The sequence below is a fragment of the Arthrobacter parietis genome, assembly GCF_039530425.1.
GTDB classification, from domain to species: Bacteria; Actinomycetota; Actinomycetes; order Actinomycetales; family Micrococcaceae; genus Arthrobacter_D; species Arthrobacter_D parietis.
In genome coordinates this window covers 1,636,250-1,680,061 of the sequence record NZ_BAAAON010000001.1, presented here as the reverse complement: position 1 = coordinate 1,680,061, position 43,812 = coordinate 1,636,250, and the positions used below count along the sequence as shown (strand labels likewise).

Here is a 43,812-nt window from a genome sequence, read left to right as displayed (position 1 = left end):
CGGCGGCCCGCTTCCTTTGCGAGGCGGGCCGCCGTCGTGGGTGGGTGCTGGGCGTCGCTCGGCTGCTAGTGCTTGGCCTTGCCCTGGTTGGCGACAGCTTCAATTGCGGCAGCGGCGGCGTCGGCGTCGAGGTAGGTACCACCGGCCTTGACGGGCTTGAGGTCCTCATCCAGTTCATAGACCAGCGGGATGCCGGTGGGGATGTTGAGGGAGGCGATGTCCTCATCACTGATGCCGTCGAGGTGCTTGACGAGGGCACGGAGGGAATTGCCGTGGGCGGCGATAAGGACGGTCTTGCCGGCCTTGATGTCAACACTGATGTCCGATTCCCAGTACGGCAGGAACCGCTCGAGGACGTCCTTTAGGCACTCGGTGCGCGGAAGATCATCGCCGAGGTCCGCGTAACGGGGGTCATTGGCCTGGGAGTACTCGCTCGAATCGTCGAGCGGCGGCGGCGGCGTGTCATAGGAGCGGCGCCACTCCATGAACTGCTCCTCGCCGAACTCGGCGAGGGTCTGGGCCTTGTCCTTGCCCTGCAGGGCACCGTAGTGGCGCTCATTGAGGCGCCAGTTGCGCTTGACGTCGATCCAGGTGCGGTCAGCCGCCTCCAGCGCGAGGTTGGCGGTGATGGTGGCCCGCTTCTGGCGCGAGGTGTACACGATGTCCGGCAGGAGGTCATGCTCCACCAGGAGCTCGCCGCCGCGGACGGCCTCCTTGCGGCCCAGTTCCGTCAGCGCCACGTCCACCCAGCCCGTGAAAAGGTTCTTTTCATTCCACTCGCTCTGGCCATGGCGCAGCAGGATCAGTTTGTAAGAAGTCATGGATCCAGTCTGCCGTATTTGGCCAGCTGGGGCACATGATGTGCTGCGGCAAGCGGTTTCATTACCCGTAACCTTGAACGGTGCCGATACGACAGCCCGCGAAGCCCGTTGGGGCGATCACACGCGGCACAACCAACCCGAACCGCCTTCGGCGCATGGACCGCTGGCTGGCCGGCCCGCAGGCGTGGCGCATCCGGACAGCGGAGGATCCGCTCGTGGTTGACCTCGGTTACGGCGCGACGCCGGTCACGGCTGTTGAACTCTTCACCCGCCTGCGTACGGTGAGGGATGACGTTCAGGTGGTCGGTGTGGAGATCGATCCCGGGCGCGTCCGCGCTGCGCTTCCGCTTGAGCGGCCGGGTTTGAGCTTTGTCCAGGGCGGGTTCGAGTTGCCGTTGCAGGGCCGGCGTCCCGTGGTTGTCCGAGCGTTCAACGTGTTGCGCCAGTACGGCGAGGATGAGTACCTGGCGCATTGGGACCGGGTACGGAGCCGGCTGTCGGAGAACGGGCTCTTTATCGACGGGACCTGCGATGAAATTGGGCGCCGGTCCACCTGGGCGGCGATCAGCGTGGACGGCCCGTCGTCGCTGAGCATCTCGCTGCGGTTCGGCGGGTTCGGGGTGCCCTCGGATGTGGCTGAGCGTCTGCCCAAGGCCCTGATCCACCGGAACGTTCCCGGTGAACGCGTGTTCGACTACCTGCAGGCGCTCGACCGCGCGTGGCTCGACGCGGCGCCCATGGGCTCCTTCGGAAACCGGCAGCGCTGGCTGGGGATGTGCTCGGCGATGTCCGACGCCGGATGGCCGCTTCTCGACGGCCCGTCACGGTGGCGTCTGGGCGAGATTACTGTTGCCTGGGACGCGGTTGCTCCTCGGTGAAATGAGGGCTGGGCCTACCAGGGGCCGTACGGCCCGCTTCCCTGGACCTCGCTCACCGCAGGCTTCACGTCAGCGAGGTACACGCAGGCGGCAATAATCGCAACGAGCTGCAGAAGTCCGAACAGGCCGAAACCGCCGAAGTACGCGGTGAGCGCCCCGATCGCTGCAGAGCCCGCAGTCAGGCCGAGCCAGAAACTCTTGGTGCGCTTGAACGTGGCCTCGAAGGAGGCGGGCTGGCGCCGGGCACAATCGACGAGGGCCCACAGTTCAATGGCGAGCGCGAGGTAGCCGAGAACACGAAAGAGCCACAACTCGGTCAGCAGCACAATTTCCACGGATTCAGCCTACCGGGTATTCGCCGCTGAGGAGAGTGCCGCATTCAGGTCCGACCAGAGATCTTCAACGTTCTCAATGCCGACGGACAGCCGGACCAGCGCCTCAGGCACCGTTGTAGGCTCACCGGGCTGGCGCCGTCGTCGTTCAACCAGCGATTCAACGCCGCCCAGCGAGGTGGCGGGCAGCCACAGGCGGACCGCTTCGACCAGCGCGTCAGCGGCTTCTCTGCTGCCAAGTTCGATACTGATGATGCCGCCGTAGCCCTTGAGCTGTGCTGTGGCGCGCTCGTGGCCGGGATCGTTGGGCAGCCCCGGATAGCGAACCCGTTGGACGGCGGCATGCTGCTCGAGTCTGACGGCCAGTTCCAGCGCATTGGCCTGGCTGCGTTCCATCCGGAGCGCGAGTGTGCGTAGACCGCGGAGGGCCAGCCACACCTCGAACGGCCCCGCGATGGCACCGTGAAGTGTCCGGTAGGAGGTCAGCTGGGAGCGCAGCTCAGGATCGGAGGTAACCAGCGCGCCGAGGACGACGTCGGAATGGCCGGCCAGATACTTGGTGACGGAGTGAAGGACGACGTCCGCACCGTAGTCCAGCGGCCGGCACACCAGCGGGGTGTTGAAGGTGTTGTCAACGACGACGGCGGCACCGGCTGCGTGGGCAGCGTCCGTCAGCACCGCGGTTTCAGCGACCTCGAGCATCGGGTTGGTGGGACTTTCGAGCCACAGCATGTCAGCGCCGTCGAGCTGTGACAGGACCTGCTCGGTGTCAGCAATGTCGACCTGCCTGACCGAGAGGCGGCCGCGCGCTTCCTCTGCGAGCGCGAGCGAAACCGATCCACCATACGCGTGGCGGGGAATGACCACTACTCCCCCGGTGGGCACGAGCGAGAGCGCTGCGGCTGCGGCACCGAGTCCGGAGGCGAAGGCGAGCGCCGGAAGCGCGGCACCTTCCAGCTGCCCGAGGGCTTCCTCGAAGGGATCCCAGGTGGGGTTGGACATGCGCGCGTAGATGCGGTCGGACCCGGTGGGCGGTGCGGTTTCGTGGAAGGTCGATGACAGCACAATGGGCGGGTTGACCGGGGAATCGTGCTCACGGGGCGGGCGGCCTGCGGCCACAGTGAGGGTATCCGGGGCAAGGTCCGCGTGCTGGGTCATTGGATCAGGTTAAGTTGCCGAATGATGCGGGCGGTAATCCAGCGCCGCGGATGACGCGCGCGCTGAAGATAGCCGGTTGAAACTATCAACTCTGAGTTGGCAGTTGCCCGGCACGGCCGGTGGATCGATTCTATGTGTTCTCCACAGGCTGCGCGGGCTGTAGGGCTGAGTCGGTAGGCTGATCCAGTGACATCCCAGACTTCCCGCCCTACCCGCGGCATGTTCATTGCCTTCGAGGGCGGAGACAGCGCCGGCAAGTCCACGCAGGCCGCGCGCCTGGCGGAGTCTCTTCAGGCCGACGGCCAAACGGTGGTGCGCACCCGCGAGCCCGGTGGTACTGAAATCGGTGAGAAGCTGCGTTCCCTGGTGCTTGATCACGGGCACGGGCACATCGACGCGCGGACGGAAGCACTGATCTTCGCCGCTTCGCGTGCCGCCCACGTGCATCAGGTGATCCTGCCCGCTCTGGAGCGCGGCGACGTCGTCATCTGTGACAGATACATCGACTCCTCCGTTGCCTACCAGGGCGTGGGACGGGGCCTCGGGGCGGAGAGCGTGCTGGAGATCAACCTTTGGGCGGTGGAGGGGCTCGGGCCGGATCTGACGGTACTGCTCGATGTTGACCACGTGGAAGGCCGCAGCCGCCGAACCTCCACAGCGGCGCAGGAAGACCGCATGGAATCGGAGCCGGACTCCTTCCACGAGCAGATCCGGGCGGCTTTCCGCGACCAGGCGGCGTTGAATCCGGAGGCGTATCTGGTGCTGAACGCGTCGGATCCCGTTGATGTGCTGGCAGCAACGATCGTGGGCGCCGTACGGGAGCATCTGGCATGAGCGTCTGGACGTTCCTGACCGGTCAGGCTGCCGCCGTTGAACAACTGCGCCGCGCCGCGGCCGCTGAGCAGCCGAACCACGCCTGGCTGTTCACCGGACCTCCCGGCTCCGGACGCTCCAACGCCGCACGGGCTTTCGCCGCCGCTCTGCTCTGCGACCGCCCGCTGCTGGAGGAACGCGGTTGCGGGGAGTGCAAGGCCTGCACGACGGCGTTGGCCGGCTCGCATGCCGACGTCACCAATGTGACCACCGAGAAAGTCACCATCAGCATCGATGAAGCCCGCGAGCTGGTGCGGAAGGCGCAGGACAAGCCGTCAACGGGCCGCTGGCGCGTCATCATCGTCGAGGATGCGGACCGCATGCAGGAGCGCAGCACAAACGTCCTTTTGAAGGCCATCGAGGAACCGCCCCCGCGCACGATCTGGCTTTTGTGCGCACCAAGTCCCGGAGACGTGCTGGTGACCATTCGCTCTCGCTGCCGCTCGGTCAGCCTGCGCGTTCCGCCCGTTGACGCTGTCACGGACCTGCTGGTGCGGCGTGACGGGATTGATCCGATCATCGCCGAGGCTGCGGCCCGCGCTGCCCAGAGCCACATTGGAGTGGCGAAGCGCCTTGCCACGGACAGCGATGCCCGCGAGCGGCGCAACCAGATAGTGCGGCTACCCCTCAACCTGCGCAACATTGCCGGCGCCATGAGGGCGGCTGCGGATCTCGTGAAGCTCGCTGAAGCCGAGGCGCAGAGCTCCTTCGAGCAACGCGACGCCGAGGAGAAGGCCGCGCTGCTGGTCTCCCTCGGTGCGCCCGAGTCCGGCACTCTCCCGCCCGCCATCCGTGCGCAGGTCAAGCGGCTGGAGGACGATCAGAACCGGCGGGCCAAGCGCTCCAAGAACGACTACTTCGACCGCGCGCTGACCGATCTCACCTCGTTCTACCGTGACGTCCTCATGCTGCAGCTCGGCACCTCCGGATACCTGGTCAACGAGCCGTTGCGGCCCGAGCTTGAGCGCTATGCCGAACACGGCACGCCGGAAGAGACCCTCAAGCGCATCGACGCCATCAACAAAGTGCGCACGCGGATCGTTGGAACAAATGTTGCCCCCCTGCTGGCCATCGAAGCGATGGCCGTCAGCCTGCTCCCAGAGAAGGAACTTTCCGCGTGACCCACTCCCAAACCGCGCGCCGCTCACCGCTGCGTGCGCTGGCAGGTGCTGCCGCCGTCGTCGTTGCTCTGGTGCTTTCCGGGTGCACTGCGGGCCCCGAGACCGGCGCGACGACGGCACCGGCGGAGGTGATCGGTGAAGTTCCGGAAGACCTCCGGGAGTTCTACTCGCAGGAGGTTGTCTGGGAGGAGTGCGAGGAGGATCTCGCCTGTGCCACAGTCGAGGTTCCGCTTGATTACAGCGATCCGGGACGGGAATCGCTCGAGATCGCGGCTATCCGGCTGGATGCGTCAGGGGATGCGCAGGGCTCTCTCCTGGTCAATCCGGGAGGGCCGGGAGCTTCCGGCTATAACCTGGTCCGCGACTCCGCTGAGTTCATCCTCAGCGATCGGCTGCGCCAGTCCTACGACGTGATTGGGTTTGACCCCCGCGGGGTCAACCGGTCTTCTGCAGTGAAATGCCTGACGGATGAGGAACGCGACGAGGCCCGAACCGAGACGATTCCGGCGGACGCCACCGATGCGGAGGCACTCGAGATCCTCGAAGCGGACTCAGCGGAGTACGCCGAACTGTGCGCCGAGCGCACCGGTGAGTTGCTGGGCTACATCGACACCGTCAGCGCCGCGAAGGACATGGACATCCTGCGGGCCCTTGTCGGTGAGGAACAGCTCGACTATCTCGGGTTTTCCTACGGCACCCAGCTAGGCGCTGCGTACGCAGAGCTGTTCCCCGACAATGTCGGGCGATTTGTGCTCGATGGCGCCGTAGACCCTTCCCTGAGCTCGGCGGAGATCACAGCCGGGCAGGTCGCGGCGTTCGATGAGGCGCTGCGCAGTTACGTCGCAGACTGCCAATCGCAGAGCGAGTGCCCGCTTCCCGGTGATGTTGACGAGGGTGTGGCTATTGTGGATGCGTTGTTCGAGTCCGTTGAGGAGAGCCCCATGACGGCTGCCGACGGGCGGCTGGTCACCATCGGGACGTTCTTCCAGGGCTTTGTGCTTCCGCTGTATGACAGCGCCAGCTGGCCCGCGCTGACCGCCGCGATCGATCAGGCGCTGCAGGGTGACCCCACGGAATTCCTCCGCTTCGCTGACCTCGGCGCAGAGCGGGAGCCCGACGGCGATTACCTCACCAACGCGTCCGCGGCCTTCACCGCGGTGACGTGCCTCGACTATCCAATGCCGGCTGACCCAGCGGTCATGGAGGAACAGGCGGAAGCGCTCGAAGCCTCATCCGCGGTTTTCGGTGAGTACCTGAGCTACGGCGCGCTCGCCTGCAAGGAGTGGGCGCACGAACCGGTGCTCGAGCCCTCCCCCGCCAGCGCACCGGACGCGCCGCCGATGCTCGTGATTGGAACCACCGGAGATCCAGCGACACCCTACGAGTGGTCGCTGGCCCTCGCGGACCAACTGGAGTCCGCCGTGCATGTGACCTGGGAGGGGCAGGGGCATACCGCCTACGGCCGCTCCGGCGAATGCATCGAGTCCCTCGTGGATGATTTCCTGATCGACGGCACCGTTCCGGACGACGGCGTTCGCTGCTGATTTTGACCGGTGAGCTTATGCTCTTATACAGTTATTCCTTGTGGAATGAGCCTTTGCAATAGCGAAGTTCACCCGCATCAGCCTCCTTAGCTCAGTCGGTAGAGCGTCTCACTCGTAATGAGAAGGTCGCCAGTTCGACTCTGGCAGGAGGCTCTTTTTGTGCCCTCATTCTGCGGCAGCCTCCACGAATAGTCTGGACCGGAGGGTCATGACCGGTGCGGCTCCGCGCGCTCCGCGGACAGCACCCCGGCCAGAAGGATGACCAGCAGCCCTGCGAACGGCACCACCAGGAGTCCTATACGCAGGCTCAGCGAGTCAGCGATCAGGCCGACGACGGGCGGTGAGACCAGGAAGCCCACCCGCATGAGCCAGCTGATCACGGTCAGACCGGTTCCGGGCCGCAGCCCGCGCAGTTCATCGGCGCCGTGCATAGCGGCGGGAACCAGCGTGGCAACACCAAAGCCCGCGAGGCCGAACCCGATGATCGTTCCGGCGACGGATGGGAAGGCAAGGGCGGCTCCCATACCGAGGAACACAATCACGCCGCCCGCCCGGGCAACAGCGCGTTGCCCAAAGCGGTCCACGAGCCCGTCGCCCAGCAGTCGCCCGATGAACTGTGCGCCCACCATCGCCACAAAACCGAGGGCAGCGATGCTGACGCTGGCGTCCAACTGCCCCGAGAGGTAGACCGCCGCCCATGTACTGCCGGCATCCTCGACCAGCGTCCCGCCAACCGCGATGAGCACCAGCGCAGCAAGTGTGAGGTATGGGCCGGTCCGCCGCGTCTTAGGCGCGCCCCCGTGGACATCGGGTCCCGGAGACACCACCGTCCGCTCGGCAGGCTCCGGACCTGCCAGAAGGAACCGGTAGGCAGTCAACACGGCGGCAACGCAGAGTGCGCCGGTGACTGAGAGATGGATTCCGCGCGGTACATCGAGTGCAACCGCCAACCCTCCCATCAGCCCACCGGCAACAGCTCCGATCGACCAGACGGCATGGAAGGAGTTGAGGATGGACCGGCCGTACAACCGCTGGACCCGCAAACCATGTGAGTTTTGAGCTACGTCGGTCACCGCATCCATTGCACCGGCAAAAAACAGCGCACCCGCCAGGGCAATCCAGGTCGGTGAAACACCGGCGATCAATACCCCAACCGCAACGAACAGCGTCCCGGCCACCGCCACCCTGGAGGAACGAAACCGGCGGATTAGGGTTGCCGCGGCCAACCCTGCAATCAGGGCGCCCAGCGGAAACGATGCGATTGCCAGCCCGTACTCCGCGTTACCGAGGCCAAGGTCCCGCTTGATCTCCGGATAGCGCGGCAGGAGGTTGGCGAAGATGGCGCCGTTGGTGAAGAACAGCACAGCCACTGCGATCCGTGCGTTTCGCGCGTCCCGCGGAACGGCTACGCGCTGCTCGGTGGTCATTGAACTCATGATCGTCCTTCTTCGAAATGGTTCTGGTGATCGGGGCGCGTTCAGCGCGCGGGCACATCAGTGAGGAAGCGGCGAATTGCCCGTTCGGTGCCTGTCCGGGAGCGGGGCTGCTGGTCGAGGCTCACGTGAATGAACAACCCTTCAATGAGCGCATCCACTTCGAATGCCGCGGTTGCATCCATGTGCCGCTCAAGGACGGCGCGGCTCTGCCCCATCCAGTCGTGGGTGATCCGCCGGAAGTCCGGCTTTCGCGCAGCCAGCGTGTACAGCTCGAGGGTGAGGACCACATCTTCGGGACTCTCGCTGAGGCCGTGATGCACAAGATCGGCAATCGCAGCCACCAGTTGGTCGGTGCCGGACACAGCTGCCAAGCGGTCAGCAAAACGCCGGGCGATGCGCTTGGCGTAGCGCGTGAACGCCTCGCGGAGCAGCTCATCCATGTCTGCGAAGTGGTACGTCATGGATCCGAGCGGTACATCGGCATGCTTGGCCACCTTGCGGTGCGTGGTTCCAGCCAACCCATGTTCGGCGATGGTTGCCAATGCGCTGTCGATGATCCGGTCCCGCCGGTCCGGATCATGCCGTCGCTGGTTCATGGGGTTAGACCGTCCGGATCACGCGGGCAGGATTCCCCACGGCGACGACGTTCGCCGGAACATCCTTCGTGACGACGGCGCCGGCACCAATGACGCTGTTCTCACCGATCGTGACTCCCAGCAGCACGATAGCGCCGCCACCGAGCCAGACATTGTCCCCGATAGTGATGGGAAGCGCCGCTTCGAGCTTGTCGCGCCGAGGCTGCGGCTCGACCGGATGCGTGGGAGTCAGCAGCTGGACGCTGGGGCCGATCTGGCAGTCCCGGCCGATGACAATGGGAGCGACGTCAAGCGCGGTGAAGTTGCAGTTGATGAAGGTCCCGGCACCGATGGTGATGTACGTGCCATAGTCCACGGCAAGCGGCGGCCGGATGTGTGCACCTTCGCCAAGCTGACCAATAAGGGATTCAAGGATCGGCCGGGCGGAGTCCACATCCTGGGCGTACGCCTCGTTGTAGTCGTGGGCCAGCTTGACTGCCCTTTGGTGGCCGGCAGCGAGGTCGGGATCGTCGGCGATGTACAGATCACCGGCGAGCATCCGCTCCTTGTTCGTTCTGGAATCACCCTTGAAATAGTTCTGCATGTGTACAAGCGTACATACTATCTGGACGCTCGTACACATCGGTGTCGGCCGCGGGTCCAAGCAAGCGCTCAATCGGCGGGAATAACGCAAGCCGGCACCGGCAACGCAAGGGAATACACCTGCTCAACGTGACCAACGCCGTCCACGCGCAGCACATCGAGCGTTGACGAGTACTGGTTCGCCGCCACAATGAAGTCCGCGCCATCATCACTGGTGGGTACCACCGCGAAATGCCGCGGCCATGCGCCGCCGATCGGTGAGTCCGACAGATGCCTGAGCGTTTGCCCGTCCTCCACCGCAAACACGGCCAGGACATCGGGCCCTCTGGTTGCTGCGTACAGCAGGTTCCGTGTGGCCGGGGAAACTCCGACATCGATGTGCGAGGGCTGGCTCGGCTGCCCGGAGGGCACCGGCGTTGCAAGCGCGGCCACGCTCGAGAGGATCGATCCACTCCCGTCAGAGGCCAGGACATGCATGCGGGAGTCCAGTTCTCCGACAACGACGACGGCGCCGCCCGGCAGCGCTGCCTGGTGCCGTGGGCCTGTGGCCGGCGGCAGCACGGCCGCAAGGCCGTCCGGCCCGGACACAGTGAATCGACGGATCTCATCAGTTCCGAGGTCACTTACCCAGACGGACCCGTTGCCGGTGTCATGAACAAAGTGGGCGTGCGGCCCTTCCTGCCGTTCACTGTTGGGTCCCGAACCGGAGTTCCGGTACACGGCAGGCATTCCCGTCGGCTCGCCGTCGTCGTTCAGGTCCAGGCGGCTGACCACGCCATCACCGTAGTTGGCAACCCACAGTGCGTCGTTGAAGGCGAGGAGGTGACACGGGAACGAGCCACCGGTCGGCACTGTGGCTTGAAGTAACAGGTTTTCGCCCTGCACGCTGAACGCGCTCACTTGGCCCTGCTCTGTCTCCTGGACTGCATAAAGCATGTTTCCGGAAGGGTGGAGTGCGAGGAAAGATGGCGCCGTCGTCGTCGTAATGAGGTGATCGCCGCTCAGTGCGCCCCTGCGCCGGTCCAGGGTTACACGCCAGATGCCTTCACCGGATCCCGGCTCGGCGCCGTCGCTCGCGTAGGTCCCGATCAGAAGGTTCACAATGTCGCTGTCCATGGGCACTATTGTTCCCACAAAACGGTGCAGGCACTGCATGCGTTGAAAGCAACGCATGCAGTGCCTGCACTAGTTTGAATGACCTACCGCCGCGGCGATCGAGTCATTCGAGTCAACCGGGGGAAACGATCAGGCGAAGTCAGCCGTTGCGGGATTGGCGCCGATACGGCCGCTCTCACCCTTGTCGAGGCCGTTGATTGCCTCAATGTCCTCTTCGCTCAGCGAGACCTCGAGCGCACCCCAGTTTTCGATGATGCGCGACTCCGTCACCGACTTCGGGATGACAACGAGCCCGAGTGCGAGGTGCCACGCAATCACAACCTGCGCCGGAGTGGCGCCCAACTTTTCTGCGATACCGGCGAGCACCGGATCCTCAAGCAGGCCCTTGCCGGAACCGAGCGGGGACCAGGACTCGTGGAGGATTCCCTTGTCCGCCTCGAAGGCGCGCAGTTCGGCCTGGTTCAGGTACGGGTGGGTCTCGACCTGGTTGATTGCCGGCACGACGCCGGTTGCGTCAATGACTTCCTGCAGTGCTTCGACCGTGAAGTTGGAGACACCGATTGAATGGACGCGGCCGCGCTTCTGCAGTTCAACGAGCGCCTTCCACGTGTCCACATACTTGCCCTGCTTCGGCTGGAGCCAATGGATCAGGTAGAGGTCGAGTGTTTCGAGGCCCAGCCGCTGCATGGACTCCTCGAATGCCTGGAGGGTGCTCTCATACCCCTGATCGGCGTTCCACAGCTTGGTGGTGATGAACAGTTCCTCGGGGCTGAGACCCGAGGCTTCAATCGCGCGGCCTACGCCTGCTTCATTGCCGTAGATCTTCGCGGTGTCGATGTGCCGGTAGCCGGCCTTGAAAGCTCGTCCGACGACGTCCTCTGCCGTTGCGTCATCGACCTGCCACACGCCGTAACCCAACTGGGGAATGGTGCGGCCGTCGTTGAACGTCAGGTTTGGTGAGGTACTCATATATCCCTTTCGAAGAATGTTGCTCTTGTCGAATGGTGCCAACCTTCACTCGACGGCAAGTATTCCGACAGATTGCTATTGACGTAGCTATTGGCCGGGTTCTGACAATAAGCGTTCAGCTTCGATGACGTCCTCAGCGACTACTTCCGCCCGGCGCCGGACGTTCTCCAGTCCGGCCGACGCGACACCCCACCGTTCGCCGTCCAGGCGGGCCATCGCGGCCGCCTCCGCTGTGGTGGCCAAGGCGTTGCCCGCGCGGGACAGCGCACGGTGTACCTGGAGAAGGGCCCCGGGGATGTCCAGCCCCTCGCTCGGATGCTGAGCCTGCGCGGTGACGCAGCACTCGCGCACGCGCGGCAGCAATTGGGCAAGCTGATTGGCGAAACCCGCCAACTCGTTATAGACGGCGTCATCCTCAACGCCCTCAAGAATCTGGTGGTACCGGTCAAGCCCGCGCCGAAAGCGGTCATGCGCGCGCCGCCACACTCCCGTACCAAGCTCCGCGTCATCCTTGCGGCCCTGTCGGGCCGCCGCAAAAAGTGCCACGCGCGTCTAGAGGTACTGGCCCGGACCGTGAGTGTCCGGCATCTGGGGGGAACCGGGCCGCACTCCGGGAGCGCGTTTCGGTTCACCGTCATCGCCGACCACCACGCCCGGAGCAAGAACGGTGCCGGGCGGCAGTTGCTTCAACTGCAGTTGCGCGGCCAGCTGCTGATTGGCCATCTGCTGAGCGGCAAGCGCGGTTTGGATACCGTGGAAGAGACCCTCCAGCCATCCGACCAGCTGTGCCTGTGCAACGCGCAGTTCGGCATCGGTCGGAACAGAGTCTTCCGTGAACGGAAGGTTGATCCGCTGCAGTTCCTCGACCAGTTCCGGTGCGAGTCCGTCCTCAAGCTCACGCACGGACCGCTCATGGATTTCGGCCAGTCGGCTGCGCCCGGCGTCATCCAGGGGAGCGCTGCGCACCTCCTCGAGCAACTGCTTGAGCATGGTACCGATGCGCATGACCTTGGCGGGCTCGTCCACCAGTTCAGTCAGTTTGGTGCCCTGCGCCTTCTCACTGCGGGAGCCGCCGTCGTCGTTCTGTTCCGGAAGACCACGCCCCGCGTCCAGTTCTCCGGACAGGACCGGGCTCTCTTTCGACGCATGCTCGGGAGTGCCGTTGTGGTGCTCGGGCTGCTGTTCGGTCATAGCAACATGCTCTCATGCGGCGCGTATGCCGAAGCGTTTCAGTCGGCCTCGTCCCGGTGCGCAAGCTCCTCCTCGCGGCCCTCCTTGTACTCGCCCCCGGGGCTCACCCCTGGAACACGCTGGCCTGCGTTGAGCTGCCCGGAGGTGAAGTGACTTTCGGAGAATTCGGGGCCGCCGTCATTTTCATCGGAGGGAGTGTTGACGTCTTCACGCAAGTGCTCGTCCTCGGATTCAGCGCCGGGTCCGGATGCGCCGATGTCTTCACGAAGGTGTTCAGGAAGGTTCTCAGTCATCACCCCAGCAAACCACGCGCAGTTCGCGGGCGCTAGGGAGTTTTGCGCAGATCAGGCGTGTTCGCCCCCGGTCAAACCCGCCTGATCTGCACTATATTTCGGCGTTCAGTGTGTCGGGTCGTCCCGGCCGTCACGGGAGTTGGATCCCTCGCTGAGGCTGGAGTGCGTGTCCGTCCGTGGGTCAGGCCCGTCATTGGCGGTGTCGTGCGGATTATTCTTCACGCCGTCGTTCACCTGGTCGGCGAGGTTCTCTGCCCAACTCTCGGCGGCACGCTCCAGACCGGACTCCTCGTCCTTGCCGTGCGTTGCGCCGTCCGGCTTGCCGTCTGCCCTGTGCTTGGCCATGGTTCCTCCTTGGAGTTCAGGTGAAAGCAAGCTTGTCACACCGCCCGGAATCCACAAAGCAGCCTTAGTGCCCCCGTCTGCGCTCGGCATCGAATTCGCCGCTCACGCCAAATGAGCGGTTCTAAAGCGTCAGAAGTACTTTTCCAGTGTGCTGCCCGGAGTCGAAATACTCATGCGCCTGAACCACTTCTGCGAGCGGAAAGGTGCGGTCAACGGGCACGGAAATGGACCCGTTAGAGATGAGCGGCCAGACGTTCTCGCGTACCCCGGCCATAATGGACGCCTTCTCCTCCACAGGCCGCGAGCGCAGCGTGGTTCCCGTCACGGACGCGCGCTTTCCCATGAGCGAGCCGAGGTTGATCTCGGCTTTTGCACCGCCCTGCAGTCCGATGACCACAAGGCGGCCTCCTATCGCCAGGGCCTCAACGTTGCGGCCGAGGTATTTTGCGCCAACAACATCGAGAATCACGTCAGCACCGCGCCCATCGGTAGCTGCGTCCACCTCGGCAACGAAATCCTGCTCCCGGTAATTTACGCAGACCTCTGCACCCAGTGACCGGGCGAAATCGAGCTTGTCGGCCGTTCCGGCGGTCACGATCGTACGGGCACCCAGGGCGCGTGCAAGCTGGATAGCCATAGTCCCGATACCCCCGGAAGCACCGTGAATGAGAAGGGTTTCGCCGTTGCGCAGACCCGCAACCAGGACAAGGTTGGAGTAGACCGTCGCAGCCACTTCGGGTAGCGCGGCGGCGGCCACGAGATCCACGCCTGCGGGCACGGGCAATACCTGCCCGGCGGACACTGCCACCTGTTCGGCATAACCGCCGCCCGCAAGGAGCGCGACGACGGCGTCGCCCGGCTGGAACCCCGACTCCCCCGGGTCAGCGATCCTTCCGGAAACCTCAAGGCCCGGATACTCGGAGGCACCGGGAGGCGGCGGGTACACACCCAACCGCTGCTGCACATCCGCGCGGTTCAATCCGGCTGCGACGACGTCGATGAGCACCTCACCGGCCTGGCGACCGGGCGGCGCCACATCGGCCACCTGAAGAACGTCCGGTTCACCGAACCCGCGAAGCACTACTGCTTTCATGATTTCCCTTTCCGGACCTCACCCTGCTGCCTGGAGTTTTGTGCAGCCTGTTCTGCATGAAACACTATTCCCCGTATGGAAGGTTGTCCGAGCGGCCGAAGGAGCTGGTCTTGAAAACCAGTGGACGGTAACCCCGTCTCAAGGGTTCGAATCCCTTACCTTCCGCATCGAGCTGAGCCGTGCTCACCAGTTGCACCCCGTCCTGATGGACAGGGTGCAACTGGTTTAAGGTCCTTCCGGGCGCTTCGAATCCCATCGGGTAGGCTCCGGAAGTGCCAAGTCTCACTTCAAGGAGCCTTCAATGACGACTGCCGCTCTCCGGCGATTTCTCCTGCCTGCTGCCCTGATAGCGGCAGCAGCAGTGACCGGCTGCACCGCCGGGAACGACGACGGCGCCTCACCTTCCGAACTCACCTCGGCAGCGAGTAGCGAAGCAGCGGAGGCGCAGAAGGCCTCGAGCGTCACGGCGAACGACCTGCAAGAGGGTCAGTGCGTGACCGATTCCGGCACCGCAGCGGAGCCGGACATTCAGGTAATCCCCTGCGACGAACCTCACGCGTTCGAAGTATTCGCGACAACCGAGCTGGATGAAGGCGTTTACCCCGGGCTCGGGGAAGCGGACGCTCAGGCGCAGGAGTTCTGCCGCGGTGAATTCGCTGCGTTCGTCGGCGTGGAGTATGACGCGTCTGCCCTGGAACTCCAGTACTTCTACCCGGTCGAGTCGGAATGGACTGACGAAGGCGGCCGCTCGGTGATTTGCCTCGTCGGCAGTGCCGGCGGTGAGCCCTCAACGGGAACACTCCGCGACTCCAGCCAGTAGTTCCCAACAGCAAGTACTCGTGCTTGAATGTGCAAGGCGCCTGATGTGGTCTACATCACTACGAAGTGGTGAATATTAGGACGCCGACGTCCGGCACCACCGGGCCGACGATGGGAAACGCGTTGATGGTCTCAACCCGGCTGCTCTGTTCTCCGCGAGGTAACCACCCGTTCATTGCGGCGTGCTTGGCTTGCCGCGACCGGAATGTCACCGGCAGATCCTATTGTCACTTTCGTGGCCAGTTCCGCCGAGGCTCACTGCCGAAGCAGGCATCACTCGCGGCCGTAATCCGGCCAAAAGCAAGGAGAAACAGGACGAATGAAAAATTCGTGGAGGGGCGCGCTGTGCTCAGCGCTTTCGGTCGGGCTCATTGCCTCACCGATGGCGTTCTCGCCAGCCAGCGCAGAGGAAACCGTCGACGCCCAAGCGGGCGCCGGCGTCGTTATCAATGAGGCGTACGTCAACGGGGGCAGTGCCAACGCACCGTTCACGCACAAGTTCGTAGAACTGATCAACACCACCGATGCGCCGGTGAGCCTGGACGGCTGGTCGCTCCAGTACCGTTCAGCGACGGGGGTAGTTGCTCCGACCGGCGTTGCGCCGCTGAAGGGAAGCATCCCGGCAAACGGAAACTTCCTCATCCAGGCGTCCAGCAACGGCTCTGTTGGCGCAGCACTTCCGGCGGCTGATGTGACCAGCTCGCTGAATATCAGCGGGAGCAGCGGGACCATCGTCCTGTCCGATCAAGCTACTGCTGTCAGCAACCTGCCTGTCGGCTCTGTTGTGGCCGCGCCCGGCGTCGTTGACCTGTTGGGATACGGAGAGTCCAACACCTTCGAGGCCGCAGGCGAAGAAGGCCCCGGCGGCACCCGCAACCCGCTGTCGATGAACCGCGCAGGCGGAGTTGACACCGACAACAATCTGACAGACTTCACCGTTTCCGAAACCGTCACTCCCACCAATGCCGCTGGTGAGACGGCCGGAAGCGAACCCGAGCCAGAACCGGAACCGCCCACGCCGGGCGAAGTGATCCCCATCGATCAGATCCAGGGCACGGGTGGAGCAACGCCGTATGGAGGGCAGGTTGTCACCACCCGCGGCGTAGTAACTGCCACTTACCCCACCGGCGGATTTGATGGCTACTACATCCAGACCCCCGGGACCGGCGGTGACCTCGGTGCGGATCATGCCGCCTCTGACGGCATCTTCATCTACTCGACCGCCACGGTTGCTGACGTTGCTGTTGGTGACCTCGTGGAGGTCACCGGCACCGCTGGAGAATACTTCGGCCTCTCACAGATCACCGTCCTGGCCGGCGGAATGACCAAGCCCGGGGAGCCCGCGGAGGCTGTGAAGACCGCCTCTATCGCGTACCCCGCGGATGATGTCGCGCGCGAAGCACTCGAGGGAATGCTCGTGCAGCCGACCAACGACTTCACGGTCTCGGACAACTACTCACTGAACCAGTATGGGGAAATCACTCTTGCCGTCGGGGACAGTCCCCTGGTGCAGCCCACGGAAATCGCTCCGCCGGGAACGGCCGAGAATGCTGCTGTCTCCGCTGACAACGCTGCCCGCCGGGTCAAGCTCGACGACGGCGCCACCACCAATTTCCTCAGCAGCGCCAACATGGACCAGCCGTTGCCCTACCTCACACCGGAGCAGCCGGTGCGGGTCAACTCATCGGCAACTTTCACCTCGCCAGTGGTCTTCGATTTCCGCAACAGCTCCTGGAAGTTCCAGCCGCTGACCGCTCTCACTGCTGTGAACTCCGCCGAAGTTCAGCCCGTCGTGTTCGAGGGCTCACGTCCTGACGCACCGGAGAACGTTGGCGGCAACGTCAAAATTGCGTCCTTCAACGTGCTGAACTACTTCACCACCACAGGTGACCAGCTCAGCGGGTGCACGTACTACGAGGACCGCGACGGCAATCCCGTCACCGTCCGCGGCGGCTGTGATGCCCGCGGCGCTGCGAATGCAGAGAACCTGGAGCGCCAGGAAGCGAAGATCGTTGCGGCGATCAACGGGCTGGACGCGGACGTGGTCTCCCTCGAGGAGATTGAGAACTCGGCCAAGTTCGGCAAGGACCGGGACGCCGCCCTTGCCACGCTGACTGCCGCGCTCAATGAGGCTGCCCCCGGTGTGTGGGACTACGTCCGTTCACCGGACGCTTTGCCCGCCATCGAGAACGAGGACGTCATCAGGACCGCGTTCATCTACAAGAAGGCGGTTGTGGAGCCCGTTGGCCAGTCCGTCATCCTCGATGACAACGTCGCCTTCTCAAATGCCCGCAAGCCCCTGGCGCAGTCCTTCAACATTGTCGGCGGTGATGACTCCACCAGGTTCCTCGCCATCGCAAACCACTTCAAGTCCAAGGGATCAGGCAGCGGCGAAAACGCAGACCAGGGTGACGGACAGGGCGCGTCCAATGCCGACCGCGTTGAGCAGGCAACCGCTCTCGTCGCCTTCGCTGAACAGCTGAAGACTGAAGCGGGCACAGACAAGGTCTTCCTTGCCGGTGACTTCAACTCCTACTCGGCTGAGGATCCCATGCAGGTCCTGTACGAGGCCGGCTACATCAACCAGGGCGCCAAGACTGATGGATACTCCTACGTCTTCTCCGGACTCGTTGGTTCCCTTGACCACATCCTCGCCTCCCCCGCAGCAGACGCGGCGGTATCCGGCGTGGACGTATGGAACATCAACGCGGTGGAATCCGTAGCGCTTGAGTACAGCCGCTACAACTACAACGCCACCGACTTCTACGCGCCGAACCAGTTCCGGGCGAGTGACCACGATCCGGTGATAGTCGGTCTGAACCTGGCACCGGCGGACACCACGACCGAGCTCAACCTCATGGGCATCAATGACTTCCATGGGCGTATCGACTCGAACACCGTGAAGTTCGCTGGAACCATCGAGGAACTGCGCGCCCAGTACGGCGAGGAGAACTCGCTGTTCCTCTCCGCCGGAGACAACATCGGAGCATCACTCTTCGCCTCCTCGGTTGCACAGGACCAACCAACCATCGACGTCCTCAACGCTCTGGATCTTCGCGCTTCGGCTGTCGGTAACCACGAGTTCGACGGCGGTTTTGCGGACCTGGCCGGTCGTGTGGCCGACGCCGCGGAGTTCCCGTACCTGGGCGCCAACGTGTACCAGAAGGGAACCACCACGCCTGCCCTGCAGGAGTACGAAATTGTGAACGTGGGCGGTATTGATGTTGCCATCATCGGTGCCGTCACCCAGGAAACACCTTCGCTGGTGAGCCCTGACGGAGTCGCCGCTCTCGACTTCGGCGATCCCGTCGAGGCCGTAAACCGCGTGGCGCAGCAGATCGAGGACCAGGGTCTGGCCGACATCATCATTGCCGAGTATCACGAGGGAGCCGGAGACGGCGCCGTCGAGGGTTCCACCATCGAGGCAGAGGTGGCCGCGGGGGGCGCGTTCGCTGACATCGTCACCGGCACCTCGCCGCTCGTCGACGCCATCTACACCGGCCACACGCACAAGCAGTACGCGTGGGATGCACCTGTACCCGGCGCGGAGGGCGAAACCCGTCCGATCATCCAGACCGGCTCCTACGGCGAGTTCATCGGCCACATCACCCTCACCGTGGATAACGCTACCGGCGAGGTCAAGTCGTATACGGCGCAGAATGTTGCACGCACGGCCACTGACCCGGCTGCGCTGGTAGCAACCTATCCGAGGGTCGCCGAGGTCAAGACGATTGTTGACGCGGCGCTCGCCGAAGCAGCAGTCATCGGCAACCAGCCCGTTGGATCCGTGACAGCGGACATCACTACAGCCTTCGTCAACGGCAAGCGTGATGACCGGACGTCCGAGTCAACGCTCGGCAACCTGATCGCTGACTCACTGCGGGACTCGCTCTCATCCGCTGAACGCGGCGGAGCCGAGATCGGTGTCATCAACCCCGGCGGCATGCGGAACGAGCTCTACTACGGTGAGGACGGCGTCATCACCTACGCCGAAGCGAATGCGGTACTGCCGTTCCTCAACAATCTGTGGACGGTCACCCTGACCGGTGAGCAGTTCATCACGATGCTGGAGCAGCAGTGGCAGCCGGAAGGCTCCTCCCGGTCCTTCCTGGCGCTCGGGCTGTCGGACAACGTGTCCTACACCTACAACCCGGATCTTGCAGCCGGCTCCCGCATCACGTCGGTCACGATTGACGGCGCACCGCTAGACCCGGCTGCAGAGTACCGGATCGGCACCTTCAGTTTCCTGGCGCAGGGCGGCGATAACTTCACCGTCTTCCAGCAGGGAACCGACGTCCGTGACTCGGGACTTGTAGACCGCGACGCCTGGATCAGCTACATCGAGCAGAACAGCCCACTGTCCCCGAGCTTCGACCGTCGCTCAGTGATCGTGAAGAATGCACCGGCCACCGTCACGGCTGGTGACACTGTCACCTTCGACGTTGCAAAGCTGAACCTCACGTCGCTAGGCAGCCCGATCAACACCAGCGTGTCGGCGAGCTTCGTCGACGCCGCCGGCAAGGTCACCCAGCTGGGCACCACGCCCGTCACGGACGGCGCGGCGCAGGTCACGGTCACCGTTCCGGCAGCAGCACCGGGAGCGGGGAGAATTGTTCTGGTGGCCAAGGAATCCGGCACGACGGTGACCCTTCCGGTCACCATCGAAGCGGTTGCCGGCGCAGAGTGCGTCGCCCCGGTCAAGCCGGAGCGCGGTCCTGGCGCCGGGCACCCGAACAGCTACGGCAAGGCCATGGCCGAGTACCGCAAGTGCCTTGCGGATGCCCGTCGCGGCTAGATTTCGTCGCGACTACTAAGGCCTTGGTGAACTAATGAAGAAGCGCTCCTCCGTCCAGCGGAGGAGCGCTTCTTCGTTCAGCGCCATGTTGTCGGAAAGCTCACGTCAATAGCGGCACCCGTCAGGCAAGGATTGCGCGCGCGATGTCGTCGGCGTCCCGCAGCGTACGGCTGCCGGCATCGAGGGAGGCGCCGGCTTCCGCGGCGATCGCCGTCCCCCACTGCACGGAACTCAGCTGCAGGCCGAGGACATAGAGGTTCTCCTGTGCCAGACCATTGGCGCCGATTGCCCGGTACGGCGGCTTGCTGACATCGATTCCGGGAGACACTTCAGGCACGCCATCTTCCGACATCATGGTGCGTGCCCGGACCAGGCCGTCCTCCAATAGCCGGCGAAGCAGGACCGACCGGTTCTGTGCCACACGGTTAGCCGGCATCATCGCCTCAACGAGGACACCGGCGTCGTACTTTCTGCCCTCCACCCAGGGTGAGGAAACAGTGAACCGGCCAAGGGCGGCATCCAGCTCGAACCGCGGCGCAGGGCCCGCAAAACGGACGATGCCCGCGCGAGCCAGCGCTGCCAGTTGCTCGATACGCAGGGCCGGCGGCCCGCTGGCAAGGCCCTCGACGAGGGGCTCGAACCATCCGCGCAGTTCCGCAGTCCATGACGCCTCGGTGAGACCGCCGTCGGCCACGATCCCCTTGATGACGGACCGGCCGGCGTTCATGGCTCCGATCGCCATTTTCAATGGGTCATTCTCGCCGCGGTCGGAACCGGCGGCGTCCTCTTCCAGATAGTCGAGCACGGCACGGTTGTACTCCTCCTCAGAGGCAAACCGTTGCCGCCAGAAGGGCCGGGCGAGCGCTTCCAGATTCAACCGGTCAGCCGGAGCCACCGTTCCATCGAGGAGCTCCTCCAGCCGTCGGCGCCAGACATGATCGGCGGCATCCAGCACCTCCTGAAGCGAGGGAAGAAAAGTATCTGGCAAACCTGCTGTGCGCGCCAGCGTCCCGTAGTAAGCCCAGACAGCGTCCCGGTGCAGCAGCGGCCACAGGTCGTGATCGAAGCCGGGCTGGATTCCCTCAGCCGCGAAGCTGGATGCGCGGGTAGGTGTGCAGTAGCGGAGCTGGATGCTGCGCGGCACATAGCTGTCCAGCTTTGCCTTGGCACGGTAAGGGGTGCCGCGACGCGACGCGGCGACTACCAGCGGCTCACGGCCTGAAGGATGGTAATCCAACGCCCGCCCTGCCGGCAGACCACTGGATACGAAGCTTCCACCCCTGCCCTCGGTGAGGTGGGTGATGATGTCGAAAAAGTTAAGGCCGAGCCCGCGCACCAGCACGGGTTTGCGCGCCGGCAACCGGTTCCAATCCGCGTCTGCGGGTACGTTCGGCGGCCAGTACTGCAGGCCGAGCCGGGCCGCGCCGTCGCGCAGCGCTTCCTGTTCCGGATTGAGTTGAGCGGGCAGATGGCCCAACGCAAGCACGACGGCATCACTGACTACCGTGCCGCCCTCACTCAGCCTTACCCGGAAACCCGCAGTCAGCGGCTTCACGTGTTGCGCCTCTGACCGGTGGACCACTACCTCGAAGCCGTCCCCAAGGGCCGCGGTCAGCGAGCTGTAGATCCATTCCAGGTAGCGGCCGTAGAGGGCGCGGCTGGGGAAATCAGCGGAGGTGAGCGACTGGAGTTCCTTCCGGTCATCGTCACTGAGACGATCGTCCGGAGAGTCCGCCATCAGCTGGCGCCAGTCGTCGAAGGACAGCGGAACAAGCGATGGCGCCCGTTCCGCAGCAGCCTCACCCACCGGCACCACCGTGGGAAACAGCGCCGGGGTGTTCATCAGGAAATGCCGTGACTGATCGGTACGCCACACATGGCCCGGCCCTGGCTCGTAGGGCTCGATCAGGTGGACCGCGATGCGCGTCCGGTTGGCTTTGGGCAGGGCCGCCCAGTTGGCTGCCAGACGTTCGAGTACGGAGGTACCACGCGGACCGGCGCCAATGATGGCTACCGTCACCGTCCGCGTTGTTTTCATCCGTCTAGATTATCGGCCGCGCAGCATCCGCCGGTTCAACCGGATGTCCGGCGCATCCGGTCAGCTTCGTCCCACATAGGCGGCCAAGTGCTGGCCCGTGAGGGTGGAACCTCCGCCAGCCACCAGTTCTGCCGGCGTTCCCTCGAAAACGATCCTGCCGCCGTCGTGCCCGGCACCGGGACCAAGATCGATGATCCAGTCAGCGTGCGCCATCACTGCCTGATGGTGCTCGATGACCAGAACCGACTTCCCGGAGTCGACGAGGCGGTCCAGCAAACCGAGCAGCTGCTCGACGTCGGCCAGGTGCAGACCGGTGGTCGGCTCATCGAGAACGTAGATGTCTCCCTTTTCGCCCATCTGGCTGGCCAGCTTCAGGCGTTGCCGCTCACCGCCGGAGAGCGTGGTGAGAGGTTGGCCGAGGCTGAGGTAACCAAGACCGACGTCGGCCAACCGGTCGAGGACCTTGTGCGCCGCCGGGGTGCGGGCATCACCCTCACCGAAGAACGCGGTGGCATCCGACACGGGCATCGCAAGTACCTCGGCAATGTTCATTCCACCCAGGGTGTACTCCAGCACAGATGCCTGAAACCGCTTGCCCTCACAGTCCTCGCACGTGGATTCCATGGTGGCCATGACCCCAAGTTCGGTGTAGATAACGCCGGCGCCGTTGCAGGTGGGGCACGCGCCTTCCGAGTTGGAGCTGAACAGCGCGGGCTTGACCCCGTTCGCTTTGGCGAACGCCTTGCGGATGGGCTCAAGCAGGCCGGTGTACGTGGCGGGATTGCTTCTCCGCGATCCTCGGATGGCTCCCTGGTCGATGACCACGACGCCGTCCCGCTTGGCCACCGAGCCGTGGATCAGTGAGCTTTTGCCTGATCCGGCCACGCCGGTGACAACACACAGCACACCGAGCGGAATGTCGACGTCCACGTTCTGCAGGTTGTGCGTCGACGCTCCCCTGACCTCCAGCGCCTTCGCCGCCGGACGGACAGTGTCTTTGAGCCTGGCCCGGTCGTCGAGGTGGCGACCGGTGATGGTGTCGGATTTTCGCAGTCCCTCAACGGTTCCCTCGAAGCAGAGGGTCCCGCCCTTCGTGCCTGCTCCGGGTCCCAGGTCGATGACGTGGTCGCCGATCGTGATGGTCTCCGGCTTGTGTTCAACGACGAGCACCGTGTTCCCTTTGTCCCGCAGCTGAAGCAGGAGCCGGTTCATCCGTTCGATGTCGTGCGGATGGAGACCGATGCTGGGCTCGTCGAAAACGTAGGTGACGTCGGTGAGTGAGGAACCGAGGTGGCGGATCATCTTGGTCCGCTGCGCTTCGCCGCCGGAAAGCGTGCCAGCGGGCCGGTCGAGCGAGAGGTAGCCCAGGCCGATGTCGGCGAAAGAATCGAGAAGGTGCTGCAGCCCCTTGAGGAGCGGCGCCACGGTGGGTTCTTTGAGATCGCGCAGCCAGTCGGCCAGGTCGCTGATCTGCATCGCGCAGAGCTCGGCGATGTTCTTGCCGTTGATTTTCGAGGAGAGCGCCTCCTTGGTGAGACGTGTCCCTTTGCATTCCGGGCAGGTCTGGAACGTCACTGCGCGTTCGACGAACCGGCGCACGTGCGGCTGCATCGCCTCAGGGTCCTTGGAGAGCATCGACTTCTGGATCTTCGGGATGATGCCCTCATAGGTGAGGTTGATTCCTTCGACCTTGATCTTGGTGGGCTCCGCGTACAGCATGGTGTCGAGCTGTTTCGCTGTGAATTTGGCGATCGGCTTGTCCATCGGCAATCCCATGCCCTCGAACAACCTGCCGTACCAGCCGTCCATCGAGTACCCGGGAACTGTCAGCGCGCCGTCGGCGAGCGTCTTCGCGTCGTCATACAGGGCCGTTCGATCGATGTCATTGACGTTGCCCATCCCCTCGCACCGCGGGCACATCCCACCCAGGTAGACGGCCTGGCTGACAACACTCTTTTCCACCCGGCCGCCCTTGTCTGTCGACATGACGCCACTCGCCTTGCGGGTTGGAACGTTGAAGGAGTAAGCCGTGGGCGGACCGACGTATGGGGATCCGAGCCTGCTGTAGAGGATGCGCAGCATGGCGTTGGCATCGGTGGCCGTACCGACGGTTGAGCGCGGATTGGCGCCCATCCGCTCCTGATCAACGATGATCGCGGTGGTTACCCCCTCGAGCAGATCGACGTCGGGACGCGCAAGCGTGGGCATGAATCCCTGCACGAAGGCGCTATAGGTTTCGTTGATCATCCGCTGTGACTCCGCGGCGATCGTGGCGAAGACCAGTGAGCTTTTGCCGGATCCCGAGACCCCCGTGAAAACGGTCAGCCGCCGTTTGGGGATCTCGACGCTGATGTCCTTCAGGTTGTTTTCCCGCGCACCCTGCACGCGGATCAGGTCATGGGTGTCGGCAATGTGCATGGCTCTATCCAATCAGGTAGGGCAAGCAATGGGCAGGCCCTGATTGATCAGGCAATGAGCACCCACGAGGCAGGTTGCCTAAGATAACGGTATGACGTCCACCGTGCCTGATCCCATCCCTACCAGCGACGACGAATTCCTCTGGCTTGAGGATATCTACGGCGAAGAACCCCTCCAGTGGGTGCGCGGCCAGAATGCAGAGACGGAGGATGTTCTGGTCAACGACGCCTTCCTCGCAGACGAACAGCGCCTTCTCGAGGTTCTTGACTCCACCGACCGGATTCCGATGGTCGTAAAGCGCGGTGAGCACTACTACAACTTCTGGCGGGACAAGGAACACCCGAAGGGGCTTTGGCGGCGGACCACCTGGGACAGCTACCTCACCGATGCGCCGGAGTGGGACACGCTTCTCGACGTCGATGAGCTGGCGACTGCCGACGGTCAGGAGTGGGTTTGGGGCGGCGCGATGTTCCTGCGTCCGGCTGACGGCGATCCCTACCGGCGGGCACTGATCGCCCTTTCACCCGACGGCGGGGACGCGCAGCGCTACCGTGAGTATGACCTCGCTGACCGCTCCTTTGTGAAGGGCGGCTTCGATATTCCGGTGGCAAAGAGCAGGATCAGTTGGGCCGGGCCGGATGCGCTGCATGTCGGCACGGACTTCGGGCCGGGATCTATGACCACGAGCTCCTACCCCCGCACTGTGCGCACCCATCGGCGTGGTGAACCGCTGGACGCTGCGCAGCTCTACTTCGAGATCCCTGAGAACTCGATGATGGCCGCAGTGGCCCATGATCAGACGCCGGGCTTCGAACGCGATATCGCCGCCCACATTATCGACTTCTACTCAAGCCGCACCTACCTGCGCCGCGAAGAGGAGTGGGTGCACATCGACGTCCCCGACGACGTCAATGTGTCGCTGCACCGCCAGTGGCTGCTGCTGCGGCCACGGACCGATTTCGAACTCGACGGCGTCACGTACCGCGGAGGCTCGCTTCAGGCGGCCCTTCTGGAGGACTTCCTCGCCGGGCGCCGCGGACTGACAACCGTCTTCGAGCCGGATGCGCACACTGCCCTGCAGTCCTGGAGCTGGACGAGGGACTACCTCCTGCTCAACCTGCTCAGGGATGTTTCTTCGGAAATCCGCGTGCTCAACCCTGCCGATTCGTGGACGGCCGAACTGCTGGATGCCTGCCCGCCCCTGCACTCGGTGGATGCGTATGCGGTCGATGACGAGGACGACGACGCCGGTAATGACTACTGGCTGGTTGCCACCGGCTTCCTCACTCCCACTACGGTGGTGCGCGGCACCATCGGTGGAGCGCACGCGGAAGTGAAGGAGTCGCCGTCGTACTTTGATGAGTCCTCCTTCACCGTCTCGCAGCACTTCGCGCAATCCAGTGACGGCACCCGGGTTCCCTACTTCCAGGTGGCGTCCAAGGACCTGGTGCTCGACGGCGGCAACCCTACGCTGCTCTCCGGCTACGGAGGATTCGAACATGCCATGACACCCGCGTACAGCGGAGTGACCGGGCGCGGCTGGCTGGAACGCCGGACCGAGGACGGCCGGTCCGGTGTGTACGTGCTGGCCAATATCCGGGGCGGCGGCGAGTATGGGCCCGCCTGGCACCAGGCGGCGCTGCACGCCAACCGGCACCGGGCCTACGAGGATTTCGCCGCGATCGCCCAGGATCTGGTGGACCGCGGAGTGACCCGGCCGGAGCTGCTCGGCTGCACGGGCAGGAGCAACGGCGGGTTGCTGGTGGGCAACATGCTCACCAAATACCCGCACCTCTTCGGCGCCATCTCGTGTGGTGTCCCCCTGCTGGACATGAAGCGGTACACCAAACTCTCCGCGGGCTACTCGTGGATTGCCGAGTACGGCGATCCGGACAAGCCGGAGCAGTGGGAGTACGTTCAGACGTTCTCGCCGTATCACCGGCTGCAGAAGGGGACGGCGTACCCGAAGACCCTGATCTGGACCGCTACGAGCGATGATCGGGTGGGCCCGGTGCAGGCACGGAAGATGGCCGCCCGGATGAAGGCGCTCGGGGTGAAGAACGTATGGTTCCACGAGGCGCTCGAGGGCGGGCATGCCGGAGCCTCCGATAACCGCCAGGCGGCGCGCATGCACGCCATGTCCCACGAGTTTGTGTGGAAAGCGCTGACGGGCAAGCTGTAGGGCCCGCGTTATTTTGCTCTTGCCCTGAGGTTCTGGGTAGTCTTGGGTGGCTAGTAATAGCTGCTGGAGACGTGCCAGAGCGGCCGAATGGGCTTCACTGCTAATGAAGTGTGGGCCTAAAGCCTACCGGGGGTTCAAATCCCCCCGTCTCCGCGTTTCGAAAAGGCGCCTCGGTCCTGGACCGGGGCGCCTTTTCCTTTACACGAACGTGTCTGCTGAACGGTTAGGCCTTCAGTGCGAGGACAAAGGGAAGCACTTCCTGGGCGCCTGCCTGCCTCAGTGCCCTTCCGGCGACTGTGAGGCTCCACCGGCTGTCCGCCAGATCATCGACCAGCAGCACCGGGCCGGGATTCGCCGCGAACCAGGCACGGCCTTCGTCCGGTACCGCAAACCTCTCCCACACCGCTGCGAGACGGAACGCACTGTTGCCGCCGGAGCTGCCGCTCGGCCAGCCCTGCGGCAGTTGAAGTGCCCCCAGGTGAGGGATTCGGCCCACGCCGGCCAAGCTTTCGGCGAGCGAACGGATCAGCAGAGCGCGCCGTCGTGAGGGCATGCTGACCACCGCCACCGGTCTGGTGTCCCACTGCCATTCTGCGAGCACCCGCACACAGGCCTGCACGGCTGCCGGGTCCAGCGCGGCGTCTTCGGATGAGTCCGCAAGGAGTTCCCGTACCCGGTTCCCCCAGCCGAGGTCAGTCATGCGTGCGAGTGCACGTCCGGCGGAGACCTGCTGGTCCGCGGGGATGCGTCCCTTGACGGGGACACCGAGCTTGTCCATCCCGGATGGCCATTGGCTCCTGGGTTCCAGAAGGACACCGACCCTGCCGAGCGCGCTGGCGGCACTCTCCGAGGCGTCGTGTGACACCTCATCCGAGAACCAGGACCCGGCACAGTTGTCGCAGCGGCCGCAGGGCGCAGCCAGCGGATCATCGAGCGCGGCAGCGAGGAATTCCATCCGGCAGCCACTGGTATTTTCATAGTCGAGCATTGAGTTCTGCTCTTGCACTCGGGCTGCGGAAATGCGCGAATACCGCTCGCGGTCATACTCCCAGGGCCTCCCGGTGGCCTGCCAGCCTCCGGTCACCTTCTGCACCGCACCGTCCACGTCAAGCACCTTCAGGAGAAGCTCGAGCGGCGATCGCCGCACGTCCACCCGGGCTTCGAGGGCCGGTGTGGAGAGCACCGTTCCTCCTGCCAGTTCCGCCAGGATCCGCTGCGCCTTGTCCTCGGCGGGCATGGACGAGGTGGCGAAGTACTCCCAGATCTCGCGGTCCTCATTTCCTGGAAGCAGCAGCACATCCGCGTTGGGGGTTCCTCGGCCGGCGCGGCCCACCTGCTGGTAATAGGCGACCGGAGAGGACGGCGCGCCAAGGTGCACCACGAACCCGAGATCGGGTTTGTCGAAGCCCATGCCGAGGGCACTCGTGGCGATCAACGCCTTCACCTCGTTGTTCTTGAGTGCCTTCTCCGCCGCTTCACGATCCGCCGGGTCTGTTCGGCCGGTGTAGGCCAGCACGGAATGGCCGCTCTCCCGCAGGAGGCGTGCAGTGTCTTCAGCTGCAGAGACGGTGAGGGTGTAGATGATCCCGCTTCCAGGCAGATCATTCAGGTGGGTCAGGAGCCACGCGAGCCGTGAGCGGGGGCTGGGAAGGCGCAGCACGCCGAGCCGCAGCGACTTGCGGGCAAGTTCTCCGCGCAGCGTGTAGACAGCGGTTCCGTCGGTGCCGAGCTGATCTTCGACGTCCTTGACCACGCGGGAGTTGGCGGTGGCCGTGGTTGCAAGCACGGGCACGCCCTGCGGCAGCGTGGTGATGAGATCGCGGAGGCGCCGGTAGTCCGGCCGGAAATCATGACCCCAATCAGAGATGCAGTGGGCCTCGTCAATCACCAGCAGCCCGGTGCGACGGATGAGTTCCGGCAGCTGGTTCTCGCGGAAGGCCGGGTTATTCAGCCGCTCCGGGGACACCAGGAGCACGTCCAGTTGGTCCGCGTCGAGCGTGGTGGTGATCTCTTGCCACTCGGTTTGGTTTGCCGAATTGATGGCAGCGGCCCGGACACCTGCGCGCTCGGCGGCAGCCACCTGGTCCCGCATCAGCGCGAGCAGCGGAGACACTATGAGGGTGGGTCCCGCACCCATGGCGCGCAGCAGCAGGCTCGCAACGAAGTACACGGCGGATTTCCCCCACCCGGTGCGCTGCACCACCAGGGCCCGGCGCCCACCACTGACCAGCGCCTCGATAGCCTCGAACTGGCCCTCATGAAATGCGGCGTCCTCGCGCCCCACGAGTGTTCGAAGTATCGCGAGCGCCTGCTGGTGGAGGGTGGTTGTTTCAGCCATGCGCCCCAGTATGGCAGTTGGTACTGACGCATTCGGCGGGCTTCGGCGCAGTGTGGACAACCGTCGTCGTCCATTACTCCCCAGCCTCCGGACGGCCGAAGCCAAGCGGTTAGACTTTCCAGCGTGAACACAACCATCGATCTGTCCGCATCGTTCAAAGCCTATGACGTACGAGGGATCGTCGGTGAGACCATCACCACGGAGTCCGTCCGGGCAGTGGGCGCCGCCTTCGTTGATGTGCTGAAACTGTCCGGGGAAACCGTCCTGGTTGGCGGCGACATGCGCCCTTCCTCGCCGGAGTTTTCCGAGGCCTTCGCGGAAGGCGCTACCACCCGCGGCGCAGATGTGGTGTTCCTCGGTCTGATCTCCACTGATGAGCTCTACTACGCCAGCGGCAGGTACAACGCCGCAGGCGTCACCTTCACAGCCAGTCACAATCCCGCCCAGTACAACGGTATGAAGATGTCCCGCCCCGGCGCAGTCCCGGTGTCCTCCGAGACGGGCCTTGCGGAGATCCGGGAGCTGGCGGAGAAGTACCTTGCCGAAGGCACCATTCCGGCAGGCGAGCGGCGTGGCTCCACTTCCTCACGGGATGTACTGAAGGATCACGCCGAGTATCTGCGTTCGCTGGTGGATCTCTCGGGCAGCCGCCCGATGAAGGTTGTTGTGGATGCAGGTAACGGCATGGCAGGGCTCACTACGCCGGCAGTGCTTGGGGCCGAGTACCTGGACGCTTTGCCGTTCGAGATCATTCCGCTCTACTTCGAGCTGGACGGCACCTTCCCCAACCATCCCGCCAATCCCCTCGAGCCGGAAAACCTCCGCGACCTGCAGCAGGCAGTGGTCAGTAACGGCGCGGACATCGGGCTCGCTTTCGACGGGGACGCGGACCGGTGCTTTGTCATCGATGAGCAGGGCAACCCGGTTTCGCCCAGCGCAATCACGGGCATGGTGGCGCGCAGGGAGATCCGCCGTGCGCAGGCTGCCGGCGAGCAGGAACCCGTGATCATCCACAATTTGATCACCTCACGCGCCGTGCCGGAACTGGTTCGCGCAGAGGGCGGCCGGCCGGTGCGCACGCGCGTGGGCCACTCCTTCATCAAGGCCGTCATGGCAGAGGAGGGCGCGGTCTTCGGCGGCGAACACTCGGCTCACTATTACTTCCGTGAGTTCTGGAACGCAGACACCGGAATGCTCGCAGCCATGCATGTGCTCGCCGCGCTCGGCGAACAGGATCAGCCGCTGTCCGAGCTCGGCCGTGAATACGAGCCCTACTTCGCCTCCGGCGAGATCAACACCCGGCTCGACGACGTCGCTGCCGCGACCGCGCGCGTCCGGCAGGAATTCGAGAACGACGGCGTCACAGTGGACGAGGTTGATGGCCTCACCTTTACTGCCGACGACGGCTCCTGGTGGTTCAACCTCCGGGCGTCCAATACGGAGCCGTTCCTGAGGCTCAATGCGGAAGCCGAAAAGCCTGAGACCCTCGAAAGCCTCACCACTGCGGTTCTCGAGCAGATCCGGCAGTAACTGCCCTTCTTAAGTCAGTGTGGCCGGCCCCCCGTTGGAAGAACCGGCCACACTGTTACGGACTACTCGGCGCTACGGCTTACCCGCCGCTAGACCGCGAAACGCTCCTTCAACCGCTGCAGTTCTCCGGATAGCTCCGCGGGCAGTGACTCCCCGAACCGCTGGTACCACTGCTCGATGCCCTCCAGCTCGGCAGCCCACTCGTCAGCATCCACCCGGACCGCCTGCTCAACGTCAGCGGCGGTGAGGTCCAGGCCGGTGAGATCGATCGCGTCCGGCGCCGGCACGTACCCGATCGGGGTCTCAACGGCATCGGCCTGGCCCTCGAGCCGTTCGATGATCCACTTGAGCACCCGTGAGTTGTCACCGAAGCCCGGCCACGCAAAGCCGCCGTCCGCGGTGCGGCGGAACCAGTTCACGAGGAAGATCTTCGGCAACCGCGTCTGGTCTGCCTGGCCGCTGACTTTCAGCCAGTGGCTGAGGTAATCACCGGCATCGTAACCAATGAAGGGCAGCATCGCCATTGGATCGCGGCGCACCCTGCCAACCGCTCCGGCAGCGGCGGCCGTGGTCTCCGAGGACAGGGTGGAGCCCATGAAGATGCCGTTGGTCCAGTCGCGTGACTGCGTCACGAGGGGGACGGTGGTCTTTCGCCGGCCGCCGAAGAGGATCGCCGACAGTTCAACGCCCTCAGGGTCGTTGAATTCTTCGGCAAGCATGTCGATCTGGTCGATCGGCGTGCAGAACCGGGCATTGGGATGGGCAGCCGGGTTGTCCGAGGAGGGCGTCCAGTCGTTGCCCTGCCAGTCCATCAGGTGTGCTGGCACGTCCTCGGTCATGCCCTCCCACCAGACACCGCCGTCGTCAGTCAATGCAACATTGGTGAACACGGAATTGCCCTTGGCGATGGCACGCATGGCGTTGGGATTCGTGTCCCACCCGGTGCCGGGCGCCACGCCGAACAGGCCGGCTTCGGGGTTGACCGCCCGCAATTCGCCCTCTTTCCCGAAACGCATCCATGTGATGTCGTCTCCGAGTGTCTCGACCTTCCACCCCTCAATGGTCGGGTCGAGGAGGGCGAGGTTGGTCTTGCCGCAAGCGGACGGGAAGGCTGCGGAAACGTAGTACGTCTTGTTCTCCGGAGAAGTGAGCTTCAGGATGAGCATGTGCTCAGCGAGCCAGCCCTCGTCCCGGGCCATCACCGAAGCAATGCGAAGGGCATAGCACTTCTTGCCAAGCAAAGCGTTTCCGCCGTAACCGGATCCGAAGGACCAGATTGAGCGCTCCTCCGGGAAGTGCACAATCCACTTTTCCTCGTTGCACGGCCACGCGACGTCCTGCTGCCCCGACTCCAGCGGCGCACCTACGGAATGAAGGGCCGGGACAAACTCGGCATTGAGTTCGGTCAGCCGGTCCAGGACCTCGGTACCGATGGTCGCCATGATGCGCATGGAGGTCACTACATAGGCGCTGTCCGTGATCTCGACGCCGAACTTCGGGCTCTGCGCATCGAGGTGGCCCATGACGAAGGGGATTACATACATGGTCCTGCCGCGCATGGAGCCGGCGAACAGGCCGCGCAGCTTCTCCTTCATCTTGTCCGGGTCCATCCAGTTGTTGGTGAATCCGGCGTCCCGCTCGTTCTGCGAGCAGATGAAGGTCTGCTCCTCGACCCGGGCAACATCGGCCGGGTCGGAGAACGCTGCGAAAGAGTTGGGGAAGAGCTCGGGATTGAGGCGCTTGAAGGTGCCGGCGGAGACCAGCTCATCGCTGAGCTGTGCGTTCTCCTCAGCGGATCCGTTGACCCAATACACCCGGTCCGGCTGCGTCAGCGCGGCAGTCTCCTCGACCCAGGCCAGCAGTTCCCGATGAGTTGTAGGTGCAGCCATTACTGCATCGTGCTCAGTCGCTCGGTCAGCAAGCAACGGCTGCCGCACAGAATCGCCCATGTCTCGTCCCTTCGTTGGGTGGGTGGTGTGTATTGATGCTAGGGGCGGTATCAGCGCGGATTTCCGCCGTCGAAGGCGTACTGTTGGTCCTGCGAACGCGGTGATCCGCGCAAGTACGCGGTTTTACCTAACTCCTCACCCTGCTTAGTGTGATAAACGTCACGTAGACCGGTCTAGCCCGCTCTGCGGCTGTAATCGAGCACTTCCGCCAATTAGCATTAGGTTCCGAATGGCTGTAAAGTTATCTACGGCCAAACGGCCATGGAGAAGTCATTCACAACGGCTTTGAACTGCGTGCGTAGCTCAACGGATAGAGCATCTGACTACGGATCAGAAGGTTGGGGGTTCGAATCCCTTCGCGCGCACCACTGAACAAACCGCTCCGGGCAACCGGGGCGGTTTTGGTTTAACCTCTCCCGTTCTTCGGAGCTTGCCCCACCGCATCTCCGGTGCCAAGCTCAGGACCATGAGTGCCGAGCAGACCACTGACGTCATTGTTATCGGAGCCGGCGCGGTGGGCGAGAATGCTGCCGCCCGTGTGATTCAGGGAGGGCTCTCCGCCACCCTCGTCGAATCGGAACTGGTGGGCGGCGAGTGTTCCTACTGGGCCTGCATGCCGTCGAAGGCACTGCTGCGGCCGGGTTCCGCCCTGCACTCCGCGCGCGCGGTCGCGGGCTCACGTGAAGCAGTCACCGGCACCCTTGATGCCCAGCAGGTACTGGCCCGCCGCGACGAATTCACCTCGCACTGGGATGATTCCTCGCAGGTCGAATGGGTGGAGAAGACCGGAATCACACTGGTCCGCGGCCGCGCCCGCCTCACCGGCGAGCGTCGGGTCGAGGTGACCACCGACGACGGCGCCACCACCCTGGTTGCGCGCCACGCCGTCGCTCTCGCTACGGGATCCGCGCCGACCATTCCTCCTATCGACGGTCTTGACGGCCTCAACTTCTGGGGTACGCGGGAAGCGACATCTGCCAAGGAAGTGCCGGAATCGCTCGCAGTGCTGGGCGGCGGAGTTGCAGGTGCAGAACTGGCGCAGGCCTACGCCCGGCTTGGTTCAGCGGTCACCCTGATCGCCCGGAGCGCGCTGCTGGGCAGCTACCCGGAACCCGCGGCGCGGCTGGTGCAGCAGGGCCTGGAGCACGACGGCGTTACCCTCCACCTGAACACCGGCACCGAATCGGTTGCTTACGATGGCGAACGCTTCCGCGTGAGCCTCGCCGGCGGAACCGTTGTGGAGTCAGAGAAGCTCCTCGTCTCCACCGGCCGCCATCCTGCCCTGGCAGGTCTCGGTGTGGAGGAACTCGGGCTCGAACCACGGCGGCTGGACACTGATGACTCCGGCCAGGTCAGCGGCCATCCCTGGCTCTACGCAGTGGGCGACGCCGCCGGGAAAGTGCTCCTCACGCATCAGGGCAAATACGAGGCCCGGATGACCGGGGATGCGATCGTTGCCCGCGCGAAGGGCGAGTTGCAGGGGCCGCCGGAAAGGTGGGGGCCGTTTGCAGCCACCGCGGATTCGTACGCCGTCCCTCAGGTTGTCTTCACCGATCCGGAAATCGCCATGGCGGGCCGGACACTCGAGACAGCACGCAAGGACGGGCTGAACGTCAGCGAGACGTCACTGGAGCTGTCGGTTGCCGGATCTTCCCTCCACGCCGACGGCTACAAAGGTTGGGCGCAGATGGTGGTGGACGATGAACGGAAGGTCCTGGTGGGCGTGACCTTCGCCGGACCGGACGTAGCCGAACTCCTGCACGCTGCGACCATCGCCATTGCCGGTGAGGTTCCGCTGCACCGCCTCTGGCACGCCGTGCCCGCGTACCCAACGATCAGCGAAGTGTGGCTCCGGCTGCTTGAGAGGTACGGGCTTTAAGCGCGGCGGACCACGAAGTTGCTCACCTCGGCGTCACGCCCGTCCAGTTCCCCCCACTGCGAGGCATGACTGAGGACGGTGAGTCCCGCAGTCGGATAGTGGCTGGCAAGGTCAACCACAGCGTCCTCATCGGAGTCCACAGACGCGAGCCGCATGGCGAGGTTCTGGATGCCGGGCAGGTGCCCGATCACCAGGACGCTTGTTGCGGTGTCCGGCACCTGGTTGATCACCGCGAGTATCTCCGTGGCGGTTGCCGCATACAGTTTCGGCTCGAGCCGGGGAGTCGGAGCCTTCTCCCCCAACTCCTGGCACACCCAGATGCAGGTCTGGCGCGCGCGTAGTGCGCTGGACGTCAGAATGAGGTCCGGCAGGGCGTCGTGCTCCACCATCCACCGCCCAATCAGTGGCGCGTCCCGGTGTCCCCGTCCGCTCAGGGGCCGCTCATGGTCCGGCACATCCGAATGCCAGTCCGACTTCGCGTGCCGCAGGAGCATCAGGCGCTTCAGATGGTGGGAAGACATTCCCTCACCCTACTTGGAAAGCGGCACCTTAGATGGAGTACTCCGGAGCAGCCCACACCACAACTTCAGGGTGCTCATAGAAGCGGTAACCCTGCCCGCGAACCGTGCGCACCGTGTTGGCCAGACGGCCAAGCTTCGAGCGCAGGCGGCGGATGTGCACGTCAATGGTGCGCTCATTTGGAACCTCATCGGCGTTGCGCCACAACCCGCTGAGCAGTTCCTCACGGCCAACTGTCCGCGAGGCATTTTCGACCAGGTAGTTAAGGAGTTCGAACTCCTTGAAGGTCAGGTTCAGAATGTCACCGTCGAGGTGCACCTCGCGCCGGGACAGGTCAATCAGCACTCCGGTGGGACGTGGAGCCGGGGGAGGTGTGGGCTGCTGTTCGGTGCGCTGACGGCGGTTCACCGTAGGGTCACCCAGCGCCTGCCGGACAACATCAATATCGGTGCCGACGGCGTCTGCCGGAGCAAGCGCGACGGCGGCGTGGCTCTGTGCGCCGGGGACGAGTGTGCGGACGTAGGCCCGCACGTCCTGTGCCAGCTTGCTCAGCGTGGTGTCATTCTCGGCAGCGGTGTCCTCGTCCAGTGCAACGTAGAGAACGAATCCACGGGCGGTGGTGTCCGCCGTTACCGCCTGCGGTCCAGGAATCCCGTTGGGAGTGACCACCGGGACCGGCGCAGTGATGGGGTTGCCAGAGTCAGCAGGTGTAGGCACTGGCTTCAACTGTCCGTAGGCCGGCGCATACGAGGGTGCGGTCGGTTGGCTGTAGGTCGGAAACCCCGGGCGCTGCCCGTAAGTCTGGCGCTGAATACTCGCGCGGTTTTGTGCGTTGCGGAGGGAAATGTGGACGTATCCGGAAGAAACGGTCATGTTTTAAACAACCTCATGGTGAATCGCCGTCATCACGGCTCGAATGCAGGGGTGTGCCCGGTCGAGATGGAGCTTCTGTGGAGCCCGCCGTTGGGCTAGGGAATGCGTAAGAGGGTGGGGTAAACCGTTACGCGCACATTCGACAGCAGCGAGATTCCTGCGCGGACATGATGCCCGGGGAATAAGCTGCGGCTGCAGATGCTGCTGAGTTGGTGTTCACAATCCGAATTATTACACGTAACAATCAGCTACGCACAAGTAACAATGGTAGGGCGTCCGCATGGTGGACGCTTCGAGTGAAGACAAAATGTCAAACCATCAGCATCGTTGCGTGGCGTTTGAAGACGAAAAGGTAGCGAGCGCATCTCAGAGCGGCAAATTGTCCAGAAAACCTCTGGTTGTCCGGAAGTGCTCAAGGGTGAGCGCCCGGATAGTGGACAATCGACCCAGCTAGCCGACGACGCCGTAGAGGCGGTCTCCTGCGTCACCGAGGCCAGGCACGATGTAGGCGTTTTCATTCAGTTTCTCGTCGATGGAGGCGAGGACGATGGTGACGTTTTTGCCCTCCAGTTCCTGCTTGAGGACCTCGAGGCCCTCGGGCGCGGCAAGGAGGCAGATGCAGGTGACATCAGCTGCACCGCGGCGGAACAGGAACTTGATGGCCTCACGGAGGGTTCCTCCCGTAGCCAGCATGGGATCGAGCACGAACACCTGCCGGCCCGTGAGGTCATCAGGGAGCCGTTCAGCGTAAGTGATGGCCTCGAGGGTCTCCTCATTCCGGGCCATTCCCAAAAAACCGACTTCCGCGGTGGGCACGAGGCGGGTCATTCCCTCGAGCATGCCCAGACCGGCGCGGAGAATGGGAACGACGAGGGGTGTCGGCTTGACCAGGCCGGTTCCGACCGTTGTGGTGACAGGAGTCTCGATCTGCACCGGCTCAACGCGCACATCCCGGGTGGCCTCATACGCGAGCAGTGTCACCAGTTCCTCCGTGAGTAACCGGAAGACCGGAGACGGAGTGTTCTTGTCCCTCAGGACCGTCAATTTATGGGACACCAGAGGATGGTCCACTACCAGAACGCGCATTGCTCAAAAGTATCATTGGCACATGTCCAGCCACCGCGCCCCCGCAGAGCGTGACCATGCCGCGTGGATGCAGCTGGCGCTGGCCGCCGCCCGGCACGCGGATGAGACGGCGGACGTCCCGATTGGCGCCGTCGTCGTCGGCCCTGATGGAACAGTGCTGGGCACCGGCTGGAATGAGCGTGAGGTAACCGGTGATCCCACCGCCCACGCGGAAGTACTGGCCATCCGGCGGGCGGCTGCCGCGCTGGGCGCCTGGCGGCTGGAAGGCTGCACGCTGGTGGTGACGCTCGAGCCGTGTTCGATGTGCGCGGGTGCAAGCGTGCTTGCGCGGATTCCCCGCGTGATTTTCGGCGCCTGGGATGAGAAAGCGGGCGCCGCCGGGTCAGTATTTGACGTGCTGCGTGAACGCCGGCTGAATCACTGGACCGAAGTTTTCCCCGGGGTCCTCGAGGACGAGTGCGCAGCCCTGTTGAAGGAGTTCTTCGCCGCCCGGAGGGGATGACGTAGGGTGATTGCTAAGTACACTTACCAATCACGCCATCGCGGCAGATAGGGAGCAGGAATGAATTCGCAACAGGACGGCATGAAGGAACTCAGGAAGATTGTGAAGGACGCTGATATCGCGATCCTCACCACTGTGAACGCCCAGGGCCAGCTTGTGAGCCGGCCGCTCGCGGTGCAGGAGGCAGAGTTCGACGGCGACCTGTGGTTCTTCACGGAGGACCCCTCCCCGAAGGCGGATGAAATCCGCGCCAACCCACAGGTGAACGTGTCCATCAGCAGCGGCAAGGGCTATCTGTCCGTAGCGGGGACGGCGACGCTGACGAAGGACCGCGCCAAGATTGATGAGCTGTGGAGTTCTTCGGTCAAGCCGTGGTTTGACGGCAAGGATGATCCGTCTGTTGCCCTGATCAAGGTGGACGCCGACACCGCCGAATACTGGTCGCTTGATACACCACGAGTGGTGGCGGCTTTCGAGATTGCCAAGGGCATGGTTATCGGCGAGCGCCCTGATCCGGGGAAGAACGACGTCGTCGACCTCTAGCGTCCGCCGTTTTGGGCACAGAGTCACTCAGCCGGTAAAGTGTTGGCGTTGGTGACGTGTCCGAGCGGCCGAAGGTGCAACACTCGAAATGTTGTTTGGTGTAAAAGCCAACGTGGGTTCAAATCCCACCGTCACCGCCACTTGAGAAGGCCCTGTTTCCCTCGTCACAACGGGAAACAGGGCCTTTTGCTTCCTCAGTTTCGACCACGGCGTGAGGACGTCAACGCACGAGGCGAACGATGTGAACCGGCGTTCCAACGATCGCATGCGTCGCCGAAGCTCCATCGGGCCTGAAACCGTTCCTTCGGTAGAAGGCGTGTGCGCGGGGATTGTCCGCAGCCATCCATAGGTAGGCAGGCTCAGCGCCGAGACCCGCCTCCACAAGCCGCTGCCCGGCCCCTGTTCCGTAATGGCTTGCCAGAACGTAGAGTCCTTCGAGTTCTGTGGACCGTGGGGTGCCCTCGCGCCCGCGACCGATGGTGATCCAGCCGACGGTCTGGGAGTCGATCACGGCCACCCAGATCTCGCTCCCACCATCACGGATGATGTCCACCCAGCGACTCACCCTTTGCACAACGTCAAGGGCAGCCAGGGCCTGGGCCGGAGCCAAATGTGCGTACGCTTCCCGCCACGACTGCACATGAACCGCGCCTATCCCGGCAGCGTCAGCTTCGACGGCGCGGCGGATCACCATATTCTTCACGGCACCAAGGTACCCCTGCACGCGCAGCCGGCAGAGTCGAGCACAGTGATGCCCGAGGACAGCCCACGGGTTGCGCCCGGCAACCTTTACGGCAATGGTGGGTAGTAAGGCTACTGACAATCCAAGGAGGACTCATCCATGTCCAGCGATATCAATCTCAAGGCACAGGAAAAGCTCGGCTCCATCATCGCTGCCCGGGAGGTGGACCGGCTGGATGAAGTGTTTGCGCAGGACGTCGTTGACCATGACCCCGCGCCGGACGCCGCTCCGGGTGTCCGCGGCATTATCGACTTCTGGGTTGACTTCCTGAACGCCTTCCCGGACCTCGAGCTTAATCCTGAAGTGATGATGGCAGACGAAGACAAGGTCACCGTAGTACTGACTCTCGCTGGGACACACCAGGGTCCTTTTCAGGGTATTGAACCGACCGGACGCAGCATCCGCATCCGCGGAATCCAAGTGGCCCGCTTCGAGAACGGGTTGATCGTGGAACGCTGGGGCTGCTCCGACGAGGCAGGTATCCTCAAGCAGCTCGGCGCTGCATAGGTCGCATCTGAGTACATCGGGTCAGCAGCCATCGTGCCCTTTGCGGCACTATGACTGCTGATCCGCTTCGCGTCGGCATTAGCGTTGAACCATGGCATTACGCGCGCTGGCCGTCGGCCGGAAACATGAACCCTGGGTTGCCGACGGCATTGACCGCTACGAGAAGCGGCTGAAGAAGCCCTTTGACCTTTCCTGGCAACTCATCCCGCATTCCGCCCGCGAAGGCGACGCCGCCCGGGACGAGGAGTCGGCACGCCTCCTCGAACGGCTGGGCGGGAAGAACGCCGCCGATTACGTCTTCCTCCTCGATGAGCGGGGCAAAGCCATAGACTCCCCCACCCTCGCTGCCCGGCTCCAGCAGCCCCTCGACAATTCCCGCAACATCACATTGATCATCGGCGGAGCCTACGGCGTCAATCCCGAAGTGCACGAACGCGCCGACTTTGTCTGGTCTCTCTCACCGCTCGTCTTCCCGCACCAGCTGGTCCGGCTCATCCTCGCCGAGCAGCTCTACCGGTCCCAGGAAATTGCAGGGCGCCGGCCCTACCATCACGAGTAGCCGCCCTGACCATCACGAGCGGTAGGACCGAGCCAAAGCGTCAGCGGCAGCGAATAGAGTAGGAAGAACCTACTACTTCTACAGGAAGTAGAACGGCATCGCGGAAGGAGGAGACTGATGGCCAGCACGCACGCGCGCCTCGTACGCGCGATTGCCACCGCCGTCGTTATCTTCTTCCTTGCCGCAGGCGCTCACCTTGCCGGTGGAGCAGGGCTTCCCAGCCCGCTCATCCTCGGAACGCTCGCGGTCACCACGCTGCTCGCGGTGACCATCCTGTCGCGGAAAAAACTGCCGCTCCCCGCCGTGCTGGGTACCCTCGGCGCCGGTCAGATACTGCTTCACCAGGCGTTCACAACACTGACGACGACGGCGGCCTGCGTCCCTACCTCCAGCGTCCACTTCGGTCCGCAACAGGTTCACTGCACGCCCGCCGGCGGCATGGAGCACGCGCATGCCTTCTCGATGTTCGACAACCCGCTGATGCTCGCGGCGCACGCCGGTGCTGTCATTGTCACCGCGCTAATGCTTTATCACGGGGAAGCGGCGCTGGAACTGGCGGCGCAGTGGCTGCGGCCCCTTGCCGCGCTGCCGCGGCTGGTGGCTTTTCCGCCGCTGGCCGATCTCCCGGTCATCCCTGCAGCTCCCGTCCACGACTACCTCGCGCCGCTGCTGAGCATGAGGCAGCTGCGCGGTCCGCCCCTGTCCACCTCTCACTAACCAACACCGGCGCCACATCAGCGCCCTTTCCACACTTCAGCTTGTTCCTGGACAAGCACCTTTGAGAGGTAACACCATGAAATCTTCAGTTCGCCGTACCCTGACCGCAGCTGCCGCAACCACTGGCCTGATGGGCCTAGGCCTCACCGGCGCCGCAGCACACGTCAACATCACCCCCGACACCACGGCGGCGGGCGCACACGCCCTGCTGACTGTGTCGTTCTCGCACGACTGCGAGGGTTCGCCCACCAACAAGCTCACCATTTCCCTGCCGGAACCCCTGGTGGACGCCAAGCCGGAGATTGTTCCCGGGTGGACGGTGGAGAAGGTAACCGAGACGCTCGATGAGCCGCTGACACTGGATAACGGAAGCAGCGTGACCGAGCGCGTCGGGCAGATCGTATACACAGCCGAGACCCCTGTGCAGGACGGCTACCTGCAGCAGTTCGACATGTCGGTTCAGCTGCCGGAGCGCGAGGGTGAAACGCTTGCGTTCCCCGTCCTGCAGAGCTGTGTGGAGGGAGAGACCGACTGGGCGGAAATCCCCGCTGAGGGCGAGGACCCGCACAGCCTCGAGGCACCCGCACCCACCATCACGCTGACCGGAGCCGAGGAGCACGGCCACGCTGAGGAAGCGGCAACGGAAACCACCGCCGAAGAAGCTGATCTGGAAAGCGCGTCCGCCAGCAATGACTCCTCCGGCGCCTCCACCGTTGGCTACGTAGGACTTGGAGCCGGCTTGCTCGGGCTGATCGCCGGCGTCACCGCCCTCCTGCGCACGCGCAACTCCAAGGCGTAAGGGTCTAACGTTCCCTGCCTCAATCGGCCACGCGCCGTCGCGGCTGTTTGACGCAGGGAACGTTCCCCATAAGGGTGAGTTCATGACCACCCGTGTACCCGCTTCCTGCCTGCTCGCCGCCGCCGTCGCACTTGGAACGCTCGCCCTGACGGGTTGCGCCTCCGGCGAGCCGGCAGCGGAAGAGACCGGTCCCGCGTCGTCGGCTAGCGAGGAGCCGACGACCGCGGAGGAGCCGACGCCTTCCCAATCGACCTCGAAGTCCGCCTCCGCAGAGCCCTCCGAGAGCAGCGAACCCACGCAATCCGCCACCGCGGATGCGAGCCCGACGGCGTCGCCTGCGGACGGCGTCTGCACCGCCGACATGCTCAGCGCGGTCCTCGAAACCGAAATGGGCGGCGGCGCAGCGGGCAGCGTCTACCGGCAGATCATCTTCACGAATACGGCCAGCGAGGAGTGCGAGATCACCGGCTACCCGGGGATGTCCTATGTGGACGCCGCCGGCAACCAGGTGGGCGCACCCGCAGACCGCGAGCCCGCGGAATCCGCCGAGGTGATCCTGGCTCCAGGTGAATCCGCTGTTGCACCCGTGAAGCAGACAAACGCACAGAACTACGGTGCTGACTGCGAGCTGACGGACGTTGCCGGCCTGCGCGTGTACCCGCCGAATGACACCGAGTCGCTGATCGTCGACCAGACGGGCACCGCGTGCGCAGCCGAAGACATCGTGCTCATGACGGTAGCTCCCACGAAACCGCTGTCACCCTGACAGCAAACTCTCGGCACCGTGTGCTCCCACCGCAGCTGACAGAATGTGTCGGAGGGGTAGGAGATGATGAATCGATGACATCGGTGCTTGAGAAATTCACGCCCGCCACACGCCAGTGGTTCGAGGGCGCCTTCTCAGCACCCACCCCTGCCCAGGAGGGCGCGTGGAACGCCGTCTCGGCGGGCTCGCACGCGCTGGTCGTCGCTCCAACCGGATCGGGGAAAACCCTCGCCGCGTTCCTCTGGGCGCTGGACAGTTTCATTGCACGTCCCGTAGAGGGCAAGCGGTCCACCCGCGTGCTGTATATCTCTCCGTTGAAGGCGCTCGGCGTCGATGTTGAGCGCAACCTGCGCGCTCCGCTCATCGGCATCACCCAGACCGCCAAGCGACTGGACCTGCCGGCACCGTCCGTCTCCGTGGGCGTGCGCTCCGGGGACACGCCTCAAGCTGAGCGCCGCGCCCTGCTCACCCGGCCGCCGGACATCCTGATCACCACGCCGGAGTCGCTCTTCCTCATGCTCACCTCCCGGGCGAGGGAAACCCTGATGGACTTGGACACCGTCATCATCGACGAGGTCCATGCCGTGGCCGGAACCAAGCGGGGCGCGCACCTCGCAGTTTCCCTGGCGCGGCTCGATGCGATGCTGGAGAAGCCGGTCCAGCGGATTGGCCTCTCAGCGACGGTGGAGCCCAAGGAAACGGTGGCCCGCTTCCTCGCGGGGAATGCTCCGGTGGAGATCGTGGCTCCGCCTTCGAAGAAGTCGTGGGACCTCACGGTCACCGTTCCCGTGGAAGACATGACCGAGCTGGGCGGCGCACCCACCACCGACGACGACGGCGGCCCCACTGCCTCGCCGAGCATCTGGCCTCATGTGGAGGAGCGGATCGTCGACCTGATCCAGACCAAGCGGTCAACGATCGTCTTCGCCAACTCCCGCCGGCTGGCCGAGCGGCTCACCGCCCGGCTGAACGAGATTCATGCTGAACGCCTGGAAGCCGCGTCCTTCTGGGATCCACCCGCGAACGCGCCCTCGGTTACGCCTGCGGATTCTCCTCCGGATCCTCCCGCCGATCCGGCGGCTGTCGAGAGAGCCGAACTGAAGCGCACGCCCGCCGAACTGATGGCCCAGGCAGGGCAGACCGAGGGCGCCGAGCCGTTGCTCGCCCGCGCCCACCACGGCTCTGTATCGAAAGACCAGCGCGCGCTCATTGAGGATGACCTGAAGTCCGGCCGGCTGCGGTGTGTTGTGGCGACGTCGTCCTTGGAACTGGGCATCGACATGGGCGCCGTTGACCTGGTGATCCAGGTCGAGTCCCCGCACTCCGTGGCCAGCGGCCTCCAGCGCGTGGGCCGGGCCGGGCACCAAGTGGGCGAGGTCTCCGAGGGCGTGCTGTTTCCCAAGCACCGCGGAGACCTCGTGAACACCGCCGTCACCGTCGAACGGATGCTGGCCGGTCAGATCGAACCGCTCTACATTCCCACCAACCCACTGGATATCCTTGCCCAGCAAACCGTCGCGGCCACCGCCCTCGAGACCATCGATGTGGAGGAATGGTTCGACGTGGTCCGCGCATCCGCGCCCTTCGCCACGCTTCCCCGCTCCGCCTTTGAGGCGACGCTCGATCTCCTGGCCGGCCGGTACCCGTCGGATGAATTCGCCGAACTGCGGCCGCGCATCGTCTGGGACCGGGTGGAAGGGACCATCACCGGCAGGCCCGGCGCCCAGCGCCTGGCCGTTACCTCCGGCGGCACCATCCCGGACCGCGGGCTGTTCGGCGTCTACCTCGTGGGGTCCGAGGACGCCGGATCAAACCGCGGCGGCCGGCGGGTCGGTGAGCTGGACGAGGAGATGGTCTACGAATCGCGCGTCGGTGATGTCTTCGCCCTCGGTGCAACCAGTTG

38 protein-coding genes and 5 tRNA genes (1 of these 43 running past the window's edge) are annotated in these 43,812 nt (G+C 64.2%); 22 read left to right on the top strand and 21 right to left on the bottom strand.

Features of this window, described 5'->3' with window-relative positions:
* Window positions 1-65 precede the first annotated feature (65 nt).
* Window positions 66-821, bottom strand: coding sequence for a phosphoglyceromutase (locus ABFX19_RS08090; protein WP_346028003.1), 756 nt, complete (start codon window positions 819-821; stop codon window positions 66-68).
* Window positions 822-976: 155 nt separating this feature from the next.
* On the opposite strand from ABFX19_RS08090, the gene ABFX19_RS08085 reads away from it, so the two are divergent.
* Window positions 977-1,699, top strand: a complete 723-nt coding sequence (locus tag ABFX19_RS08085) for a class I SAM-dependent methyltransferase (protein WP_346028057.1) — start codon at window positions 977-979, stop codon at window positions 1,697-1,699.
* A gap of 14 nt (window positions 1,700-1,713) precedes the next feature.
* On the opposite strand, the gene ABFX19_RS08080 is transcribed toward ABFX19_RS08085, so the two are convergent.
* Window positions 1,714-2,034 (bottom strand): DUF2516 family protein, encoded by a 321-nt coding sequence (locus tag ABFX19_RS08080; RefSeq protein ID WP_346028002.1) that lies wholly within the window; start codon window positions 2,032-2,034, stop codon window positions 1,714-1,716.
* Window positions 2,035-2,043: 9 nt separating this feature from the next.
* Window positions 2,044-3,189, bottom strand: a complete 1,146-nt coding sequence (locus ABFX19_RS08075) for a trans-sulfuration enzyme family protein (protein ID WP_346028001.1) — start codon at window positions 3,187-3,189, stop codon at window positions 2,044-2,046.
* A 219-nt stretch (window positions 3,190-3,408) separates the two neighbouring features.
* Between ABFX19_RS08075 and tmk the strand changes: the two genes are divergently transcribed.
* From tmk to ABFX19_RS08055, 4 genes are all read left to right on the top strand, one after another.
* Window positions 3,409-4,023, top strand: coding sequence for a dTMP kinase (gene tmk, locus ABFX19_RS08070; RefSeq protein WP_277358061.1), 615 nt, complete (start codon window positions 3,409-3,411; stop codon window positions 4,021-4,023).
* Window positions 4,020-5,183: a DNA polymerase III subunit delta' gene (locus tag ABFX19_RS08065; protein ID WP_346028000.1), complete on the top strand. Its 1,164-nt coding sequence runs from the start codon at window positions 4,020-4,022 to the stop codon at window positions 5,181-5,183. Before tmk ends, ABFX19_RS08065 begins: the two co-directional genes overlap by 4 nt.
* Window positions 5,180-6,727 (top strand): alpha/beta hydrolase, encoded by a 1,548-nt coding sequence (locus tag ABFX19_RS08060; RefSeq protein WP_346027999.1) that lies wholly within the window; start codon window positions 5,180-5,182, stop codon window positions 6,725-6,727. Before ABFX19_RS08065 ends, ABFX19_RS08060 begins: the two co-directional genes overlap by 4 nt.
* 80 nt (window positions 6,728-6,807) lie before the next feature.
* Window positions 6,808-6,880: transfer RNA gene (locus ABFX19_RS08055), tRNA-Thr, on the top strand.
* Between the two features lie 53 nt (window positions 6,881-6,933).
* On the opposite strand, the gene ABFX19_RS08050 is transcribed toward ABFX19_RS08055, so the two are convergent.
* The 10 genes from ABFX19_RS08050 to ABFX19_RS08005 form a co-directional block, all read right to left on the bottom strand.
* Window positions 6,934-8,163, bottom strand: coding sequence for an MFS transporter (locus tag ABFX19_RS08050; protein WP_428831015.1), 1,230 nt, complete (start codon window positions 8,161-8,163; stop codon window positions 6,934-6,936).
* Window positions 8,164-8,204: 41 nt separating this feature from the next.
* Window positions 8,205-8,759, bottom strand: a complete 555-nt coding sequence (locus tag ABFX19_RS08045) for a TetR/AcrR family transcriptional regulator (protein WP_346027998.1) — start codon at window positions 8,757-8,759, stop codon at window positions 8,205-8,207.
* 4 nt (window positions 8,760-8,763) lie between these two features.
* Entirely contained in the window at window positions 8,764-9,342 is a 579-nt protein-coding gene (locus ABFX19_RS08040) for a sugar O-acetyltransferase (protein ID WP_346027997.1), read from the bottom strand.
* A 68-nt stretch (window positions 9,343-9,410) separates the two neighbouring features.
* Complete coding sequence (locus tag ABFX19_RS08035) at window positions 9,411-10,457, bottom strand: lactonase family protein (RefSeq protein WP_346027996.1); 1,047 nt, start codon at window positions 10,455-10,457, stop codon at window positions 9,411-9,413.
* Between the two features lie 129 nt (window positions 10,458-10,586).
* Complete coding sequence (locus ABFX19_RS08030; RefSeq protein ID WP_346027995.1) at window positions 10,587-11,426, bottom strand: aldo/keto reductase; 840 nt, start codon at window positions 11,424-11,426, stop codon at window positions 10,587-10,589.
* 87 nt (window positions 11,427-11,513) lie between these two features.
* Window positions 11,514-11,972 carry a hypothetical protein gene (locus ABFX19_RS08025; protein WP_346027994.1) on the bottom strand — a complete coding sequence of 153 codons (459 nt, stop codon included), beginning with the start codon at window positions 11,970-11,972 and terminating at the stop codon, window positions 11,514-11,516.
* A 6-nt stretch (window positions 11,973-11,978) separates the two neighbouring features.
* Entirely contained in the window at window positions 11,979-12,617 is a 639-nt protein-coding gene (locus ABFX19_RS08020; RefSeq protein WP_277358033.1) for a bacterial proteasome activator family protein, read from the bottom strand.
* A gap of 38 nt (window positions 12,618-12,655) precedes the next feature.
* Entirely contained in the window at window positions 12,656-12,910 is a 255-nt protein-coding gene (locus tag ABFX19_RS08015) for a hypothetical protein (RefSeq protein ID WP_277358034.1), read from the bottom strand.
* Between the two features lie 105 nt (window positions 12,911-13,015).
* Window positions 13,016-13,255 (bottom strand): hypothetical protein, encoded by a 240-nt coding sequence (locus tag ABFX19_RS08010; protein WP_056546324.1) that lies wholly within the window; start codon window positions 13,253-13,255, stop codon window positions 13,016-13,018.
* Between the two features lie 121 nt (window positions 13,256-13,376).
* Window positions 13,377-14,348, bottom strand: coding sequence for an NAD(P)H-quinone oxidoreductase (locus ABFX19_RS08005; RefSeq protein WP_346027993.1), 972 nt, complete (start codon window positions 14,346-14,348; stop codon window positions 13,377-13,379).
* A 77-nt stretch (window positions 14,349-14,425) separates the two neighbouring features.
* On the opposite strand from ABFX19_RS08005, the gene ABFX19_RS08000 reads away from it, so the two are divergent.
* The 3 genes from ABFX19_RS08000 (at window position 14,426) to ABFX19_RS07990 (ending at window position 19,962) form a co-directional block, all read left to right on the top strand.
* Window positions 14,426-14,513, top strand: a tRNA-Ser gene (locus ABFX19_RS08000).
* Between the two features lie 136 nt (window positions 14,514-14,649).
* Window positions 14,650-15,168 carry a septum formation family protein gene (locus ABFX19_RS07995; protein WP_346027992.1) on the top strand — a complete coding sequence of 173 codons (519 nt, stop codon included), beginning with the start codon at window positions 14,650-14,652 and terminating at the stop codon, window positions 15,166-15,168.
* A gap of 318 nt (window positions 15,169-15,486) precedes the next feature.
* Window positions 15,487-19,962 (top strand): ExeM/NucH family extracellular endonuclease, encoded by a 4,476-nt coding sequence (locus tag ABFX19_RS07990; RefSeq protein ID WP_346027991.1) that lies wholly within the window; start codon window positions 15,487-15,489, stop codon window positions 19,960-19,962.
* A 121-nt stretch (window positions 19,963-20,083) separates the two neighbouring features.
* Here the strand turns inward: ABFX19_RS07990 and ABFX19_RS07985 are convergent, their stop codons facing one another.
* The gene (locus tag ABFX19_RS07985) at window positions 20,084-22,000 is read right to left on the bottom strand and encodes an FAD/NAD(P)-binding protein (RefSeq protein WP_346027990.1); all 1,917 of its coding nucleotides are present in this window, start codon (window positions 21,998-22,000) and stop codon (window positions 20,084-20,086) included.
* 60 nt (window positions 22,001-22,060) lie between these two features.
* Window positions 22,061-24,418 (bottom strand): ATP-binding cassette domain-containing protein, encoded by a 2,358-nt coding sequence (locus ABFX19_RS07980; protein WP_346027989.1) that lies wholly within the window; start codon window positions 24,416-24,418, stop codon window positions 22,061-22,063.
* Between the two features lie 91 nt (window positions 24,419-24,509).
* Between ABFX19_RS07980 and ABFX19_RS07975 the strand changes: the two genes are divergently transcribed.
* Both ABFX19_RS07975 and ABFX19_RS07970 read left to right on the top strand, forming a co-directional pair.
* Window positions 24,510-26,600: a prolyl oligopeptidase family serine peptidase gene (locus ABFX19_RS07975; protein ID WP_346027988.1), complete on the top strand. Its 2,091-nt coding sequence runs from the start codon at window positions 24,510-24,512 to the stop codon at window positions 26,598-26,600.
* A 65-nt stretch (window positions 26,601-26,665) separates the two neighbouring features.
* Window positions 26,666-26,753, top strand: a tRNA-Ser gene (locus ABFX19_RS07970).
* 70 nt (window positions 26,754-26,823) lie between these two features.
* On the opposite strand, the gene ABFX19_RS07965 is transcribed toward ABFX19_RS07970, so the two are convergent.
* Complete coding sequence (locus ABFX19_RS07965; protein ID WP_277358041.1) at window positions 26,824-28,938, bottom strand: RecQ family ATP-dependent DNA helicase; 2,115 nt, start codon at window positions 28,936-28,938, stop codon at window positions 26,824-26,826.
* 123 nt (window positions 28,939-29,061) lie between these two features.
* Here ABFX19_RS07965 and ABFX19_RS07960 point away from each other — a divergent pair, with 123 nt between their 5' ends.
* Window positions 29,062-30,468: a phosphomannomutase/phosphoglucomutase gene (locus ABFX19_RS07960; protein WP_346027987.1), complete on the top strand. Its 1,407-nt coding sequence runs from the start codon at window positions 29,062-29,064 to the stop codon at window positions 30,466-30,468.
* A gap of 89 nt (window positions 30,469-30,557) precedes the next feature.
* Here ABFX19_RS07960 and ABFX19_RS07955 read toward each other — a convergent pair whose 3' ends face one another.
* Window positions 30,558-32,417: a phosphoenolpyruvate carboxykinase (GTP) gene (locus tag ABFX19_RS07955; protein WP_346027986.1), complete on the bottom strand. Its 1,860-nt coding sequence runs from the start codon at window positions 32,415-32,417 to the stop codon at window positions 30,558-30,560.
* 292 nt (window positions 32,418-32,709) lie between these two features.
* On the opposite strand from ABFX19_RS07955, the gene ABFX19_RS07950 reads away from it, so the two are divergent.
* Window positions 32,710-32,785: transfer RNA gene (locus ABFX19_RS07950), tRNA-Arg, on the top strand.
* Window positions 32,786-32,883: 98 nt separating this feature from the next.
* Window positions 32,884-34,296, top strand: coding sequence for a dihydrolipoyl dehydrogenase family protein (locus tag ABFX19_RS07945; protein WP_346027985.1), 1,413 nt, complete (start codon window positions 32,884-32,886; stop codon window positions 34,294-34,296).
* Here ABFX19_RS07945 and ABFX19_RS07940 read toward each other — a convergent pair.
* From ABFX19_RS07940 to upp, 3 genes are all read right to left on the bottom strand, one after another.
* A complete protein-coding gene (locus tag ABFX19_RS07940) occupies window positions 34,293-34,817 on the bottom strand; it encodes a SixA phosphatase family protein (RefSeq protein WP_056546294.1) in 525 nt (174 codons plus the stop codon). The two genes, ABFX19_RS07945 and ABFX19_RS07940, sit on opposite strands and share 4 nt — an antisense overlap.
* A 28-nt stretch (window positions 34,818-34,845) precedes the next feature.
* Window positions 34,846-35,688, bottom strand: a complete 843-nt coding sequence (locus ABFX19_RS07935; protein WP_346027984.1) for a winged helix-turn-helix domain-containing protein — start codon at window positions 35,686-35,688, stop codon at window positions 34,846-34,848.
* A gap of 450 nt (window positions 35,689-36,138) precedes the next feature.
* Entirely contained in the window at window positions 36,139-36,774 is a 636-nt protein-coding gene (gene upp, locus ABFX19_RS07930) for a uracil phosphoribosyltransferase (RefSeq protein ID WP_056546288.1), read from the bottom strand.
* 22 nt (window positions 36,775-36,796) lie between these two features.
* On the opposite strand from upp, the gene tadA reads away from it, so the two are divergent.
* The 3 genes from tadA (at window position 36,797) to ABFX19_RS07915 (ending at window position 37,959) form a co-directional block, all read left to right on the top strand.
* The gene (gene tadA, locus ABFX19_RS07925; RefSeq protein WP_346027983.1) at window positions 36,797-37,276 is read left to right on the top strand and encodes a tRNA adenosine(34) deaminase TadA; all 480 of its coding nucleotides are present in this window, start codon (window positions 36,797-36,799) and stop codon (window positions 37,274-37,276) included.
* Window positions 37,277-37,336: 60 nt separating this feature from the next.
* Window positions 37,337-37,819, top strand: a complete 483-nt coding sequence (locus ABFX19_RS07920) for a pyridoxamine 5'-phosphate oxidase family protein (RefSeq protein WP_346027982.1) — start codon at window positions 37,337-37,339, stop codon at window positions 37,817-37,819.
* Window positions 37,820-37,869: 50 nt separating this feature from the next.
* A tRNA-Ser gene (locus tag ABFX19_RS07915) sits at window positions 37,870-37,959 on the top strand.
* 80 nt (window positions 37,960-38,039) lie between these two features.
* Here the strand turns inward: ABFX19_RS07915 and ABFX19_RS07910 are convergent.
* A complete protein-coding gene (locus tag ABFX19_RS07910; RefSeq protein WP_346028055.1) occupies window positions 38,040-38,513 on the bottom strand; it encodes a GNAT family N-acetyltransferase in 474 nt (157 codons plus the stop codon).
* Between the two features lie 147 nt (window positions 38,514-38,660).
* On the opposite strand from ABFX19_RS07910, the gene ABFX19_RS07905 reads away from it, so the two are divergent.
* The 6 genes from ABFX19_RS07905 to ABFX19_RS07880 all read left to right on the top strand — a co-directional run.
* Window positions 38,661-39,068 carry an ester cyclase gene (locus ABFX19_RS07905; protein ID WP_346027981.1) on the top strand — a complete coding sequence of 136 codons (408 nt, stop codon included), beginning with the start codon at window positions 38,661-38,663 and terminating at the stop codon, window positions 39,066-39,068.
* 91 nt (window positions 39,069-39,159) lie between these two features.
* The gene (locus tag ABFX19_RS07900; RefSeq protein WP_346027980.1) at window positions 39,160-39,627 is read left to right on the top strand and encodes a 23S rRNA (pseudouridine(1915)-N(3))-methyltransferase RlmH; all 468 of its coding nucleotides are present in this window, start codon (window positions 39,160-39,162) and stop codon (window positions 39,625-39,627) included.
* A gap of 117 nt (window positions 39,628-39,744) precedes the next feature.
* The gene (locus ABFX19_RS07895) at window positions 39,745-40,344 is read left to right on the top strand and encodes a hypothetical protein (RefSeq protein WP_277358056.1); all 600 of its coding nucleotides are present in this window, start codon (window positions 39,745-39,747) and stop codon (window positions 40,342-40,344) included.
* Window positions 40,345-40,420: 76 nt separating this feature from the next.
* Window positions 40,421-41,143, top strand: coding sequence for a YcnI family copper-binding membrane protein (locus tag ABFX19_RS07890; protein ID WP_277358057.1), 723 nt, complete (start codon window positions 40,421-40,423; stop codon window positions 41,141-41,143).
* Between the two features lie 82 nt (window positions 41,144-41,225).
* Complete coding sequence (locus tag ABFX19_RS07885; protein ID WP_346027979.1) at window positions 41,226-41,909, top strand: DUF4232 domain-containing protein; 684 nt, start codon at window positions 41,226-41,228, stop codon at window positions 41,907-41,909.
* 74 nt (window positions 41,910-41,983) lie between these two features.
* A protein-coding gene (locus ABFX19_RS07880; RefSeq protein WP_346027978.1) for an ATP-dependent helicase crosses the window boundary here: on the top strand, window positions 41,984-43,812 show its start. Its footprint extends 2,890 nt past the window's final position; 1,829 of the gene's 4,719 nt are visible here — the first part of the coding sequence; the start codon lies at window positions 41,984-41,986; its stop codon lies off the right edge, out of view.

What these genes read in the sequence shown, in the direction of transcription:
- ABFX19_RS08090 (WP_346028003.1), bottom strand. Translation starts at nt 821, where the DNA reads ATGACTTCTTACAAACTGATCCTGCTGCGCCATGGCCAGAGCGAGTGG.
- ABFX19_RS08085 (WP_346028057.1), top strand. Translation starts at nt 977, where the DNA reads ATGGACCGCTGGCTGGCCGGCCCGCAGGCGTGGCGCATCCGGACAGCG.
- ABFX19_RS08075 (WP_346028001.1), bottom strand. Translation starts at nt 3,189, where the DNA reads ATGACCCAGCACGCGGACCTTGCCCCGGATACCCTCACTGTGGCCGCA.
- tmk (WP_277358061.1), top strand. Translation starts at nt 3,409, where the DNA reads ATGTTCATTGCCTTCGAGGGCGGAGACAGCGCCGGCAAGTCCACGCAG.
- ABFX19_RS08065 (WP_346028000.1), top strand. Translation starts at nt 4,020, where the DNA reads ATGAGCGTCTGGACGTTCCTGACCGGTCAGGCTGCCGCCGTTGAACAA.
- ABFX19_RS08050 (WP_428831015.1), bottom strand. Translation starts at nt 8,163, where the DNA reads ATGAGTTCAATGACCACCGAGCAGCGCGTAGCCGTTCCGCGGGACGCG.
- ABFX19_RS08045 (WP_346027998.1), bottom strand. Translation starts at nt 8,759, where the DNA reads ATGAACCAGCGACGGCATGATCCGGACCGGCGGGACCGGATCATCGAC.
- ABFX19_RS08040 (WP_346027997.1), bottom strand. Translation starts at nt 9,342, where the DNA reads ATGCAGAACTATTTCAAGGGTGATTCCAGAACGAACAAGGAGCGGATG.
- ABFX19_RS08035 (WP_346027996.1), bottom strand. Translation starts at nt 10,457, where the DNA reads ATGGACAGCGACATTGTGAACCTTCTGATCGGGACCTACGCGAGCGAC.
- ABFX19_RS08030 (WP_346027995.1), bottom strand. Translation starts at nt 11,426, where the DNA reads ATGAGTACCTCACCAAACCTGACGTTCAACGACGGCCGCACCATTCCC.
- ABFX19_RS08020 (WP_277358033.1), bottom strand. Translation starts at nt 12,617, where the DNA reads ATGACCGAACAGCAGCCCGAGCACCACAACGGCACTCCCGAGCATGCG.
- ABFX19_RS08015 (WP_277358034.1), bottom strand. Translation starts at nt 12,910, where the DNA reads ATGACTGAGAACCTTCCTGAACACCTTCGTGAAGACATCGGCGCATCC.
- ABFX19_RS08010 (WP_056546324.1), bottom strand. Translation starts at nt 13,255, where the DNA reads ATGGCCAAGCACAGGGCAGACGGCAAGCCGGACGGCGCAACGCACGGC.
- ABFX19_RS08005 (WP_346027993.1), bottom strand. Translation starts at nt 14,348, where the DNA reads ATGAAAGCAGTAGTGCTTCGCGGGTTCGGTGAACCGGACGTTCTTCAG.
- ABFX19_RS07995 (WP_346027992.1), top strand. Translation starts at nt 14,650, where the DNA reads ATGACGACTGCCGCTCTCCGGCGATTTCTCCTGCCTGCTGCCCTGATA.
- ABFX19_RS07990 (WP_346027991.1), top strand. Translation starts at nt 15,487, where the DNA reads ATGAAAAATTCGTGGAGGGGCGCGCTGTGCTCAGCGCTTTCGGTCGGG.
- ABFX19_RS07985 (WP_346027990.1), bottom strand. Translation starts at nt 22,000, where the DNA reads ATGAAAACAACGCGGACGGTGACGGTAGCCATCATTGGCGCCGGTCCG.
- ABFX19_RS07980 (WP_346027989.1), bottom strand. Translation starts at nt 24,418, where the DNA reads ATGCACATTGCCGACACCCATGACCTGATCCGCGTGCAGGGTGCGCGG.
- ABFX19_RS07975 (WP_346027988.1), top strand. Translation starts at nt 24,510, where the DNA reads ATGACGTCCACCGTGCCTGATCCCATCCCTACCAGCGACGACGAATTC.
- ABFX19_RS07965 (WP_277358041.1), bottom strand. Translation starts at nt 28,938, where the DNA reads ATGGCTGAAACAACCACCCTCCACCAGCAGGCGCTCGCGATACTTCGA.
- ABFX19_RS07955 (WP_346027986.1), bottom strand. Translation starts at nt 32,417, where the DNA reads ATGGGCGATTCTGTGCGGCAGCCGTTGCTTGCTGACCGAGCGACTGAG.
- ABFX19_RS07945 (WP_346027985.1), top strand. Translation starts at nt 32,884, where the DNA reads ATGAGTGCCGAGCAGACCACTGACGTCATTGTTATCGGAGCCGGCGCG.
- ABFX19_RS07940 (WP_056546294.1), bottom strand. Translation starts at nt 34,817, where the DNA reads ATGTCTTCCCACCATCTGAAGCGCCTGATGCTCCTGCGGCACGCGAAG.
- ABFX19_RS07935 (WP_346027984.1), bottom strand. Translation starts at nt 35,688, where the DNA reads ATGACCGTTTCTTCCGGATACGTCCACATTTCCCTCCGCAACGCACAA.
- upp (WP_056546288.1), bottom strand. Translation starts at nt 36,774, where the DNA reads ATGCGCGTTCTGGTAGTGGACCATCCTCTGGTGTCCCATAAATTGACG.
- tadA (WP_346027983.1), top strand. Translation starts at nt 36,797, where the DNA reads ATGTCCAGCCACCGCGCCCCCGCAGAGCGTGACCATGCCGCGTGGATG.
- ABFX19_RS07920 (WP_346027982.1), top strand. Translation starts at nt 37,337, where the DNA reads ATGAATTCGCAACAGGACGGCATGAAGGAACTCAGGAAGATTGTGAAG.
- ABFX19_RS07910 (WP_346028055.1), bottom strand. Translation starts at nt 38,513, where the DNA reads ATGGTGATCCGCCGCGCCGTCGAAGCTGACGCTGCCGGGATAGGCGCG.
- ABFX19_RS07905 (WP_346027981.1), top strand. Translation starts at nt 38,661, where the DNA reads ATGTCCAGCGATATCAATCTCAAGGCACAGGAAAAGCTCGGCTCCATC.
- ABFX19_RS07900 (WP_346027980.1), top strand. Translation starts at nt 39,160, where the DNA reads ATGGCATTACGCGCGCTGGCCGTCGGCCGGAAACATGAACCCTGGGTT.
- ABFX19_RS07895 (WP_277358056.1), top strand. Translation starts at nt 39,745, where the DNA reads ATGGCCAGCACGCACGCGCGCCTCGTACGCGCGATTGCCACCGCCGTC.
- ABFX19_RS07890 (WP_277358057.1), top strand. Translation starts at nt 40,421, where the DNA reads ATGAAATCTTCAGTTCGCCGTACCCTGACCGCAGCTGCCGCAACCACT.
- ABFX19_RS07885 (WP_346027979.1), top strand. Translation starts at nt 41,226, where the DNA reads ATGACCACCCGTGTACCCGCTTCCTGCCTGCTCGCCGCCGCCGTCGCA.